The sequence below is a fragment of the bacterium genome (genome assembly GCA_022616075.1).
Lineage (GTDB): Bacteria > Acidobacteriota > HRBIN11 > JAKEFK01 > JAKEFK01 > JAKEFK01.
Map to the genome: position 1 here is coordinate 1 of JAKEFK010000035.1, position 45,535 is coordinate 45,535.

Below are 45,535 nucleotides of genomic sequence, written 5' to 3' on the forward strand. Positions count from 1 at the left end.
AGCTGCGCAGACGAGACGTCCGCGCTACTTTATTTACACACCCTACCCTGGGCTTCACGGGCTTTGGAAACTTGTTCTGACTCAGGCCATTTGTTGAGGATGAAATCGTAATAAGTGCAGCTCTCTTTATACTGTTGAAGCGTTTCCAGTGACTGGGCCAGGGTCAGGTAGTGTTTTGGGTGGTGAACGGTTTCCGGATAACTTTTGATCAGGCCTTTGATCCTGTCGATTGCAGCCCCTGGACGTCCGGTTCTGGAGTAATAGAAAGCTACGAGGTATTCATGTTCAGCAAGATGCCAGTAGCACTCGACAACATATTTTCGAGCTTCCTGAAATTGCTCACAGTTCGGATAGTTATCCACGACTTTCTTGAATTCTTCCAACGCTTTTTTTGTGTTGGTTTGGTCCCGGTCAGGTTTTTCCGCCATCTTCAAATAGCAATGTCCCATGCGGAGCTGAGCGTAACAGGCTTTTGGGCTGAACGGAAACAGACTGATGAAATCCTGATACTCCTGATAGGCAAGAAGCAGGCTCGAGTGCCGTCCTTCTCCAAAAAAACTATCCGCAATTCCGAGTTTTGCAGTGATGCGGTACTCACTCTGCGGAAAGGACTCAAATACTGTTCGAAATGCTTCGCGAGCTCTTTCCCAATCTTCTTCTTTCATGTAATTCAAACCGAGCTGATAGAGTTCGGCATCGGATTTCGTCTTGGGATCGAGAGTAGCCTGTTTTGGACCACAAGAAACTACTCCAAGAAACAACATCAGGATGATCAGCTTACGCGCCATTCATTACTCCATGCGATAAGAACGCCCATCTGCAAACAGCTTTTTCAACCATTGATATTCTGCTGTTAACCCTTCTTTTAAAGGAATTTTCGGATTGTAATCAAAGTCAATTTTCGCGAGATCAGTTGAAGCAAAAGTATGGCGCATATCACCTTTCTGTTTTTCCGCGTACTTCATATCGATTTTTGTATTCATGATTTCGCCGAGCATTTGCAGAACTTCGTTGACGGAAATCCGGCTTCCCCCGCCGAGATTATAGACCTGGCCCTCTTTCCCCTTTTCGGATGCGAGTATCGTACCACGGACTATATCATCCACATATGTGAAATCTCTCGTCTGATTTCCATCTTCAAATACAGTGATACTGCGCCCTTCCAGCGTAGCCAGAATGAACCGATAAAACCCCATATCCGGGCGCTGGCGGGGTCCGTAAACAGTAAAGTATCGCAACGAGACGCAGGGAATGCCAAAACTTCGCCAATAAAGATAACAGAGATCCTCCGCGGCAACCTTTGTTACACCATAAGGCGAAACCGGCTTCAACAGGGCTTCTTCTTTCATTGGAATTTCTTCGGTATCTCCGTAAACGGAGGATGTCGATGCAAACACAAATTTTTTCAGGTTACATCTCTTGGACTCTTCCAGAAGCAATTGAGTCGCCTCAATATTGTTTTTTGTGTAAATGATGAAATTCTTACTCCAGCTCGATCGCACACCTGCCTGCGCAGCCAGATGAAAAACTACGTCGGTCGTTGAAAGCAGCGGACCCCAATCCACATCAAGAATGTTTTGGTCCAGCAGTTGAAAGCCGGTTGCAGTTCGAAGCTTTTGGAGATTGGATTCTTTGATCCAGCGCGGATAGTAATCGAGAAAGGAATCGACTCCGGTTACCTCATAACCTTTCGAAACCAGCTCTTCGCACAGATGAGAGCCGATGAACCCTGCGGCTCCAGTGACAATCGCTTTCATTCTTTTAAGCTCCTCAGAAGGGCATCGCGATATTCCTGTGGAATGCGGCAAGGACTGCCGGCCGAGTTTACCGGAACATGAATGGTGTAACCTTCGGCCAGAATTTTCGCATCCTTCATCCGCAAAACCTCATAAGTGAATTTGAATTTCAAACGGGAAATTGTAATGAACTTTGTGAGAATTTCCAGTTCATCATCATACCGGGCAGGGAACAGATAGCGGCAATAACACTCCGTGACCGGCATAAAAACGTCCTTCGTTTCCATCTCCCTGTAAGTAAAACCGAGATCTCGAAAGTAATCCGTGCGCCCGATTTCAAAATAGACCAGAAAATTGCTGTGATAAACCACGCCCATTGTATCTGTTTCAGCGTAGCGGACCCGGACACGGGAGCGGCTGGTCAAGCGGTGGTAAACTCCTTCAGAATCTCCTTCATCCGGTTCAGTGTTTCTTCGGGACGATCACTTCCGAAAATCGAAGAGCCTGCCACGATCCAGTCCACGCCGGCTATCAGCGCGTCCCGCATGTTGTTCAATCTCATTCCTCCATCGATTTCGATCGCGAAAGAGAAGCCGAGTTGCGATCGCATCATTCGGAGTTTTTCTACCTTACGCAAAACTGGTGAAAGAAATTTTTGCCCGCCAAATCCCGGATTGACGCTCATCAGAAGGACAAAATCCACATCGTTTAGCGAGTCTTCCAACCACTCGACCGGGCTGGCAGGATTCAGAACGACTCCTGCTTTGCAATGGTGTGAATGAATCAGATTCAGAGTCCGGTTTAAATGTTTTGAAGCTTCAAAATGGATCGAAATCAGGTTTGCGCCCGCCTTTACAAAAGATTCGATATAGAAGTCCGGGTCTTCAATCATCAAATGCACATCAAAAGGTAAATTCGTGACCGAGCGAATCCATTGAACGACCACAGGACCGATCGTCAGGTTCGGGACGAAATGACCATCCATGATATCGACATGGATCATGTCCGCGCCGGAGTTCTCAACCATCTTGATCTGATCAGCAAGATGACCGAAATCCGCTGAGAGGATAGAAGGCGCAATCCTTTTTTGAAGATTCATTTGCTGTAGTATAAGCCGATAAATGTATCCATAGAAACCTTGTATCCGGCCGGTGGATTTTGTTTTACCACTGTTCCTGTTTCCACACCAGGGTAATCGACGGCTTGCGAAACACCCACGCGGAGCCCTGCGTTTTGTAAGTAGCTTGTTACCTCGGAGACATTCTTTCCAATGACATCCGGCATCACAAAAATTCGCGCACTGTCCCCGCCTGTATTTACTAGCAGATCAACGGTTCGCGTTCCGATAAGCTCGGTCCCTGCCATCGGATACTGCGCGATCACCTGATCCTGATCCGCTCCGGCTTTATGCACATATAAGACTTTTCCCTGGTGCAATCCGCGCTGGCCCAGAGTCATCGTAGCCACGCGTGTTGTCTGACCGAGCAGATCCGGAACGATGGCTTTTTCGGGACCGAGACTTAAGTACACTTCAATGCTACGTCCCTGTTTGATTTTTTGTTTTGCCTCGGGCTTTTGCACAAGAATTCTTTCCGCTTTGACCGTGTTGCTGTAACGTTTTTGTGGATGGATTTTTAGTTGCAGTCCCTCCTGTTTTAGAACTTGAATCGCTTCAAAGGGTTGTTTTCCGGTTAAATCGGGCACAAGGACTTCATCTCCTGCCGTAAAAAGTCTCAACGTCAGAAGCGTGCTGAATGCGCCCACAACCATCAACAGGAATACGTGACCGATGAATTTGAATAGTCCGATGAAGAAACCTTTTATACTCATTTTGTAGCGCGGGCGTCTCGCCTGCGTGTTTAACTTGTAGCGCGGGCGTCTCGCCTGCCTGTTTAACGCTTCAAGAATTCATGAATACGCCTGCATCCTTCTTTCAAATTCTCCATCGATGTGGCGTACGAAATCCGAATATGACCTTCCCTGCCGAATGCCGATCCTGGAACGGTTCCCACATGACATTCCTCCAGCAATTTTTCACAGAATGCAATTGAGTCGGGAAGATTTTCATTTAAGTGTGCTGAGATATCCGGAAACACGTAAAAAGCTCCCTGGGGAACATTACATTGGACACCCGGCATGGCCGAAAGGGCGTCATATATAAAGTTCCGCCGGCGTTCATATTCGTCAAACATCATAGAGAGTGAAGTTTGATCTCCTTCCAGCGCTTCCAGACCCGCGATCTGACTGATCGACGATGGATTGGAGGTTGTATGTCCCTGCAATTTATCACAGGCCGCAATCACATCAGGTGGTCCGACGGTAAGTCCTAATCTCCAGCCGGTCATCGCATAAGCTTTGGAGAAAGTGTTCACCACGAATGTAATATCTTTTGCTTCCGGTAGAAAATGCAGCGGCGAAGTGTGTTGATAAGGTGGAAAAACAAAGCAATCGTAGCATTCGTCAAAAATGATTTTGATATTTCTCTGGCGGCAAATCTGAACAACGTCGGATAACGTGTTTCGGGGAATCACCCCGCCCGATGGATTATTCGGAGAATTCAGAAGCAGCACACGAGTCTTCTCCGTTATCTTCTTTTCCACTTCATCAGCCTTCAGCTCGAAGTGTTCTTCTGCTTGACTGGGAACATAAACAGGAATTCCTCCTGCGAGCTGCACCTGCTCGGGGAAAGTCACCCAGTATGGCTCAGGAATCAACACCTCTTCTCCTTCTTCCACCAGACAAAGGAAAAGATTAAAAAGCGCTTGTTTGGCTCCATTGGATAGAATCACATTTTGCGCGGTGAACGGATATCCGTACTTTTCCTGATAGCGTTTTGCCACGGCATCCCGTAACTTTTTGATGCCCGCTGTCGCAGTGTATTTTGTGAAATTAGATTCAATAGCTGTGATTCCTTTTTTCTTGATGTTTTCGGGCGTGGGAAAATCCGGTTCACCAGCCGAAAAATCGATAACATCAATGCCCGACGCTCGCAACGCCGATGCTTTCGCGCTCACAGCCAGTGTCGGAGATTCACTGATCCGGCAAACTCGCTCTGCAAGCTTCATTTTTTCCTCCTTCCATCAGTACCTAGTTTTTTTTGCATTCTCTTTTCCACGTCCTCCGGTACCAGACCACGCACGGCGCCCCCGAGAGCGCAGATTTCCTTCACAAGTCTGGAACTAACATAGGTATATTGTTCGGCCGGCACCAGAAATACCGTTTCGATTTGGGCTTCCAACCGGCGATTCATCAAAGCCATCTGGAATTCGTAATCGAAATCACTGACCGCCCTGAGACCACGAATAATCACGCGCGCATTCTTCTTGCGCGCGTAATCAACGAGCAGTCCGTCGAATTGATCGATCTGGATCCTGTGATTCTCCGGAAGAACATTGCGTATCATCTCCATGCGTTCTTTTACCGTGAATAAAGCCTGTTTCTCCGGATTCACAAGGATCGCAATCACCAGCTCATCCACAAACTCCAGTGCCCGGTGAATGATATCCAGATGACCATTGGTTACCGGATCAAAAGAGCCCGGATAAACTGCAATTCTCTTCATTCGCGGTGATTATATCGTAATAATCGTGGATCGCGATCGTAATCGTAATCTTAATTCTTAATCTTAATCGTAGTCGTGATCGTGCCCGATTCCGATTGCGATTTACGATCACGATCACGATTACGATCCACGATTTTTATGATATATTGGCAATCGCCCCACCGTCCCTATGAAATATCTGATTATCAGCGACATCCACAGCAATCTGGAAGCACTTTCGGCAGTTCTTGCGAGTGTCAAACGGAAAAAGTTCGACCGGGTCCTGGTTCTGGGTGATCTTGTCGGCTATGGAGCAAGCCCGAATCAAGTTGTGGACACGATTCGAAAGCTGCGGAACGCCACAGTGATCCGAGGCAACCACGATAAAGTCGCATCCGGGATTGAGTCCGGAGAAAATTTCAATCGCGCAGCGTTGCAATCCGCGCAGTGGACAAAAAAGAAATTAACACCGGAAAATCGTTCCTACCTTTTGCATTTGCCGCAGGGCCCGATTTCTGTGGAAGAAGACATTCTGGTTTCCCATGGAACTCCTCTGGATGAAGATGCTTATCTGTTTAGCGATTACGACGCTTATGAAGTATTTCAAATTATGGATTTCCAGATCTGTTTTTTCGGCCACACTCATTTACCGGTGATTTATGCTGTCAGCAACCAGCGGCTGTTCACCTTCCGTCCCAGTGGAGAAAGAGTAAGAATTGAGCTTATGGGAGGTTTCAAATACCTGATCAATCCCGGGTCTGTGGGCCAGCCACGCGATAAGAATCCGCTAGCCAGCTACGCAATTTTCGATACAGAGTCGCGCGCCATCACTTTCAAACGTGTCTCATATTCCATTCCAAAAACACAGGATAAAATCCTGAAAGCAGGACTCCCCCCATCTCTGGCAAACCGTCTTGCCATGGGCGTCTAGAATTCAGCAATTTCCCCCATTGGGAATAGATTCTCAATCCATCGAATATGGTTCATAATAGCAGGTAATGTCAGGCCGTCAGAAAGCGGAGACGTCCGAAGCGAAGCAAAAGGTTGTAAGGGAAAAGGAACTGAATCTCTATCAAGTCCGGCTAAGAGCGGCGGGAGGTCAGGGAGAAGATCTGCAACTTTATGTTCAAGCTTATTCTCCCGAAGAAATCCGACAGCAGTATGAAGGAAGAGGATATGCTGTTGTAAATATCAGTGAATTGGTCAGCAAAGGGGCTGTCACTTTTGCCTCCATCACTGTCGAGCAAAAAGCGGAATTCTGCCGCCTCCTTGCGCATCTTCTAAAAGCAGGGATTCCATTCAGACAGGCACTGAACACGATTCTTTCGGAGACCAGCAGGCCGATTGCTGCGGCCATTCCAATTATCATGAAGGATCTTGATAAAGGAAAATCGGTTACGGAAGCGGTCAGCAGGCATCCCGGAATTTTCGATGAGGTCACGCTGGCTGTTCTGCATACGGGCGAAAAGAGTGGCGACTGGGCGAGTCCTTTAACCATACTTGCCAACAATTTCGAAAAAGAATTCGAATTAAGAAACGCAGTAAAATTATCCTTGCTCTATCCGTTTATAGTTCTTTTGCTGGCTACCGGAATAGTGGGTACGTTGGCCGCCTTTTCCTTTCCTAAGTTTCTGAAGTTATATAACGATCTGGGAGTGTCTTTGCCGTGGCCTACAAGGGTGACTGTTGAATTCTTTTCTTTTCTGTTCAGTAAGTTGGGGATCCTGTTTGTTATTGCAATTGCATGCGTATTCATTGGAGTCGGACGCTACTACCGGAGCGAGAGAGGACGATTACGGCTGCAGTCCTTTCTTTTGTATATCCGTCCAATTGGGAAGATCCTTGAAGCGCAGTCCATCGCGCTCTTTAGCAAAACGTTAGCTATTTTGCTAAGCGGAGGCGGACTCCTTCACGAATCCTTAAAGATTGCAGCGAAAAGCACAACGCTTGAAAAACACAGGCGCGCGTTGCTCGGTATGGTCCAACCTCTCCTGAAAGGGGAAGACCCGGCTATGGCACTGGAGATGAATTATAGCTTTACGCAACCTTTCAGACAGCAGTTCGTTGTTGGTGCAGCCACTGGCCAGCTCGACGTCATGCTCCACAGGATCGGAGAATTCTACGAAAAAGAGGTGGAACGGCACATCGCAAAAGTCAGCAAATTAATGGAGCCGATTCTGATCATCGTTCTGGGATTACTGATTGCATGGCTGGTGATTTCCATGTACATGCCGTTATTCAGTTTGATTCAGGCTGTGGAGGATTGATCTCTGCAGGTTTGTTTTCAACATTCCCTTCTTCCTCCACCTGATAATGCCTCGTCGGATCTTCTTGTTTCCCTGTTACGGCGAGTACTTCTTCAATTGACGTAACGGACTCCAAAATTTTTCCCAAACCCTCCGATTTGAGTGTCACCATTCCATCTTTGATTGCCTGTCGCCGAATCTCTTGTTCGGACGCCTTTTCTAAAATGAGCTTCTCAATGGCAGAGCTAATCTCCAAGGCTTCCGTGATAGCAGTTCTGCCTCGGTATCCAGTTCCTTTACACTTTACGCAACCTCCGACAGCGGCTTCATACACCGAAGCCGGATACGAATAGCGGTAGTCGAATCCTGCGTTCCGTAATACCGTTTCCGAGACTTCCTTCTCTTTCTTACAATTCTGGCATAGAGTTCGAACAAGTCGCTGGCTGATAATCAGGATTGTAGATGCGGCAATTTGATACGGTTCGATACCGAGATTCAGAAAGCGGCTGATCACGCCGGGCGAATCATTCGCATGAACAGAAGTAAAGACGAGCTTGCCGATCAATGCGAGCCGGTAAACATTCTCTGCAGAGTTTCGGTCACGCGTTTCTCCGACCATTACAATGTCCGGATCCACTCGCAAAATGCCTGGTAGAATCGATTCATAACTCGAATGTACCTGCCGGCCATCAATCGGTATTTGTGTGATATTGGGAAGAATGAATTCGACGGGTTCTTCCAGACTGACTACAGCAAGTGTGTCATCAACAGATTTCGAATAAATTAGAGAATATAAAGTAGTAGTCTTACCTGATCCCATCGGTCCAGCCAGAACAACCAGTCCGTGTGGACGTTCTGTGGCGTCCCGTAATAGCCTGGTCGAACGGGCGCTCAAACCCAGCTGACGAAGGTCCTTAGCGAGTTCCTGCCTGTAGAGAATCCGGACCACGCAGAGTTGCTCATACACAGAAGGCATGAAACAGGTTCTCAGATTGTAGGTCCTCTCATCCAGATTGATCGGGAATGAACCATCTGCTCTTTCGTCCTTGCGCCGTATTACATCTACTTTCGATTCCAGCCTGATCTTGTTTAAAATGTAGCGACCCATGGCCTTGGGGTAAGTTTCAAATGTTGTAAGTTTTCCGTCAATACGGAAGCGGACGCGGAAAACCTTATCGGTAAACTCATACCGGATATCGGAAGCGCGAGAACGAATCGCCTCGCGCAGGATGCGAAGAAATTGTTCATGTATGAACGCGTCATCTTCTTTATAGGCTGTCTCAGCCATTTCACGGAACGACTCTTCTACATCCAGGACCTCTTCTTTTGGTTCCACAAAGGTGGTTTTGCTGAGCTGATGAACTTCCAACGCTTTGGTTTGATCTTCGCTCAACGCCACAAAGTGGTTTAGCGAGATCAAAAAGGGCGTGATACTGACCGCAGTCCTCCCCAGGGCTCGCGCGACCGCAAGCAAAGCGTCGTCGTTCAAGTGGTCTACCATGCCAATCGAATACGTCTGGTAATGTTTATCGAAGCAGATGACCTGGTATTGTTTGTACAGTTCTCTTGGATAGCCATCTTTAAATTTGCTTTTGGGAAAACTCTTCAAAGCGATCGGATTGATTTTTTCAGGAGTCAAATCAATGTATTCAATGTCATATTGAAACGCAAAGATTGCGAGGATCTGAGCAGGGGTAAACAGCCTTAATTCGACAAGTATTTCCCCAAACAGTTTCGTTGGATATTGTTCTCTTTTGGCGGTAAGAACCGTATTAATCTGATCCTGAGTAATCACCCCTGCATCCCTCAGGAGATCTCCGATTTTCGGTGGTTTGATTCGTAAGTGAATATCTTTGTACAGAATGCAAGAAAGGCATTTTGGTACTCTTTTTGTCACTTCACCCGGTTCATCCAGTTCAAAACTTGTGGAGCGGTCCTGGCATTTCACACAAGTTTTTTTCTTCCGAAGAGGAAAAAGAGTAATCGCTCCTTGAGATTTGCGTGACAGAATGAGATGAATTCGTTCCAGAGGTTTTTGCGCTTCCAGATCTAAGTTTTGCGGTGATACAACGTCGAACCCTACTTCCGTTGAAGGAATTGGTTCCGGAGAAGGATCCTTTAAAGGAGAATCTTTTGATTCCATGGGATTCCTTTATGATAACACTGAAGCGGGGTCTTATTTTGCCGTGGAGCTTTCATAGCTTTTTCCCGAACGCAACTTGAACCTGTTCCGGATGGAAATGGTTTCTAACTTTGCGTATTGCATGTTGCCGCTTAGTTGTTCCGAATAGAATTGGATCGTGTGAACCTTTAATCCTGCTTTAGAAAATTCCACGTTTGGAATTCCGTAGAAGGAGGAACTGATCAGCTCCGCGCCTGCTACACTCTTTCCGTTCAACACATCTTCCGTTTCCAGAATGCCATCAGCATCCACATCCATATCGGGATTTCCGGAAAACAAGGGGTTGCCTGTTTGGGATACATACCATACGACTGATTTTCCGGAAGGAGCAGTGCAGGGGGTATTCTCTTCAATTTTTGGGTCGATAGTTGTAAACAAAATTCCATCGGCCAGCAGCAAGGCCGGATTCACGAATTTATGCTGATCGGGTAATTGAATCGCATAGCCTTTTTCATTTTCGATATCCTGCAATGTGGTCAGTTGCACGAACCGCCTTGTAGCTCCATTGACCCAGTTACTCGCATATCGATCCAAACTGGAAAGTGTAATCGTTGAACCGCTGTCTTCAAACGCTGTGAAGTACTGCTGCGTGACATCTTCTATATCCTGGCTTCCAAGAAGTTTTCCGGTTCCAATGAATACGTACGTTTTTCCCTGGACCTTTGTGATGCGGGCAGAAGCAGTGATGTTGAGCGGGGAGAAGTCTGCAATAAGAACCGGAGACGACCAGGAACTTGTCTCCGAACCGGGTGTGTCGATCCGGTAAACCTGTCCTTGATAAGTGCCGATATAAATGGAGTCGGTTAGGCCATCGGCATTCGAATCGAAAGAGGCAATCGACATGGTTCCATTGGCTGCGGCCGGTTGATCCGAATCATTTGGAATTTGGACAGAGGTGACCAGATTTCCTGCAGGATCAATCGCAATCAGGTATGCCCGTTGATCGGAATTCTCAAAACCACTACCGATCAGGAAGTAATATTTTTTCCCGGGAGAGGTGTTGGAGAGAAACCGTCCCACGATTGCAGGGGAATAAGAATATCCAAGTTTCTCATGACTGAATTCGAACTGTAACGAAGGATTCACCGGATCCGTTATATCCAGGGCAGTGATACTTTTTCCTCCATGACTTAGTGACGCTAGAAGCATTGTCTTCCACTGTGTTCCATTGTGAATATCGAAAGCTTCCAAGGGTCCCTCTACGAAAGGATTTCGTGTGTAATCCGGCTTTGTGTATTCTCCCAGCTGGGGCACCACAACGGATGGAATCATTAAATAAACATGCCGGCCTTTCATTGCCGCATCCGTTCCATCGTAGTAAACCACGTGGATCATTCCATCTCCGCCGCCGAAAAAAAGCGCCGAAGCGCGGTTGGCATTCGCTTGGGAGAACTGTTCATAGTCCAGTTCTGTATATGGCATTCCGGGTGGACCAACCACAACGGGCTTTCCGTAAACTTCTCCCAGAGCCCACAGCGGCCGGCTTGAATCCTGTTTCACATACTTCCGGTCGCGGAATGGTCCGCTGTTTTCTTGTTCCAGATTGTGCTTTCCGCGCAGGAAATTGATTGCATCTTTTACGCGTTGTGTTTGTTGGTCTGAATCTGTGATCGGCCAGACCTGCTGATCGACGAACCATTTTTGTTTTAAGTAATCGATCACAGTTTGGTTGGAATCTACAAAATCCTGCTCACCGCTTCCCGGAATATGAATTCTAAATTTCAAGTTTGATGCGTTGGCATCGACATCTTGTTGCAGTTTTTCGCCCACCTTGAAAATTTCGTTTACACCGGCCGTGGATGGGATCGTTGCATTGCTGGCCTGAATCACTGTTACATCTCCCAGGAAATCCGACATCAGCGACTCAGGTACGATCAGGCGGCCCAGGGGTGCATTCCAGGTTGTTACGGAAGCGGCATAAGTCGGGAAAGAAGTGGCCGCTCCGCAATTTGTGCCACGCAATAAGAAAGAGCAGACTTCAGAAAGGTTGATTGCCTGCCCGGATGAAGACGTCGAAAAGCACAGCAGAAGCAGCAAACCGAAAAAGAGATCAAGTGTTTTCTTCATCATCAATAGAAGCTCTTTGTTATATAGCGTTTTTGTTCCACAAGAGTGTTGTCGAGATAACGACAGCGACTGATCACAACATAGAGATGTTCCGAGCTGCATCCCGGATCGTAACCGGCGCCACAGTCGGCAGAAGGATGCGAGCCCGCCGGCAGAATGACAAAACCTACATCTTGATTGCCATCATTATTGAAGGAGAACCAGTAAAAACTATTAGCTGTGACGCCACCTTCGGAAATCAGTTTTACGAGATCGCTGATGGTGGGGGTATCATTACGGATTGATGTAGAGGCAGAAAGATTTTCTTCAGGTGGATTTTGTTGAGCCGCGAGCCAGGAACTCGCGATATCCATGGTCGCCGTCGCCCGCTGAGATGCCGTGACGTATGTCTCATGCGCTTTACGAGCCCTGGTATGGCTCTGAAAATAATCAAACAAAAAATTCGCGAGAATCGTCAGAATTGTAATGACAATCAAAACAACAAGATACACGCTTCCTTTTTGATGAGGATTCATAGGGCAACATCGAAATAAGAAACAATTCTTTGCACGTTGTCGTTGAACGAAAGAATGCGACTTCCGACCAGATATTTTGTTGTTCCTCCGGCTCCTATCAGTTTTTCACTCTTCACCAGAATCCAGATTCGGACCACGGACGCCTGATCAAAAGGAATCCCATTAAGTTTGCCATTCCCATCCGTGTCGACCGCTCCGCTGAATGCCGTCCCTTCTATCAGGGAGTCGGAATTCTGATCGTCGGAGTAAGTAATATCACCTGAAAGATCCGTATCCAGGATTCTTTGCATCCCACCAGGGTCATAAGTGGAAGGCTGGTCCTGCGATGCGTCGTAACACCAGATCGCCCCTTCATCTTCCCCGGGATCGATCGAACCATTTCCGTTGGAATCTATCCAGGGTGGATCATAGAGAAACGCCACATCGAAACTCTCCAATCCGTCTGCGATTGTCGTTACTTGAGTTCCTGCCGTCAGCATCAAGCGATTATTGCTGATGGTAAAAGTATGCGTTTTGTACGGTTTTCCAATGTAGTTGCCTTTCGCAATCCAGAGAGAACTGGAATTGAAAAGCGTCAGTTTACTTGTATTTTTGTCGTACGCCTGAAGAACCGGTGTACTGGAGATCTGTTCGCCGGAAAATGAAAGTATCGCAACAGCAGAACCGGTTTGAGTATCCGTTACGCTTTGCACCACAACATCTGACGGGATATTAGCGGGAAGGAAATATTCGGCAGTCGCATAGCTGAAGTACTCAGCGTTCAAATTGAGCGACAGATGATCCTTCTCGGCCTGCAGGACTGTCTGTGTACCGGAAGGAACGCCCAGCCCAGCATTTTGAACGTAGTATCGCAGCTGGTCCTGAACCGTTCTAGCCCGCGAGATGGCTGTCAGCTTCCCCCTCGTTCGAAAACTGCTCCGGCTTACATCCGAAAGAAGATCATAAGCAGCAATGATCAGGAGAACTCCCAATGCTACCGACACCAGAACCTCGATTAAAGTGAAACCCCTGGTCATTGATTTACTCCCGCCGGCGCTGCAACCCATGTCGAATCTGAGGAGCGAACAACCTCGGCATCTCCCGATAAGAATAGATGTACGCATACATACTCATAGGTTCGTGTTCCTTCAAGAAAAAACACAACTGCTTTCTCCTGAGTGAATCCCCTGCCAGTAAAAGGAATGGTGCTACCAATCGCGACCGGCTCAACGTCTGTGGAGCTTAAAGGATCACCCCACTCGGCCGGTATGGCTGGATGTCCGGAAGCAACGATGGTCACACCGTCTGTCAAATTCTTCTGGAGTATCATTTCATCTTCCGCCTGATACCCGGCGGGAGAAGTTCCATTCTCTCTGTAAATCTGGTAGTTGGAACTGTTTACCTCTAAGCGGAATTCAAGCGATCGAGCTCTTGATTGTTGAATGCCGCGATGAATGTCTGCTGTAAACTGCCGCGCGGAATAGATCAAGCTGTTTTGCTTTTTGGAACTGAGAACATTGATCCCGACAACAATACCGGCAGCTAATGCAATCAGGCCAACCGTCACCAATATTTCGGCAAGTGTGTACCCGTTATTGCTGGTAACAAATTTTCGTTGCAACATATTTTTTTGTTGTCACAGGTTTGTTCGTGAAATAAACAAACATTTCGATTCGATAAGTTTTGACCGATTCGCTGCCGGTTACGTTCTCCTCATAAGTTTTCCATTGACTCGTAATAGACCTTCCTTCGAAGTCTGTCTCCCTGTATTTTGCCGGACAATCTCCAACACATACTTCCAGCAAAGGGTCGAGAGGGATACATTTTGTGGTGGTGATGAGCTCCTGCAACTGTGCGATTGCAATATTCTCCAACGCTTGCTGATCCTTCGAAAGCTTTAATCCCAGCATGTTTACAGAAAGCAGATTAAAGAGGCCCATTAAAACCATCGTAAATAGGAACAGAGAAATCACAAACTCAACCAGCGTGAAACCACGGGCATCTACCGTAATCTGTTTGAGCTTTCTAACGGCAAATTTATGATTAACCATGCGCTTTTTTGCTTTCCGCTCGTATAGCTGGACTGAAATTTCATCAGCCGTATCGATTCGTTGTAAGTTGCGACCTGATCTGGAGTCGCCCGTTGAAATTTATGTGAAATTACACTTCCATTCTTATCAACAAGTATTAAGACTGTTGCAACGGTCTTACCGGTCCGGGAGTACAATGCATCAGGAGCTAGAACTAAAAGAGGTGGACGGTCTCCCGGTTTTTTATCGTTTGACGGTGAAGGAGACTCCCCCATTTCCCATGCAGCAGCCATAACGATCATGAAAAGGAGCCCTGCCAGTGAAACGTAAACTCCCCAGATCGTTTTGGGTTTAGCCGGCGAAGGCGCCGGTAACTCAATTTCGGATTGCCGAACCTGACGATCAAGCGATCTGGTAACCGGTTGTTGCGGGCTCGTTGTCATGCGCTGAAGTTGCCTGAGCTCCAGCTCGGGATCTTCTTCCGGTACTTCCTGACTGTTCAGGACTGTTTTCAGCCATCCATTCATCTCTCCTTGGCCGGCTGCCTCGGAACGCAATTGTTTCAAATTCTGAAGAGTCGGATAAGAAAATAGTGTTTTGAGTCGAACACTCGCATAGCCGGTGCTTCCACTGAAGCCGGAGATAAAACTGACCAGTAGATTGGGAATCTGATAGGCAAAAAGCTTATAACCGCGATCGGGAAGCGCGAAACATAGACCGATCCGGCCGTTTCGGCAGATTGTGATCGATTCCGGATGGAATTCGAAATGAACCTTGCCTCGAATGAGTTTTATTGTTTTAGAACTAATGGAGTAGAGGATTCGACATAGAATCCGTTCCGGCATTCTCTTACCTGATTTGTTTAGGTTTTCGAACAGTCCGGCCAGGCTCATCTGGTCCTGGAATTTTTGAATCAGCAAATGAGCGCCATCCACTTTGCACATCCGGAACCGTTCGCCTGATTTCTTAATCCGTTCTGCATTGACCAGGAAGAGAAGTTTCGCGCGAGTGCTTTCCGCGACCGCAGGTTTGAGGTAGGTTACAAGGGCTGATTTTCCGGTCTTTCGATCTTTGGCAAGCGCTGTTGCAGAACGGGAAGTGTCAAACAATATGATAGATGGCTGCCAGCGCCCGATCCGGGAAAAACTTGGACGCAACCTGGAACGCCTCCCTTGCTCCCCCATGCTCCCCCTTTCCATTTTATCACTCCTTGGTGAAATATATACTTTAGATATGAAGACCGATTCCTGCGATTACATTGTGGTAGGTTCCGGGATAGCCGGATTACGCGGCGCGCTGGAGCTTGCTCAGAAGGGTTCCGTGAAAGTTTTTTGCAAAGGGGATCCCTGGCAAAGCAACACCCGTTTCGCGCAAGGTGGCATTGCAGCGGCCATGCAAGAAGGAGACACGGTTGAGTTCCACTATCAGGATACGATCCACGCAGGGGATGGGCTTTGTTATGAGCCGGCCGTCCGGGTTCTTGTAGAAGAAGGTCCCATTAGAATTAATGAATTAGTAGCCTGGGGTGCGCGTTTTGACCAGCAGGGAGGGCGCTTTATTTTCGGACGCGAAGGAGCGCATTCGCACAACCGGATTCTGCACGCAGGTGACGCCACCGGAAAAGAAATTGTCCGCGCTCTTCTGAACTGGGCGCAGCAAACTCCGGGCATTCAGATCAGTTGCGACCGCCCTGCGCTGGACCTCATCCTTCAGGAGGGCCGCTGCGTAGGAATTTACGCGCTCGATGAAAGGAGCGGCGAGCGAACGGCCGCGATGGCACGATCCGTTTTGTTGACAACCGGCGGCGCCGGGCAGATCTTCAGTCACACGACAAATCCTCCTGTTGCCACCGGCGATGGCATTGCTCTTGCTCACCGGGCCGGAGCAGACATGATGGACCTTGAGTTTTACCAGTTCCATCCAACTGCGTTCCACCGGCAATCCGCGCCGCGCTTTCTCTTGACCGAAGCTTTGCGCGGCGAAGGTGCAGTGCTCAAGAACGTTGAGGGGAAGGCGTTCATGAACCAGTATCATCCTCTGCGAGATTTAGCCCCCCGAGATATTGTCAGCCGCGCAATCGTTAGCGAGCTGAAAAAGACAAACAGTTCCTGGGTGTATCTGGATGCGACCTCGATCGGTCGCCAGAAATTGAGAGATCGTTTTCCCAATATCCACGAGTTCTTGCAAAACTATGAACTGGATCTTTCAGTGGATCTGATTCCTGTGAGTCCCAGCGCGCATTACTGGATGGGAGGCGTGCGCACCAATTTGAATTGTGAAACTTCCATACCGGGTCTCTTTGCAGCCGGCGAAGTTGCCTGCAATGGAGTGCATGGCGCGAATCGCCTCGCAAGCAATTCCCTGCTGGAAGGACTCGTCTTCGGCGCCCGCGCCGCAAAATCCATGGAGGGGCATCTACCTGGTTCCCTCCCCCTTGACCGGGAAGATGCGCGTGCAGATCTCCTCCCCCTTATAAAGGGGGAGGCAAAGAGTGGGTTGTCCGAACTTCGTTCCCTGATCCAAAAACTCAGCTGGGAACACTTCGGCCTTCTAAGGGACGAGACGGGAATTCGCGCCGGCCTGAATGCTTTGCAGGAAATACCATCCTTCACCCCGCGCAACCTCGAAGAACTCGAATTGCTAAATTTGCTGGATTGCTCTAAATTAATGGGTTCCTTTGCCCTGCAGCGCCAGGAAAGCCGCGGCTCCCATTTCCGTCTGGATTTTCCTTCTTCCAATCGACAGCTGGATGGCCATCATACGGTGCTTCGCAAAGGCAAATTGGAACTTACTAAGATATTAGAAGAGTGAGATCTTATGCTTGAATCAATTCGTTCGCGAAAAGTTTTCGTACAGATCGTTCTGGGTTTTGTGATTTTGGTTTTTATCGCCTTTTATGCCGGCGATTTTGCATCCGTGGGAAATGATCCGAATCGTCACATCGCTGCTATTGGATCGGAACAGGTGAGCCTGATCGAATATCAAAACATGCTGTCTCTCATGGAAGAACAGCAGAAACGGTATTTTCAGCAAACTGAGATGACTCCGCAAATGCGCACCTTTTTAAGAAAACAGGCGGTGGACACACTTGTGGACCGGAAACTTCTTCTAATGGAAGCAAAAAAGGCCGGCGTCAAAGCGTCCGAAGAAGAGGTTCGCAGGAAGATTCTTTCTTCTCCGTACTTCACCGAAAACGGAAACTTCGTGGGAATGGAACAGTATCGCGGCAGAGTGAATGCAATTTTTCATATGGATGTCCCCAGCTTTGAAAGCATGATTGCGGAAGACATCGTGGTTTCCAAATTTGACGATCTGCTTACTGCCGGAATCCTGGTCAGTGACCAGGAACTGGAAGAGCAGTATCGCAAATCGAGCCTCACCGCAACGATCGATTTCGTGAAATTCAGTTCGGAAGGGAACGATGTTCAGGTCACTCCGGAAGAGGCGAAGGCCTACTACGATGGGCACAAAAAAGAATTTGAGACAGGCGAGCTGCGAAAGATTCAATATCTCTGGCTCTCCCATTCCTCCGATAAGAATCGGGTGCAGGTTACTGATCAGGAATTGAAACAATTCTATGATAAAAACGCGGAGCGTTTTTCTCGCCCCGAACAGGTGCGGGCCAGACACATACTTCTGAAGACGGAAGGAAAGAAGGAAGAGGAGATCAAGAAACTGGCGGAAGACCTCGTGAAACAGCTTCGAGCCGGCGGTGATTTTGCGGCTCTGGCAAAGCAATATTCCGACGATACGGGCTCAAAAGAGCGGGGCGGGGAACTTGGTTCCTTTGGTCGTGGCCGTATGGTTCCCGAATTTGACAAGTATGCATTTTCACAGGAGCCTGGAAAAATAGGGGATCCGGTCAAATCACAATTCGGTTATCACATCATTCAGGTAATGGAAAAACAGCCGGCAACGAAATTTGAGTTTGCGCTGGTAAAGGAACAGATTTATCGCGAACTGTCTCAACCGAAAGCGATTCAGAATGCCAGAGATCAGGCAACAAAAATTCACGAAGAGGTCACAAAGAACAAAAAATCATTTTCCGATATTGCAAAGATTCAGCTGGTGGAGCTGAAAACCACGGATTATTTTTCGAAGGATCAGGAACTCGCCGGACTCAGTCCCTCCTTTCGTGAATCCGCTTTTGCATTGAAGAAAGAGGAAACGAGCGAGCCGGTCGCCGTCTTCCAGGACTTTGCGGTCCTGCAGCTGGTCGATACAAAACCATCGCGACAGGAACCGTTTGAAAAAGTGCAAGCGAAGGCGACCGATAAAGTGCGCGAACAGAAACTTGCGCAAGTCTCCCAGGAAAAAGCCCAAGCGTTTTACGCATCTCTTGCGGGTTCTACGGACCTGAAAGCCGCAGCGGAAAAGGAAAAGCTGGAAGTAAAAACGAGCGAGCCTTTTACGCAGGAAGGCTACATTGGCGATCTTGGAAACGCGAAGGAAGTCAGCGAGAAAGCGTTCGCGATGAACACCGGGCAGATCAGTCCTCCTGTAAAAGCGGAAGATGGTTATGTCGTTTTTCAGCTCAAGGACAAGAAAACTTACGATCCTGCGGAGTTTGCGAAGCAAAAAGATAACCTCCGCCAGCAACTGATCTCACAGAAAGAGAATTCTTTTGTTCGCGCCTACCGCGATATGCTCCGCAAAAAATACGAGAAGGAAATCTGGATCAACACAGACGTAGTCGCGCCGAAGGAAACTTAATCCTCAGGAAGAACCGAGGCGGTCGTAAACCAGTATTTTGACCTTATCCTCAATCGGAGGATCGCTGGTATAGAAAAATGCAAATGCATAACCGCGAACGTCCGTTGGGACTTGCAATCGAAACGCTCGCCATCCGTTTCCGAGAGGAATGCCGTAGATATCAAACAATTGTTTTTTGACCTGATTGCTAAGCCAGTGCACGCGGACGTGGCTTGCACTTTGGCTTTGGAACATTAAAAAGCGCTGCTCCGAGCGGGGTAACTTGTCCGAACTCATGAAGCATTGAATTGCTTTTCGTTTCCCAACCGTGAACCTCAATAATTTTCCTCTCTGCTCTGTTTCCAGCGCATCTCCCGGAACGATGTAAATCTGATTGGCTCTCACTTCTGAAGCCACAAGATTCAATCTTCTTGTTTCTTCCAACCAGGCTTGATTCAGTCGTGCAACAATCTCCGGGCCGGCCCCTTTTTTATAAGGACCAAGGCGTAGAGTCTCCAGTACAGCAGCGCGACGGCGAGTTTCGGTGGGATTCGCGGGACTAAACATTTTGATGTCGCCATCGGTTGCCAGCCGGTAGTCGTACAATGCGCTCTGACCAATGTGGAAACGGTGGGTCCATTCATTCAACCGTGCGTATCTTCCTGCGGATGTGTTCACATAACCCCAAAACAGCACTGCTACGAAAATTGCGAGCGAAAGTCGGATGCGCTGAGGTCGCCAGTTACGTTGTTTTGCCAGAACTTCCAGGCATACAACCGCATCCACCAGCGTCCCTGTCCAGAACAGGAGAGCAAAAATCGAATACCGGCTGACAAGCGCGTGGTATTCAACCCTGTACTGCACTCTTCCCACCGCGGTGGCGATGATGCTCATCAAGCCGTAACCGGCGAGCTGCATCCATGGCAAAAGTTTGATGACCCAGTTCGAAGAGCGACGCCAAAGAAAGATGGTTGAGCTACAGAAAATGACTCCGCCAAGCGCGCCGTACACGATCGATGCATTGAGACCTCCAAAAGGTCCGAAGGCGCCGAAAGTGGATCCAAGACTTGCCAGAATGAATTGGATGAAAGCAAGCGGTTTTTCGATGAACGTAAATAATTCAGTATCCTCCGTTTTAAAATGATAAAAGTAAAAACCGAGCGTGACCGTTCCGGTTATTGTCCAGAAAAAGAGTTTGGCGAGTCTCCAGATATTTCGCTCAATGAGCAAGACTAATAACCCGAGAGCCCACAGAAATTGTCCGCTGGCGATCGAATAGGTCGTTACGAAAGCCGCCAATGCTGCCACCAGAACGCCAATCCAGCGCCCCTTCCATCGCGCCAGGGCCCAGATCGACAGGATCGTGAAAAACTCTGCAAGGAACCATTGAAGTTGCCAACCCCAAATAAAATTCTCGCCTTGCGCGAGCGAAAAAAGTAAAAAGCCGTTTACAACAACGAAAGGTTTGATCCAGCGCTTCATGTCGTCGACCAGCGTGATGCGCAGCAGGTCCCATAAGACGACGAAACTGAGTGCGATACATATCCAGCTTGCAAACAATTCATAGAACGTGTTCCAGTCACTCAAGTTGATTAATCCAAGTTTTAGCAGTCTTGGAAAAAGCATCCGGTGTTCGTTGTGCTGGGCCATCAGTGCGTTCAGTGTCAGCCGGCCTTGTTGAATCAATTCCAGAATGCGTACAAATGCCCAATCATCCCAATACGGCACGTCTACTCCAAATCGAAGGATGATAATGATCACCAACAACGGCGGGATGACAATGGCCAAACCAAAAAGAATTGACGTGAGGATCCTGCGATTCGTTAATGTCATCCGATTGTTTTTGATTTGAAGGATCCTGAATTGGGCGTTTCCATGATGTTCAAATTAGTTGACTTAGTCAACTATTTTTGGGCGCAACGATTTTGTTAAAATGATTCCAATGAAATTCACTTTGTTGGCCATATTCCTCCTGTCATCATTTTTCACCATGGTGGAAGGCATGGCATTCGAAGAACGCATCTTCCTTGGTGATTTGATTCGATCGGAAGAGGGCGTCTTTATTCAACTGGATCTTTCACCGGTCAGAAGGAGCAGGAAGATTGCGGATGAGGATCTCGCCAAACTCTTCACGAAAATTAGCGGAAAAGAACGATTCCAGGATGACATCACGATCGACTTACCGCGGGAATCGCTGACACAGATGCTTCCTCCAGAAATATTGGAAGGTTCCTTAAAACTGACGGTTGTTCTGGGGTCTGAGGTCTTTACTGCGCCGGCCGGGAACTTCATTTTGCAAAACAGTGTGGGAACCTTTCCCGAATGGTCTTTAGGACTGCGACTTGAAGTTCCTGATGCTGTGAAAATTCCCGAATCAACAGAGCATATTTTCGTGATTGCTTCGTTAGAAGCAGAATTACCGGAGCCTGTCATTTATCAACAGTCTGATTTCTCAGATTCCGCCATCATCGAACAGCTTGATCGTCATGTTTCCAAGGGCAGAATCATGGAGACCCGGAGATTCAAAGAGATGGCTATTAAAAGAAAGGATCTCACAGAACAGGATGTTTATTACCTGGAAACATTCGAAAAATTCCTCAAACAATCGGAAGAGGGAAAATTTTCATACTTTCTCAATCAGGATAACAAAGATTGTTTGTATGCATCGTATACAAGCGGGGAAGTTGCCGGCTATTCAGCGCTTTACAAATACTGCCTCTCCAACAAGAAAGTTCAGATTATCTCCCCCATGGAATTCACTGACGTTTCCATTCTCGGTTCCTCCGGAGAAATCATTGAGCTCGATATCGACAAAGATGCGGTGAACGAAATATTTTTCCGCGTCACATACTACGAAGGCGGACGGACCGTCGGTTATCGAAAGGATCCAAACTCCCCAAAGTTCCTCCGGTTCCTGCAAACCGATTACACCGGCGTCTGAAGTTTCTATTTGTGCGATGCTCGAATTTCCCCTCCTTATGAAGGAGGGGATTAAGGGGAGGTTGGGAAACGACTGCCAATAATCCGTCTGAAAGAAATTTGCACTAAATCTGCATTCCATCTAAAATCTAACATCTGAAATCTGCCTGGGGCTGTGGCGCAGTTGGGAGCGCGTCTGAATGGCATTCAGAAGGTCACGGGTTCGAATCCCGTCAGCTCCACTTTAATTCCGCGACCGCCTCTGCAAAGGTCGTATTTTCATTTTGAACAGAAGGCCGCAAAGGCCACAAAGATTTTGTCTTTTTTCCCTTTGCGTTCTTTGCGTGCTTCTGTTCAAATAGCCTAAAAAAGCTATATGAAGGCCTAACCCTCGGCTTTGGCTTCGATGCTGGTTCGCCGGAAAACACGGGAGATCATGCTGAAAGGAAAAAATTGCTGTGTCAGAAATCGGGAAGGATATCGCTCGATGCCCTGGAACCCGAGAACCTGGGGAACGCGGCCTTCGGGCATATAAGCAGTTCCAAAAATCCAGTCCCACAAGCTGAGCATGATTCCAAAGTTTTTGTTGATTGCCTTTGGGTCATCCGCAGCATGGTGCCAGATATGAAACCGTGGATTATTTACCACGTAGCCAAGCCATTTGATATCAAAATCGATATTCGAATGATTGAAATGCCCGATCGTGATCTCAAAAAGCGCAATAAAATAAAACAGTTTGGGATTGAATCCAAGAAAGCTGAGAGGAATAAATAGCAGCGAGTTGTAAACGACTACCTCCAGCCAGTGGTAACGCATGTTTCCGATCCAATCCATGATCTGAACGCTGTGATGCACCTTGTGAAATTGCCAGAGAAAGGGAACGCGGTGCAAGATATTATGAACACAATATTTCATGAAATCCTGAGAAAGGAAGAGAACCGGAAATTGAATCCACAAAGGCTGTCCTTTCATAACGGCGCTTTTCAGAGTGTCCCAGATCCCCAAAGCCTCCATGGTATTTGCAAAACGCACGGCCACATATACGGATGCTCCAGAATAAAATAGCCGGCGGAAAAAATACCCATTGAAAGTGATGTGGGCCAGATCGGTAAGGAATCCTTTGCGAAATAGCGCCTGCTCCTTGCGCCATGGGCGAAGACGTTCCAGAGCCACAAAAGCTAATGAGATAGCAATGAACGACGCCGTTCCTTTATCGAGATGCAGTGAAGCAAGAAACTCGTTCATATTGAGACTTCCTAATTCTATCACCCTGGCTTTCTCATTCAGTTTCCGCTCAGGTTAAGGAGCCAGATATCCGCCTGAGTTGTGTCGATAGGAAGATACAAGAAGTTCTCATCTGGAGAAATTGTAAAGGCTCCTATGATCTGTTGGGATGGAGTGAAGCGGACTTCATGAGGTTCTTTTGACTGGTAATCGACCGAATAAATTTTGTCCTTAGAAAAAAACAGAATGGTGCGGTTATCTTTTAGCCAGATCGGCCACTCCCCTGAAATTGGTAAGAGAATCAAGTTTTCCGGTCGCAAAAGAGTACACCATTATGCCGACATGATCACCATTTTCAAGATGACGAATCCCGGCAACTTGTTTGCCATCGGGCGACCAGGACCAGGCTTCAAAGGTTTGACTGGCATCGGGAAGTGATGGCAGCCGTTCGATTTGGTTCGTATGCGGTTGAAAGATAAAGGTGCCATTTGGTGCGTGATGAGAGAACGTTATTCTCATACCGTCGGGTGACCATACTGGATAATGTGCGCCGGGATAATGCGTTAGTTGCTTGAGTCCGCTACCATCCGGATGAATCGTCCAAATCTCGTACTTACCGCTTCGGTTTGAAAAAAAAGCAATCGATTTCCCATCGGGATACCAGCGCGGCGCGCGATCCTTATAAGCGTCATCAGTTAACTGGCGAGTCCCTGTTCCATCCGGATGAGCTATGAAAAGATCTTCCTGCTTTCCTTCAGAAACAAAAGCAATCCAACTGTTATCGGGAGAAGCATCCGGAAATGCAACGAGCTTAGAGCCCTGCGTCACCCAGCTGGGTTCCCCCTGAGAGGTTTTTTTAAGAGCATCAAAACCGATTCTCAAAATATTTTTTGTTTCCACACGTGCAACATAAGCGATGTGACGCCCATCTTGAGAAAGACTGAGATGCTCGCTCTCTGCTGCAACTCCCGTCGTGACCGGCTGAGGTTGACCAAGGGCTTTTCCCGATTTCTCATCAACTGGAATCTTCCAAATATTCATACTTCCACCACGATCGCTGCAAAAATAAATGAAATTTCCATCCGGCGACCAAACCGGATTCCAATCAACAGCAGCATCATTGGTAAGAGAAACCGGCTGACCACCGTTGAAAGAAATTGTAAAAATGTCGGCTTGACTGCTTTCTTTTGCCTGAGCCCAGAAAGCGATTCTGTCGCCATGCGGTGAGCAGTTCGGCTGAACTGCATCTCCTTTGAAGAGGAGTCGTTTCTTTTGGGTCGCGATGCCGATGCCCCATAACTCACTTGTTGTGGGTCGTCTTGTTGAAAGAGAAATATTTAATGTGGCAAAAATAATTTCCTTGCCATCCGAAGACCAGGCGGGATTGTAACCAGAATCGGTTAACCGCAACACTGATTCCCCGGTCGAACCCATCAGGAATAAACCACCCCCTTCGCGTTCCGATCGAAACACGATCCTTTCACCATCGGGTGAAAAAGCAGGTTGCGTATCATCAAATTCGCTATCCTTGGTCAGATTGATCGGGTTCTTGCCGCCAATCCTCTGCAAATAAATGTCCCAATTTTGCAGAGCTCTACTCGCGAACACAATGTTTTTTGCATCCGGAGAAATGCTTGGGAATAATTCCTGAGCAGGTTGATCGGTAAGCTGCTGAAAACTCGCCGTGGTTAGATTTTGGTTTTGCACTTTACTTCGCTGAAGAATCAAAAATGTGGCCATCCCGGCGAAAAGAACGAAAGCAAACACCGCAGAGGAAATGATAATAGGTTTCCAGGCGAAGCGACCAGCGATCGGGGCTGATTTTACCGTTTTGCCAGATTTGAATTCTTCTGCTATTTCTTCGAGTTCATTTCGAATATCTACGGTGCTCTGGTAGCGTTTATCAGGATCTTTTTGCAGACAGCGTTTTACGAGCTTGCTAATCTGAGGCGGCACCGCCGCGTTTAGATCGCCAACCGAACGGGGGACGTCACGGAGGATCGATGAAATCAACGAAGCGGGTGAAGCTCCCTGAAAAGGTAACTGACCCGTCAGCATCCGATAGAAAACTATGCCCAGAGAAAAAATGTCGGTGCGATGATCGACCTCTTTGCCTTCCGCTTGTTCCGGTGACATAAAGGCAACTGTTCCGAGAACCATACCTTGCCCGGTAACCGAGCTAGCAGAGAAATCGGATTCAGTCTCTTCAAATTCGCTGGAATTCGATGTTTGCGGTTTTAACTTTGCAAGTCCAAAATCCAGAATTTTTACCCGACTATCCTCATTCGCCATAATGTTGTCAGGTTTCAAATCGCGATGGATAATTCCTTGCCGATGCGCTACGCTGATCGCATCCGTAATCGGAATGGCTAAATCCAGAAACCGTTTCAATGACATCCCATGGGCCGGAATCAAGTTCGATAGGTTTTTCCCCTGAACCAGCTCCATCGTAATGAAGTTGAGCCCCTGAAATTCTTCAACCGAAAACAGAGTAACGATACTCGGATGATTCAACGCGGCTACCGCCCTGGCTTCCCGCTCAAAGCGTTGGAGACGATCGGTATTTGCTGCGAGTTGGGGTGGTAAAACTTTCAGCGCAATCTTTCGCGACAACTTCGTGTCCTGAGCAACGTAAACCTCGCCCATTCCTCCGGCGCCAAGTTTCTCAAGGATCTTGTAGTGACCGATGATTTTGCCGATAAGAGAATCGTCTTTACCAAGCATCAGTAAGAATAGAAAAACCAGAGAGACACTGAGTCACAAAGAATTTTTTTCCCGCGCTGTCCACTGTTTCAATCTTACCAATTAAGCGCTGGTATTTCTATGGGATCTTGCGTCGTGACGTCGGAGCTAAGGGAAGAGAAGAATGTGAAGAAATTGGAATCCGTTTTCTAAGATAGGGTGGTGAATTCCATGATCCTGTGCGTTTTACGGGGTCCACTGAACGACCGGTTCCATGGTCACTTCTGATCGGATGGAGTTTGCAATCAAGCAAGTACGGTGCGCTTCATTCAAGAGATCCTTAGCTTTTCTAATATCTACGATGTGCTCCACAAATATGTGAGGCTCCAAAATAACTTTGCTGAAACTGTACTTGCCTTCCAAAAATTCGAGAACTCCAGTTGCCTGAGAAGTGTATTTCGTCACCATCAAGCCTTGACGTCTCGCTAATGCCAGAAAGGTCATCATTGTGCATGAATCCACTGCCGCTACGAAGAAATGTTCGGGGGTCCATACACCATCTTCCCCTTTGAATTCAGGAGGGCTGGAGACGCGAATTTCTTGTTTGCCAGGAGAACTCAGGATTCCAGCTCGCTGTCCAATATCCCCTAAGTTCGTGGTGTAGATAAAAGTACGATGTCTGGCCTGGGTGCTAATTTGTTCCATCTTTTTTCTCCTTTCTTTAGTGTTCCTACGCAAGTTTCAAGCCAGGCAGAACTTGGGAGGAATCAAGGCTGTGAGAGACAAAATGTCTGTGAGTTGGTCAAAGATTGACAAGTCGTCAGATAGTGATTGGTTCCCACACTGGAAATGGCATTCAGAACGTCACGGGCTCGAATCCCGTCAGCTCCACTTTTAGAGCTTTTCTTCTGCCGCTTTCCATAAACCACGGCCGCTCTGGGACCATCTAAACAGAGCGTCACAGGCAAATTTAAACCAAACCTCTTTCTCCACTCCGGTTTCTACGCTGATCCGGTACCAGTCCGAAGCATCTTCGTAGCGATTTTGGCCGTGAGCCTTCACAGCAATGGCGTAACTTACCGCAGCTTTTTTTGATGGGTCTGTTGCAAGATCCAAACTCTCGTTTTCACTAATGATACCCATCAGGTACTGCCCCATTTTGTGGTGAAAATCCGTATCCGTTCGAGTGTAGTATTGCAGCAACTCCTTCTTATGGGGATCATTCCCATTTTTTCTGGCGCAGGCAATCGCGCGCATGAGCCAGACGATTTCATCGTTATCCGCAGTGGGTTGCTGAATAAAGTCCCAAAGAAGGGCGAATTCCTGATCCTGAATAGCATTCAGGCAAAAGCGGTTTCGATCGTTTGAAGGAACTCTCGCCTTGAGCCATTCCAACCCCGCTTTTTGATCCTTGATTTTTATTTGCTGTCGATAACAGTCAAGAAGCGAACGCTCGTCGGCTGCACCATGCTGATAAACATAATCTTGAACGGTGAACGCCAGAACAAAATTGCCTTTCTTTTCAATTGTGTGGTCCAGGCAGGTCAGGTTCGTGGGCTGAATCCCAGCTTCGATCAGAGCGGAAAGGGCAGCAATGGCAGCTTCCGAATTCCCATTGGCAAAAACCTCTCCAAACTCTGGCGCCAAACTGTAACACCAATCATTGTAACTCGTAGGATATTTGTAAGACTTAAGGACTTGAGCCGCTTCCCTGTAATGTGCGTTGCGCCACGAAATCTTTGCTGCAGCAATTCTGGTCCAAAACGAGGAAGGATAACGTTCTAATGCGGCATCCTGGATTTCTTTCGACTCCTTTTTGCGTTTTAGATGATCCAGTAATCGGCAGCCTCCATTAATGCACCGCCCTGCCAGCTGGAAACGACAGGTTCGATTGTACTCCAACCTTTTTGGTACTGGCCCATCCTACCGTAAACACGAGCAAGAAGTGTGCGTGCTTGAATGGCATCAAATCCAGAAGATGTGTCCTCGTAGTGCTTAAGCCAGTCTTCAATTGTGGTACAGGCTTCGTTAAGAGCGTCTGCATCGCTTAAGAAGTCTGCATATTGATTTCTTAGATTCCAACTCTCAGGGTCAAGCCGAATTGCGTTTTCAAAAGCTTTCTGAACCACATCACGATTTTGGAAGTCCCGTTTTAGATAAAACAAGGCAATGCTGCGCGAAGAAAAGTCTTTCTTGGTTGACATTAGAGCCTTCAAAACCAAATCATCATTTCCAATGAAATGCGCACACCTCATTGTCTCTACGGATTCTTCTACTGACACTCGAACAACACTCTTGCACAATGTTTCCGCCAGTTTCAGATCGCCTAGCCTCTGATAAGCAACATCTTGCAGAAACATTCTGTGAGATATCCGGCTGTCGAACCTGGATACGCACTCTCTTGTCACAAGAGAAAAATCACGATGCCAAACCGAAAGACGATCCATCAACAGTGCGAACCATCGCATCAGTGGAGGTGCACCCAGCTCTGATAGTTTCCAGAAGTTAGCAACAATTGCTCTTTCATTCGATTTCCCTTGATCTGATTCCGCCAATTTTGTGTACCAGAGGTGAAATTGTTCCTCGATTGGAGAAGCGCTATTTCCCAGTTGTCTGCTGAATTCTGATACAGCCTCTTTGGATGCAAGTGAGTCCAGATAGTGCCGGCCGACTATATCTAAAGAGGAATAAAAAAAAGCCCGGAAGAAAGCCGTAGAAATTTCGGCATCCCAGAAAGGTCCTGATTGAGCTTTCGCATATTCGCTAAGTTCCGTTTCGAATTTGCGGGTTGAGTCCGCTTGTCTGAGTGAGGAAAGCTCTTTCGATGTAACTTTATTTTTTGTGATCTGAAGAAAGACAAGTGGTTGGATGTAGTGCGACAGACCGGCCATTTCAAATTGGCGAACATCCAGACCAGTTTTGAGCAGACTTAAAGCGCTGTCCCGGTTCTTAAAAAGTGTAGTTGACAACTTGTTCCATGCACCCGAATCCCGCTTGAGGGAGATGCGCATCATGCTAAGGTATCGCGTTTGGTCAGTGGATGCTGGAGTGGATGCAGTCTTCAGCAACTGATCGTCTTTCTGTTCGAAGAATAATCGTACAGGGTCATTCTCCGGCAACTTTAGAGCGAGTTCATTCGCGTGTTTTGAATATCCCATCGAATGTGCAAGAAGACATTCTTCACGAATCATGGGGTCGCCTGATAACTTTTGAGTAAGAACCGTAGCAGCAAGCGCTCTTGCCGAAACAATATCTGCAATCTCGAGCCGGTCCAGACTTTGGAGGGTCAAAGCGGTAAGGGATCGCGAAGCTTCCGAAAGAGTTTGGACATCAAGGGTCTTCCGTTTCCACTTCTGATTTGTGTTTCTTAAAGATTCTATTGCTTGGGGCACCAGAAAAGCCGCTTGAGGCTTCGGAACGGATCGAGCTTCTGTGTGCTCGTATTTTGCGACTAATGCTTCGGCCTGTTTCTGAAGAATTTTTAGCAAATCCTTAAAATCAGGAAATTCCGGAATCTCGGCGACCTTCTTATCGTCATAAAGGATCTTCCATCGTCCTTGAACAAATCTCGCTTCCGTTGGTTTCTTGTTCTTTCCTGTGATCAGATAATCTATTTCTGCTAGTGCCATTAAGGCTCTTCGATCAGGTTTCAAACGGTAAGCCTTGAGAAATTCTTCTCTCATTTGAGCAGCCGGAACTTGCAATACAGGAGAATCGTAGATTGGATTTCTCATCTGTGCCGTGGAAGGGGCTTCTTTTTTCTTACAGGACGCAAAAAGTATTACCAGGATAAATATGATCGAGAGAAAGCCGCGATGAAGTTTCATGAACAATTTTTTGAAATATTTATATCACAAATTCCTGCACACAACCTTTCGATTTGGACACCAGCGAACGAACTACCCGAGTTCGAATCGATACGGGATTTTATCTGTATCGATTGGCAGGCGCCAGTGATCCGGATCTTCATATTGATACGCTTTGTCTACCAGATTCAGAAGCGCGCTGGTTTCGTTTCGCAAGTTTTGCACCCCATGCCAGACACCCGGAGGAACAATCAGGAGGGCAGGAAGGACCGATCCGAAACAAAATTCGTTAATGAGTCCGAATGTGGTTGAGTTCGAACGCGCATCGTAAAGAACAATTTTCAATAATCCCCAATTCACAAAAAGACGATCGGTCGTAAAACCATGCATATGCCATCCGCTAATTCCATTCGGTTCGAGGCTCCGTTGAAAGACCTGGTCAACATGGTTTTCCTGAAGACCCCAATCACTGCGAAAAACTTCGGTAAGTATTCCTCCGTTCTTCGTTAAGACGTTTCTCACTTCTCTGATCTTGACTCCGTCAATTAACTCTTGAAGCAGATGCCAATCAGAAGTAATGCTTTGCTTATCTCTTTTTGCGCCGGGCAGAAATCCTTTTGAGCTTTCCAGTTCGTCTTTCATGATTATGATCCTCTGTATTCATTCAGGCCTTCTTAGGAAGTCCCTTGATTCTTCTGAGTCTATCGATGAATTCTCCTTTGCGCTGAAGTTTCATTCTGCGTCGATAGGAGCTTGGATCGATTTTTAATAAGCGTTGTGCAACTCTCTCAATTTTATAGAGCAGAGCTTTCAATAGTTTCGAAAAGGATGCTCCGGATAGATAGTCGATGGAATGGATGAGCGCATCATGCTGGCTGAAGAGCAGCTTCAGCAGCTCATTTTCCCGAAGGTTGGGATCGTTTCGAAGCTGCTCGAATACTGTTTTATGGTCTTTTTCTTTTCGTTCAGAATAGCTGCCGGGCTGTTTGCCGGTGATCGCAATCACAGTCAGATAAGGCGCCATTTCAATCTTTTTTCCGCTTTTCCAAACACGAAACAGCCAGTCCTGTGAAGGAATATTGTAGATTTCCTTGTAATAGCGCCATGGGCCAATTTCTTCAAACAACACGCGTTTGAATAGCCAGCTGGATGCCGGAACTAAGAGTCCCGGATGATATGTCTTGTTGCGAAATATTCCATTGAGTTGTCTTTTTCCCCGGGCATCAATTCTGTCGACAAGCGAAAAGACCAGGTCGGAGCCAGTCGACCGCATTGTTTCCCATGATTTTTCCAGATGATCCGGAAACCAGAGATCATCATGATTCAAGAATGCGATGTATTCTCCTGTAGAACGTTTGCATCCTTCGTTATTCGGTCCGGATTGCTCCCCAACATTTTGAGGCAGATTATGAAAATGGATTCTTTGATCAGAGAAAGAGGAAACCATCGTTTCCGTATCGTCTGTGCAAGCATCCCCAATAATCCAGAGCTCCCAATTCTTATAAGATTGATGCGAGACGCTCTCGATTGCCCATTTCAGAACATTGCTTCTGTTATAAGTTGAAATGACGACAGAAATCAAGGGAAACGCGGGATCGGCATCGTTCAGAATCACTGGATGTCCCCTAGTTGTCCTGATTATACACCTGTCGATTTCGACCCCGGGCAAACGACTATCTGATGAACCAACAATTCGGAGGTAAACGGAATGCGATTCATGGTGATTATCAAAGCCGACAAAGATTCGGAGGCGGGAGTTATGCCGGCCGAACCACTTCTGACCGAAATGATGAACTTCAATGAAGAGCTGGTAAAAGCCGGTATTATGCAGGCTGGAGAGGGACTTCATCCCAGTTCGAAAGGCGCGCGTGTGAAATTCTCAGGTAGAAAAACTACTGTTACCGATGGACCTTTCGTTGAGACAAAAGAATTGATCGCCGGTTTCTGGATCTGGGAGCTTCCCTCAATGGCGGACGCGATTGCATGGGTGAAGAGGATTCCCAACCCGCAGAACGTTGATGTGGAGATCGAAATCCGCCAGGTGTTTGACCCGAAGGAATTCGGAGAGGAGTTCACGCCCGAGCTTCAGAAACAGGAAGAACGCCTCCGCAAACAGATGGCCGCGAAAAAGTAACCTCCCTTAAACATGGCAAAAAAAGAGGAGATTAGCGCGAAGTGGTTTGTTAAAAGAATGGAAGCCCATCGTTCGCCGGAGGAGCTGAAGAAGATTCAACGTTATTTCAAGTCCGGCAAGGGTGAGTACGGCGAGGGCGATCAATTCATGGGCGTGCGCATGGCCTCGCCAAAGAGTTTATTGATCTGCCGCCTGATGAGATCGAGAAATTGCTCGAAAGTCCGGTTCATGAAGTCAGGGCCGGGGCGCTCAGCATCATGGACAAACAAGCCCGAAATAAGAAAACACCCGAAAGCCGCAGAAAAGAACTGTTCAATCTTTATTTGAGGCGCATGGATAGAATTAACAACTGGGATCTGGTTGATGTTTGCGCTCCCTATGTGATCGGTGGCTACTTATTCGATAAACCGCGCGATATCCTGTACAAACTTGCGCGTTCTAAAAACATGTGGGAACGCCGCACTGCTATTGTCAGTACCTACTATTTTATTAGACAGAACGATATAACCGATACTTTTAAGATCGCCGAAATGTTGCTGAATGACGATCAGGACTTAATCCACAAGGCCGCTGGAGGCTGGCTGCGCGAAGCAGGCAAGCAAGATCAGCAAAAACTGTTACGCTTTTTAGATAAGCATGCCGCTACTATGCCTCGTACTTTCTTGCGTTATGCAATTGAACGTCTTGATAAAAAACAGCGTGAACATTATTTGAGCGTTCGATAAAGCTATCAACGCGGCCACAGCCAGCCGAATGTGCCCGCGGTCAGCAGGCCGTAGATGAAACCATCAATAACATGCTTCATCGTGGCGCTCCAGGGCTGTCCTTTCCAGATGGAATCCAGAATATGTCCGATTCCATATCCGAGAAAACCAACAGTCCCCGCAATGCGAAATACAGCAAGGTAATCGCTGCCCGAACCTACTGTCCGTCCCGTCACGTAGGCAACGAAAACACCGACCAGGATGCAATAGAGAAACCACCATGTTAAATACTTTCCCATCGCTGGAACTCCGCTGGGAATAATTGTGAGATAACCGACAGGTCCCTTCTTGAACTTCTCAATTGTTTCCGGAGATTTCATATCTTTGGGACCCGTTGTATGAGGAAACGCGTAGAAGCCGGGTTGCACTTCTTGTTTACCGGCGGCTTCGATCATCAAATCTTCGTTCGGTAGTTTTTTGTATTCGCTTCGATGATATTTGAGCAGCATGTGCATGATCGAACTCGCAACGAATACGATTACCGCTGATAGAACAATGGGAAGCCACAATGAAGCAATTGAAACCATGAATTTTCCTCCTGATAGTACTTACACTACACTATTTTCGTGAGGACTTTGATAGCATTCATTGAAAAGAAAAGATGATAGAGATTTCCGAAAAACTGGTTTTGATCATTCTGTATGGCCTCATATCGGGAATCGGTGTTGTTGGGCTTTCTGTCGCGTGGCGGTTACTGTCACGGCGCCGCAAAGGATGGCCGGCGCCTCAACCCGCAGTTTTGATTGCCCTTACGTTCCTGGTGGGTACAGCCCTACTTCGACAGGTTCCGTGGTTTGATCAAGATTGGTGGCTTCTTGGAATCGCCGTGCTTCTCACTGTCTGGCTTTCAGCATCATTTGCATCCGCAACAGGTTGGCTTTATCTGCTATTGCCGTTCAGTATGGCCGGTATTATAACAACTGTACCTGACACAGAAGCCCCGGGATACTTATTTGGAATTCTGGTTCCAACAATGATGTTCGCGTGGCGCTTCCGTTCTGAATCTTCAGGACGTATCGGAGTAGCCACCTTGGCGGGAATAGTTGCCTGGGTGATCTGTTACAGCGGACAAGGACGCCCGGCGTCGATTGTGGTTTCGATAGGATGTCTGGGAATCCTGGCAGCATTACCATTGTTAAACGTGCTGACAAGAATCACTTCTAAGTGGGTGATGCTCATCCTGCACTGTCTTTCCATCGGGACTGTTCTTGTACTTGCCCGAACAACTCCACACATGACTCGGGCAATCCTCGCTGCTTTTGCCGCTCTCGGGATACTGATCTGTGCGGCACTTTTCGTGCCTCAGATTACGAAATCACAAATCCGAAATTCCAAATAATATCCAAAATCACAAAGCTCAATTTTCAAACTAGTTCCTGGTGTGCTGTTTGAAAATTGAAAATTTGGAGTCTGGAGATTATTTGTATTTTGAAATTTGAGATTTGATAATTCTCCGAGCTCAGGGCCTGCGTCCTTCCGGAAGAATCAGTTCATTTGCTTTGTCTTCAGTTTTGTCAGCGGGTGTGCCATCATTCCATGGCGGAATTGGAGTTTTTCCCGGTGGGTAAAGCGTTTCCATGGGTTCCCAAACCTTATCCACACGGTCGGTGAAGAGATCGCCGATTAATATGTCCGTGATGGTTCCTTGCAGGTGAGGATATTTGCGAACGAAATTGCCGAAGCTAAAACCGTCATAATATTCGCAGACAAGACGCCGCATTCGATCGATTCCTTCGTTAAAAAGCGGTCCCCATTTGCCCAATTGCGCCGCGGAAGTGTCTTGTTTGGCAAATCCTTCTACGATTGCATCGGCCGCCATTTCTCCCGATTTCAATGCCAGAAGAACACCCGAGGAATACAACGGATCCAGAAATCCGGCTGCATCCCCAACCAGTACCCAACCATTTCCAGCAAACTGTTTTGACCGGTACGAGTAGTCCTTCGTAGCAAAATAACCGGTGACGCGCTTTGCATTCGACACTCGCTCTTTTACCGGTGGACAGCGTTCCACCTCTTCGTTGTAAGTCTGCGGATAATCTTTGCGTCCCTTGAACAGATAATCAAACGGCGCCACAACTCCTACGCTAACGATGTTGTTGTGCAAAGGAATGTACCAGAACCAGCCGTTTCTTGTTACGGTCTGCAGAACCATGGTTGCGCCTTCATCTCTTCCGCTATCACGATATGCGCCTTCCCAGTACGTCCAGATCGCGCCTTTATTGAGCACCGGGTCCCAGATTCTCAGATTGAGCTTATTCATCAACAGTCCATTCTGGCCGCTCGCATCAACGACTACTCTGGCTTTCACATCGCGTGTAGTCCCATCTTCCATTTTGATCGTCACGCCGGTGGAGCGATCATTGTCGAACAGGACATTCAGGACCCGCACACCTTCGTGAACTTTTACGCCATTCTCTCTCGCATGATTGAGCATCATTTGATCGAATTCGCTGCGTGCAACCTGCCACGTCTGTGAACATTCGTGTGGTTTGTTATCCCAGAAGTAAAACGGCGCTGAAAGTTTTCCGTTGGCGTTCACGAATTGCACGCTGTATTTTTTGACGAAGTGACTCTTCTGCATCTTCGGCAGCATTCCCAGCCGCTTCAAGACCCAGTATGTTTCAGGGATCAACGATTCGCCGATGTGAAACCGCGGGAACTTCTCGCGTTCGAAAAGCTCAACTCTGTAGCCTTGCTGTGCAATGAATGTGGATACAGTCGAGCCGCCCGGTCCGCCCCCAATTACCACCACATCGGCGGAATCCTGCCTAACCTGAACCATTCAAAAGCCTCCAAATTCAAAGTGCTCATGACTCATTACTGTATGGGCATGAGATATGAAATTAGATTAAGTCGGAGGATTTAGCAACGCGCAAGTGTTATGAGCACTGCTAATGGTGACGAGTGCCCCGTGGCCGGTGACCAAATCCCTAGGGCTCTGTTGTTGATTTCCGTTTGTAATAGATTTCCGCGTTTCCATCCCTCTCATCAAACCACAGAACGTGAAGGAGCCCGCTGGAAACAGCAATCGTTGGATGCATGGAATCCTTTTTGGCTTTCGTCAAACGAAAGTCTTTTTTCCAACTGACTCCGTTGTCGTCTGAATTTTTGTAGTACACTTCCCAATTTCCTTTTCGCTGATCAAACCAGACGATATGCAATTCCTTATCATTTGCGGCGATTGCAGGTCTTTGTGAGACTCCCCGGGCTTTTGTGAGGCGAAGATCATTGCTCCAGGTGGTTCCCCCATCCGTGGAGCGTTTGTAATAAATTTCCCAACCTGTGGCCCATTGCTCAAACTTACGTTCGAACTCACGCAACAGTGAATCGAGCGCCTTCAGGTCGCCTCCGTTTGCAACCCAGAAGGGGGCGATCATTTGAATTCTCTGCATCTTGTCTTGAATTCGATGGTGGAATTCAGGCAGATAGTACACGGAAGGATCGCGTGGAGGCGCAGGTTCAGGCGGTAGTCCGACAAGCGCCATTGCGCCATCCAGTTTCGATTCCACCTGAGCATCGGTTGCAAGCGCATTACGCCGGTCGAACCATGCCACGTGTATATTGTCCCCCGCAAGGACGAGTGAAGGAGCCCAGGAATCAGCTGGATCATTGGTAAGCCGAACTGGAGGATCCCACGTTTTTCCACGATTCCTGGAACGGCGCAGGTATTCCTCTTCGTTTGCATCTTTATAATCGACCCACGCGATAAATACATCTTTACCTGAGGCCGCAACCGCCGGAACCCACGATTCAAATGGAAATTCAGAGATGCGTTGTTCCTTTTTCCAGGTTAAACCTTGATTGAATGAGCGGCGGGTATAAACCTCCGTATTTCCGCTGCGACTATCCATCCAAACGACGTGCACGTCCTCTTCTGTGGCTGCAATCGATGGATGCGCTGATTTGTCACTTCGCGTTAACGGAACCGTGTCCTTCCAGGTAGCTCCGCCATTGTGAGAACGTCTGAAGTAGATGTTGGAATTGCCTGCATCGACTCCAAACCAGACTATATAGACATTCGTGCCCGATGCAGCGATGGACGGATGGGAACTGGAGACTGAATCTTCAGAGATCTTAAAATCCGGGCCCCACGTAATCCCTCTGTCACTTGAACGTTTGTAATAGATTTGGGCCTCGCCATCACGCGAATCATACCAAACAATATGGACAACACCCGCATCGTCTGTTGCAATACAGCGCGCAAAATTGAAACTTAGTTTTGAGATGCCGTCATTGAATGTTAATCGCTGATCCTGATCCCATCCGAAGAGGGTGACAGTGAACGGAATCATGCAGATCATAAAGAAGAAGTGAACAAACACTCTCATTTTGATTCTGTTTGTCTTATCTGTTGAAGTTTTGCTTGTTGCTGTTCGGATAGCTGATTTTTGATCCGGACTAGAAGAGAGAGATGTGTTTTTTTAATGTCCCGTTCCAGGTTCATTACTTTGTCTGCTTGAGACAGAATCTTTCCCTCGTCCACCGGATGGTTCGATAAGAGCTCCGCAAGCGTCCTGGCCTCTGATTGGAGCTGCCATTGCAAATCAAGGAATTTAGATTGCGCTTTCTGAATCTCATTCTTGATTGCATTTTGCTGACTTTCATTCAGACCAATGTCCTGTTGATGGCGCATCACAATTTCCGGTGGGAAAAGAATCCGCGCAATCGGATCCTCTTCCGCAAACAGAACAGGCGCGATCAAAAAAGTTATCAAAAGAAGAAACTGAATCCATTTCATTGTTTTACTCCTTGTTTTGCTTGATGACAGAATCAGGTAAGACGGAAGATTCAAGGTTCGGAACCATTTCAATTACCTCAATGCCTGGTGTTCTCAACAGAAAATCAGTAGGGGCTTTCCACTCTTCAAGTGAAGAAACTTTCACGATTTGCGGACCTGGTGAAAAGTAATGCAGCGAGATCCCGAGAAGAATGATCGTCAGAACAGCGGAAGTTACATATACAGGAAAAGGCGTTTGGGATGATCTTCTTTCTTTAGACCGGAGGCGCCGAAAGGAAGGAAGATTTTGTTGATCGAAGCGGCGAATTTCTTCAAAGATCTTTCGAAGATCAGAATCATCTTGGTGTTTCATAGATTCTCCGCAGTTTTCATTTTGTTTCTCATCTGTTCCTTTGCCCGCTTGTAGTGGGTTCGCGCAGTTCCGATCGAAACGTCCATTACTTCCGCGGCCTGTTCGATCGTCAGATCCTGATAAAAAACAAGTTCAAGAACCTCGCGTTGTCTCACGGGTAGTGATTTCAGCACTTCAAGGACCCGCTCTCGGAGTTGATTTTCCGCAGCCTCAGTGGAAGGTTCGGCCTCAGGTCGTGACTGCAGAAAGCGGACCAGACCGAGATTCCGGAAAAATTTGCGACGCTGATACTCAGCCGCTGTTTTTCGAATGACCGCGAAGAGCCATGTTTTAAGACTGGATTTGCCGCGATAAATGGCTCTTCCTTCAAGGATTTTCACGTAGGTCATTTGCAGAACCTCTTCCGCTTCTTCTTTGTTCCATCCGCAACGTCCAAGCGTCCAACCAAAGCTGTAAGGATGAAGCTCTTCCAGCTTCCGTTCCAGTTCAGACCAGTCGCTTGCATCATCGCTTTCAGGCATTTTCATATTGTTAGTTGCGCCAGCCTCTGGAATATAGGACAGGACCAATTTACTTCTTTGAAGATTTTGGGCGGTCGTAAATCAGTATTTTTACTTTGTCCGTAATTGGTCGTTCGCCGGTGTAATGCAGTCCAAAGTCATAACGCCGCACTCCGCGTGGAACTTCCAGTCGAAATGTTTTCCAGTTGTTTTTCAAAGGTACAGAATATACGGGTAACACTTGCATTCCGTGTTTGCGGTGCAACAGGATCCAGACGTTACTCGCGTTCTGTGACTCGATTACAAAAATGCGTGAGCGTGACGTGAGTCGTGGCAAATCATTCGAAGGGAGTGAACAATGAATGCCACTCTGTTGCCTGACTGTGAACTCCAATAGACTGCCCACTTGCTTCACGTCGTCAGGTTCTCCACGAATGATGGAGATCAAATCGGCGTTCACTTCGGTGAGTTTCAAATTCTTGACTTCTTCAGTCCATGCGCTTTTCAAACGAGCAACGATTTCTGCGCTCGTGCCTTCGCAAAATAGTCCGAGACGTTGCGCTTCCAGCACGGCAGCCCGGCGGCGAAGTTCATCCGGTTTGAGAAAAGTGAGCAGTTTAAGTTCCTGATCCTTTGCGAACCGATAGTCATACAATGCGCTCTGCCCGATGTGAAACCGGTTGCTGAAATAACCCATCTTTTCGTAGCGGCGGATAGCTGTATTGACGTAACCCCAGAGGAGGAACGGCGCCAACAATGCAAGCACGAGTTGCACACGCGACGCATTCCGTTTTGCGATCTGCAGGAGGATTTGCGCAGCGACAACCACATTCACCAGCGCGCCGATCCAGAATAAAACGGCGAAGATCGAGTAACGGCTGACCAGAGGATGCTGCCACGCCGTCCCTTGCGCCCTCCCTATAGCAGTTGAGATAACGCTCAACAACCCATAGATCGCCAGCGCGGTCCAGGGGAGTATTTTAAAACCCCATGTTGAACCGCGCCGCCACAAAAAAGCGAGCGAGATGCCAAACATCAGTAAACCGCACACGCCGCACAGGAAAGACAGATCGAGGTCCATGGCTCCGAAGTGTGAACCGAGGCTGACGAAAATGAATTGCGCGAAAGTGAATGGCGTATCTACGAATGCAAAGATATTTCTACTTTGGTACTTGATTGGATAAAAATAAAGTCCGATCGAGAGTGCTCCGGCAATTGCCCAAAACAAAATCTGGCGGGGTTTCCACGTTTTGCGTTCCAGGATCAGAACCAAAAGTCCCAGCCCCCAGAGGAACTGTCCAGTAGCGATTGAATACGTTGTCACAAATGCCGCCAGTGAGGCGACAAGGATGCCACGCCATAGACCCTTCCAGCGGGCGAGGGCCCAAATCGAGAAAATCCCGAAGAAGTTCGACATAAACCAGTGCAGTTGCCAGCCCCAAATGAAATTCTCACCTTGAGCGAGGGAGAAGAGCATAATCGAATTCACAACCACAAAAGGTTTGATCAACTTCTTCAACTCGACTCCGAATGTGATGCGCAGCAAATCCCATAACGTCAGCCAGGTGAGCAGGATGAATGCCCAGGAGGCGAAAAGCTCATAGAATGTGTTCCAGCGACTGATGGATATCAATCCGAGTTTTGCTAACCGCGGAAAAATCAACCGGTGCTCGTTATGTTGGGCAAAGAAATCCTTAACCGTCAGCTGACCTTCGTGAAACTTTTCCAGGAAAGGAACAAATACCCAATCATCCCAGTAGGGAACGTTCACTCCAAATTTGAGAATGACAATGATTACCAGTAATGCAGGAATCATTGCGAGTGGTATGTAAATTTTACCTAACGCAAATTTCATCCTGATAACTTGGGGGCTATAGTCCTATGAAAAATGCGACCCCATAGCGGGAATCATTTCCACTTCGTTTTGTTTTTCGGTTTGAAGTCGTTTGTGCCAGGCATAAGGAAGTGTGATGAGGGCAAGAAAAAGCATTTTGATTTCCGAATCGCCAAAATTGTATTCAAACATTCCGGCAACGAACAACGAGATCACAATTCCGATGGTGCCGTGAATCATGAATTGTTCTTCGCGACTCATCTCGCTTCTCTTCCACCGGATCAAATCGGACAGAACTTTGCCAATCAGCCACAGCCATGCGATCAAGGCGATGATTCCATTTTCCGCAGCCATCTGCACAACGTTGTTATGAAGATGCTGGTTGTTCCGAAAGACGCTGTCCGGTGAGCGATATTGCGGGTAAACCTCTTTGATCATATTGATTCCCACACCGGTAATCGGATAGTCCTTAATGATCTCCCAACCACTTCGTATCATGAGGATGCGGTCCCGGTTCGACGTTTCGTTCGGATTGAAAATGTTGCTGATACGATTTGCTACGGCGGATGGAAAAATGAGGATCGATCCGATAAACACAATGGCGAGCACAAGTGGAACTGCAATCATCCACCGTACTTTTCGCATGGCAATCAGAACCGTAGCTGCTGTCAGGAACCCGAACCATGCGTTGCGTGTTAAAGAAAGCAGGAGAGCCAGTGAAATAACACCAAATGCCGGATAGAACCAGACTGGATGTTTTTTTGAAAACAGAAGATGTGAAAAAAGCAATACGTTCAGAATCATCAGCAACCCGGAAAAAGTCATCCAGTGACCCATGAAACTGGTAAGACGTTTTTCCAGCAGATCATCGCTCGATGCAAAGAACTGCGTTAGGCCGTACAAGGCTGAGATGACTCCTGCAAAGATCAGGACTCCGAAAATCAGTTTGATATCCTCCAGATCCCGCACCGTGTCATAGAAAATCGGCAGGATAATAAATAGCGCAAGATTCTTTGCATTGAACAGACTATTGGCGGGATGGATCGAAAAAACTGCTGATAGAAAAACACAGTAACAAAACGCCATAGCGGGAATCATGATCGGGAATTGGGGAAAACGGCGATCAAGGCGGAATTTCCAATAGAGGTAGACGAAAGTTGTTGCCGAAAGCAATATGTGCGAAGCAGCAATGGAAAAAGAAATGGAGAAAATAAACAACAGACACAGCATCCAGAGTAGACGCGCGCTTCCTTCGCGCGACCGGATGCTTTGCTTTAAGGAATCCAGCATAATGGAGCGCGGGCATCCGCGTCATCGCGTCGCGAGTCTTTGCGTCTTCGCGTAGACTCGTGGACTCACGACGCGCGGACGTATTTGCCTGCGCTCCACACAAGTTAACACATGTTTGCTTGAATTTCGACGTTGGTAGTACCATTATCAGCGTCTATGCCGGTCACAGATCAAACCATTATTAATTTTGCAGCGCTCGAAAATGCTTCGGTCAGTCAGGATCCATTTCCGTTCCTGATCGTTTCCGATTTCCTGCGGATAGAAACCGCTGATCAAGTAGCAAATGAGTTCCCTAAAATAGATTTTGCCGGTTCAGTTCCGGTGGATCTGTTGGAGGGTGGTCCGCTTTTCCGACGTTTTATAGAGGAAATGGAAGGTGATGCTTTGCGATCCGCGATCCAGAAAAAATTCGATGTGGATCTGAGGAACCGCCCTGCATTCATCACGCTCAGAGGCAGGACACGGGCGAAGGACGGCCGCATTCATACCGATACAAAATCGAAAATTGTTACTTTGCTGCTCTATTTGAATCCGGAATGGAACTCTGACGCGGGCCGTTTACGGATCTTGCGGAACGGAGAAGATCTGGAAAATTACGTTGCTGAAATTCCGCCCACTTTAGGACAATGTCTGATCTTTAAAGTCACAGACAATTGCTGGCACGGGCATAAACCTTTTGAAGGCGAGCGCCGCGCGATTCAATTGAACTATTTAACGAACGAAGCTGCGTTGAGACAACATCTTTCCAAACATAATCTTTCAGCCAGATGGAAGAGTTGGCGAAGCTGGTTTTCGCGAGGTGATGAGTACTAGTGCGCGTTTTAATCGTGCGCCTTTCCTCCATGGGCGATGTGGTTCATAGTCTGCCGGCAGTAACGGACGCGGCCCGGTCCATCCAGGATATTCAATTGGATTGGGTTGTAGATCGAGCATTTGCTGAGATCCCGGGATGGCATTCTTCCGTTCGGAACGTTATTGGCAGTCCACCAAGGCGTCTCACAAATTTACGCTCTCCTGAATTTAAAAGCTTTTTTGCAAAGCTGCGAAGCTGTGAATACGATCTCGTCATCGATCTTCAGGGACAGTGGAAAAGCGCTGCCATTGCGCGTTTCGCGAAAGGACTGAGTTGCGGCTACAACGGAAATTCTGTGAACGAACGGGGCGCGGATTTGCTGTATCGCAAACAATATTTTGTTTCGAAACAACGACACTCCATTCGACGCATGAGAGAATTGATGGCGCGCGCCTTGAGCTACACATTTGATGAAAACAATGTGAATTACGGGATCGATCGTTCCCGTCTACCGGTCAATCCGCTGAATCTGAAGAATCCATATCTTGTTTTTATTCACAGCACTAGTTGGGAATCCAAATGTTGGCCTGAGAATTACTGGCAGGAACTTACTGCGAAAGCGATACACGCAGGCTTTCATGTTGTTCTGGTATGGGGAAATCTAGCTGAAAAAGAGCGCGCACGGATGATTGCTGCCGAGCGCAAAGAAGCGATCCTGTTAGATGATCTTTCTATCTCCGAAAAGGCATCTGTACTTATCGGAGCTCATGCAACAGTTGGTTTGGATACCGGCTTGAGTCACATTGCTGCCGCGCTGGACATTCCTTCGGTAACTCTTTACGGCGCAACGGATCCGTTTCTAGTCGGCGCTACCGGAAAGAATCAAATGCATATCGCATCGGATTTTGAGTGTGTAAAGTGCCACCGCTCCGTTTGTGATTATTCCAGAATGCCGGTGGCAAAACCTGCTTGCTTTGCCTCAATGACTCCGGAAGTGGTCTGGAGTTCCCTGGAACACCTTATTTTCGAGAAGCGCGGATCGACGCAAGTTGGTTGACTCGGCCGGGCAGTTCCGGCGCTTCGAGACGTGAACAGATTTCGCGGAATTGCGGAGATGGTCCGGACCATTCGAGATTCTCCAACTTATCTTTAACAGGTCCTTTGGTTACAAGTGTCGCGAGTTGGCGGAAGAGAAGAACGAGTTCCCGTTGTTCGCGAAGCGTACTTGCCAACCGGTCTGCGCTTCTGATGGAAATTTTCCAATCACGAGGGTTGTCAGGGATCTCTTCCAGATGCTTGTAGCGCGCTAAGACCGCCGATGCAGCTTTTGCTCCCCAACCGGGAAGGCCCGGATATCCATCGGCGGCATCACCAACCAGCGCAAGATAATCGGGAATCGATTCGGGCAGCACACCAAACTTTTCTATCACACCCTTTTCGTTGATCAACTTTCGCTGTCTGCGGTCAAATTGAACCACTTGATCTCCGACAACGCATTGCCCCAGATCCTTGTCCGGCGTGCAGATGAGCACTTGCTCGACTTTATCCCGGTACAGCGCCGCCCCCGCAGCCAGGGCGTCGTCCGCTTCGTATTCAACCATTGCCCAAACGAGCACCCCCATACCGCGCAAGGATTCCTCCAGTAGCGGAAACTGTGAAAGAAGATCGGGCGCAACGCCCGTGCTGTCTTTGTAATCGCTCCACAAAATGTTTCTGAAAGACTCAATTACATGGTCTGTGGCGACCGCAATGTGCGTGACTCCAGAGTTCAGAAGCGAGAGAACTGAAGTGAGCACTCCCCGCACAGCACCAACTTCTTCTCCGCGCGCCGTGATGTGTTTGGGAAGCGCGTAGTAATGACGAAAAAGCTCGTACGTGCCGTCAATTAAATAAACTTTCACACAGGTAATTGTGCGGCGAATGCCGGCGCAACGCAATCTCCAGCACGGAACAGAAGCGGATATAATCTCTAGAACTAGTCGTGAAAAGTCTCATTCTCTTTTTTCTTCTTGTCTGCGTTTCACAATCGCAAGCTGCCGATGAGCGACTGATTGATGCGACGGATGACGGAAAGTTGGATGTTGTCAAAGAGCTAATCAAGAAAGGCGCAGACGTCAATGAGAAAGATAAGGTGAATGGAGCAACTGTGTTGATGTGGGCGGTTAGGAAGGGAGAGCACGAGATCGCACAGACATTGATTCAGGCAGGAGCAGATGTAAATGCAAAAAATAAATGGGGTGGGACTGCATTGCAGTGGGCGGCCGATTCAGGAAATGAAAAGATGGTTGGTGCGTTGATCGCAAAAGGCGCAGACGTTAACGCTGGTGATTCGACCGGTCTGACTTCACTGATGGTTGCCGCAAACTATGAAGGAAAAGAGTACGCGCAAATTGTTCGCGCACTTCTCGATGCAAAAGCGAATGTGAATGAATCTGATGAATCTGGAACAACCGCTTTAATGAAAGCATCCTCGAATCATTTTAAGACCGGGACCATTCGACTGTTGATTGAATCGGGCGCAAATGTGAATGCAAAAACGAAAGATGGCCTCACCCCTTTGATGATTGCTTGTAAAACGGCGCGTATCGAAGTGATCAAGTATCTGATCGATCATGGCGCTGACGTTCGCGCCAGAACGAACGATGGCAGGAGCGTCTTCGAGATTGCAAAACAGGCCGGCTATAAGGAAGCGATCGTCGCACTGGCTGAAAAAGGCGTAACGGAATAATTGGCGGGGCTGGAAGCCCGCGGCCCATAATACAGCTCGAAGCCTGCGCTTCCTCTTTTAGAATGGGGTGATTTTTTCCCAAATTCGGGGTCTTTCCCTCATTGTTCGACTGATCCAGCTCGTTTATTAATACGGATGGAGGTCTCATATGAGCTGGAAGAAAATATCTTTGCTGTTTATTCTCGTTCTTTCATTTAGCAACAACGTGATCGCGGCGACGCCGTCTTCGGCAACTGCCGGTCCCCTCACCACATCAGGAGCGTGGCAGGGACAGACTTATGTGGCTGCAGTCGTAGCTGATCCCGCGGCGTGCCCTCCTGCAAACGCCGATAGTCTCAACTTGATTTGTGACCACTACCAGCTCACAGTCGCTGTTGATCCAGCTTTCTGGGTCGGGAAGTCCGGTGGCGTCGCGCTTTCGATCACCTGGGCGGACACAGCAAATGATTTCGATCTTTTTGTATTCGATGAACAAGGGAATGAGGTAATCAGCTCCACTCAGGGTGGAACAAATTCAGAAAAAGTTTTCATCGAAAAAGCCTCCGGAAAATATGAAATTCTGGTTTCGCCTTTCACAGTAGTTAATTCGGGATACTCTGGCACATGGACTTTTTCATCACAAAAAGCATCCACTTCACCCACAAAATGGAAGAGCCAGACACATGGCGCCTGTTGCGAAGGAAATCTCGGAGCTGCGGGAAACACGACATACGTTTTGTTGCCGGAGCTGACAACAGGAAATGACATTAAGCGAAGCAGTGATGGTGGCAAAACCTGGGAAAA

General features: G+C 47.7%; 42 protein-coding genes, 1 tRNA gene and 1 pseudogene. 13 read left to right on the plus strand and 31 right to left on the minus strand.

All coding sequences use genetic code 11. From position 1 onward, the window contains the following. Positions 1-29: 29 nt before the first annotated feature. The 7 genes from bamD to coaD form a co-directional block, all read right to left on the minus strand. Entirely contained in the window at positions 30-788 is a 759-nt protein-coding gene (bamD, locus tag L0156_02925; GenBank protein ID MCI0601942.1) for an outer membrane protein assembly factor BamD, read from the minus strand. A gap of 3 nt (positions 789-791) precedes the next feature. Continuing rightward, positions 792-1,757, minus strand: coding sequence for an NAD-dependent epimerase/dehydratase family protein (locus L0156_02930; protein MCI0601943.1), 966 nt, complete (start codon positions 1,755-1,757; stop codon positions 792-794). Next, on the minus strand, positions 1,754-2,161 hold the full coding sequence (locus L0156_02935; GenBank protein MCI0601944.1) for an acyl-CoA thioesterase: 408 nt from the start codon (positions 2,159-2,161) through the stop codon (positions 1,754-1,756). The genes L0156_02930 and L0156_02935 overlap by 4 nt, the downstream gene beginning before the upstream one ends. Then, positions 2,158-2,835, minus strand: coding sequence for a ribulose-phosphate 3-epimerase (gene rpe, locus L0156_02940; protein ID MCI0601945.1), 678 nt, complete (start codon positions 2,833-2,835; stop codon positions 2,158-2,160). Before rpe ends, L0156_02935 begins: the two co-directional genes overlap by 4 nt. Further along, positions 2,832-3,566: a PASTA domain-containing protein gene (locus L0156_02945; GenBank protein ID MCI0601946.1), complete on the minus strand. Its 735-nt coding sequence runs from the start codon at positions 3,564-3,566 to the stop codon at positions 2,832-2,834. Before L0156_02945 ends, rpe begins: the two co-directional genes overlap by 4 nt. A gap of 62 nt (positions 3,567-3,628) precedes the next feature. After that, positions 3,629-4,801, minus strand: coding sequence for a pyridoxal phosphate-dependent aminotransferase (locus tag L0156_02950; GenBank protein MCI0601947.1), 1,173 nt, complete (start codon positions 4,799-4,801; stop codon positions 3,629-3,631). Further along, complete coding sequence (coaD, locus tag L0156_02955; protein ID MCI0601948.1) at positions 4,798-5,298, minus strand: pantetheine-phosphate adenylyltransferase; 501 nt, start codon at positions 5,296-5,298, stop codon at positions 4,798-4,800. Before coaD ends, L0156_02950 begins: the two co-directional genes overlap by 4 nt. A 169-nt stretch (positions 5,299-5,467) precedes the next feature. Between coaD and L0156_02960 the strand changes: the two genes are divergently transcribed. Together L0156_02960 and L0156_02965 are read left to right on the plus strand one after the other, a co-directional pair. Beyond that, positions 5,468-6,208 (plus strand): metallophosphatase family protein, encoded by a 741-nt coding sequence (locus L0156_02960; protein ID MCI0601949.1) that lies wholly within the window; start codon positions 5,468-5,470, stop codon positions 6,206-6,208. Between the two features lie 67 nt (positions 6,209-6,275). Beyond that, positions 6,276-7,544 (plus strand): type II secretion system F family protein, encoded by a 1,269-nt coding sequence (locus L0156_02965; GenBank protein ID MCI0601950.1) that lies wholly within the window; start codon positions 6,276-6,278, stop codon positions 7,542-7,544. On the opposite strand, the gene tadA is transcribed toward L0156_02965, so the two are convergent. Genes tadA through L0156_03000 form a run of 7 tightly spaced genes read right to left on the minus strand, consistent with a single transcriptional unit; the run spans position 7,516 to position 15,495 of the window. Then, positions 7,516-9,666: a Flp pilus assembly complex ATPase component TadA gene (gene tadA, locus L0156_02970; protein MCI0601951.1), complete on the minus strand. Its 2,151-nt coding sequence runs from the start codon at positions 9,664-9,666 to the stop codon at positions 7,516-7,518. The genes L0156_02965 and tadA overlap by 29 nt on opposite strands. Positions 9,667-9,699: 33 nt before the next feature. Beyond that, positions 9,700-11,775: a hypothetical protein gene (locus tag L0156_02975; GenBank protein ID MCI0601952.1), complete on the minus strand. Its 2,076-nt coding sequence runs from the start codon at positions 11,773-11,775 to the stop codon at positions 9,700-9,702. Then, the gene (locus L0156_02980) at positions 11,775-12,287 is read right to left on the minus strand and encodes a type II secretion system GspH family protein (protein ID MCI0601953.1); all 513 of its coding nucleotides are present in this window, start codon (positions 12,285-12,287) and stop codon (positions 11,775-11,777) included. Before L0156_02980 ends, L0156_02975 begins: the two co-directional genes overlap by 1 nt. Next, the gene (locus L0156_02985; protein ID MCI0601954.1) at positions 12,284-13,303 is read right to left on the minus strand and encodes a prepilin-type N-terminal cleavage/methylation domain-containing protein; all 1,020 of its coding nucleotides are present in this window, start codon (positions 13,301-13,303) and stop codon (positions 12,284-12,286) included. The genes L0156_02980 and L0156_02985 overlap by 4 nt, the downstream gene beginning before the upstream one ends. Beyond that, complete coding sequence (locus L0156_02990) at positions 13,300-13,890, minus strand: hypothetical protein (protein MCI0601955.1); 591 nt, start codon at positions 13,888-13,890, stop codon at positions 13,300-13,302. The genes L0156_02985 and L0156_02990 overlap by 4 nt, the downstream gene beginning before the upstream one ends. Next, positions 13,859-14,317, minus strand: coding sequence for a prepilin-type N-terminal cleavage/methylation domain-containing protein (locus L0156_02995; GenBank protein MCI0601956.1), 459 nt, complete (start codon positions 14,315-14,317; stop codon positions 13,859-13,861). The genes L0156_02990 and L0156_02995 overlap by 32 nt, the downstream gene beginning before the upstream one ends. After that, entirely contained in the window at positions 14,269-15,495 is a 1,227-nt protein-coding gene (locus L0156_03000; GenBank protein ID MCI0601957.1) for a hypothetical protein, read from the minus strand. Before L0156_03000 ends, L0156_02995 begins: the two co-directional genes overlap by 49 nt. A 34-nt stretch (positions 15,496-15,529) precedes the next feature. Between L0156_03000 and nadB the strand changes: the two genes are divergently transcribed. Beyond that, positions 15,530-17,107: an L-aspartate oxidase gene (gene nadB / locus L0156_03005; GenBank protein MCI0601958.1), complete on the plus strand. Its 1,578-nt coding sequence runs from the start codon at positions 15,530-15,532 to the stop codon at positions 17,105-17,107. 6 nt (positions 17,108-17,113) lie between these two features. After that, complete coding sequence (locus L0156_03010) at positions 17,114-19,009, plus strand: peptidyl-prolyl cis-trans isomerase (GenBank protein ID MCI0601959.1); 1,896 nt, start codon at positions 17,114-17,116, stop codon at positions 19,007-19,009. A gap of 3 nt (positions 19,010-19,012) precedes the next feature. Here the strand turns inward: L0156_03010 and L0156_03015 are convergent, their stop codons facing one another. Next, positions 19,013-20,821, minus strand: coding sequence for a hypothetical protein (locus L0156_03015; protein MCI0601960.1), 1,809 nt, complete (start codon positions 20,819-20,821; stop codon positions 19,013-19,015). Between the two features lie 109 nt (positions 20,822-20,930). Here L0156_03015 and L0156_03020 point away from each other — a divergent pair, with 109 nt between their 5' ends. After that, entirely contained in the window at positions 20,931-21,929 is a 999-nt protein-coding gene (locus tag L0156_03020; protein ID MCI0601961.1) for a hypothetical protein, read from the plus strand. 147 nt (positions 21,930-22,076) lie between these two features. Then, positions 22,077-22,149, plus strand: a tRNA-Ala gene (locus L0156_03025). A 142-nt stretch (positions 22,150-22,291) separates the two neighbouring features. Here L0156_03025 and L0156_03030 read toward each other — a convergent pair. From L0156_03030 to L0156_03060, 7 genes are all read right to left on the minus strand, one after another. Next, entirely contained in the window at positions 22,292-23,152 is an 861-nt protein-coding gene (locus tag L0156_03030; protein MCI0601962.1) for a sterol desaturase family protein, read from the minus strand. A 234-nt stretch (positions 23,153-23,386) separates the two neighbouring features. After that, a complete protein-coding gene (locus L0156_03035; protein ID MCI0601963.1) occupies positions 23,387-25,855 on the minus strand; it encodes a protein kinase in 2,469 nt (822 codons plus the stop codon). Between the two features lie 204 nt (positions 25,856-26,059). Next, a complete protein-coding gene (locus L0156_03040; GenBank protein MCI0601964.1) occupies positions 26,060-26,518 on the minus strand; it encodes an OsmC family protein in 459 nt (152 codons plus the stop codon). A 189-nt stretch (positions 26,519-26,707) separates the two neighbouring features. Beyond that, positions 26,708-27,460 carry a hypothetical protein gene (locus L0156_03045; protein ID MCI0601965.1) on the minus strand — a complete coding sequence of 251 codons (753 nt, stop codon included), beginning with the start codon at positions 27,458-27,460 and terminating at the stop codon, positions 26,708-26,710. A gap of 176 nt (positions 27,461-27,636) precedes the next feature. Continuing rightward, complete coding sequence (locus L0156_03050) at positions 27,637-29,640, minus strand: hypothetical protein (protein MCI0601966.1); 2,004 nt, start codon at positions 29,638-29,640, stop codon at positions 27,637-27,639. A 72-nt stretch (positions 29,641-29,712) separates the two neighbouring features. After that, positions 29,713-30,261 (minus strand): dTDP-4-dehydrorhamnose 3,5-epimerase family protein, encoded by a 549-nt coding sequence (locus L0156_03055; protein ID MCI0601967.1) that lies wholly within the window; start codon positions 30,259-30,261, stop codon positions 29,713-29,715. 22 nt (positions 30,262-30,283) lie between these two features. Beyond that, positions 30,284-31,234 (minus strand): glycosyltransferase family 2 protein, encoded by a 951-nt coding sequence (locus L0156_03060; protein ID MCI0601968.1) that lies wholly within the window; start codon positions 31,232-31,234, stop codon positions 30,284-30,286. A gap of 93 nt (positions 31,235-31,327) precedes the next feature. Between L0156_03060 and L0156_03065 the strand changes: the two genes are divergently transcribed. Both L0156_03065 and L0156_03070 read left to right on the plus strand, forming a co-directional pair. After that, positions 31,328-31,753 carry a YciI family protein gene (locus L0156_03065; protein ID MCI0601969.1) on the plus strand — a complete coding sequence of 142 codons (426 nt, stop codon included), beginning with the start codon at positions 31,328-31,330 and terminating at the stop codon, positions 31,751-31,753. 12 nt (positions 31,754-31,765) lie between these two features. Continuing rightward, positions 31,766-32,478: pseudogene (locus tag L0156_03070) on the plus strand (DNA alkylation repair protein). A gap of 5 nt (positions 32,479-32,483) precedes the next feature. On the opposite strand, the gene L0156_03075 reads toward L0156_03070, so the two are convergent. Beyond that, positions 32,484-33,044: a hypothetical protein gene (locus L0156_03075; protein MCI0601970.1), complete on the minus strand. Its 561-nt coding sequence runs from the start codon at positions 33,042-33,044 to the stop codon at positions 32,484-32,486. Between the two features lie 74 nt (positions 33,045-33,118). On the opposite strand from L0156_03075, the gene L0156_03080 reads away from it, so the two are divergent. After that, positions 33,119-33,856 (plus strand): hypothetical protein, encoded by a 738-nt coding sequence (locus L0156_03080; protein MCI0601971.1) that lies wholly within the window; start codon positions 33,119-33,121, stop codon positions 33,854-33,856. Positions 33,857-33,976: 120 nt separating this feature from the next. Here L0156_03080 and L0156_03085 read toward each other — a convergent pair whose 3' ends face one another. The 7 genes from L0156_03085 to L0156_03115 form a co-directional block, all read right to left on the minus strand. Continuing rightward, positions 33,977-35,299, minus strand: a complete 1,323-nt coding sequence (locus tag L0156_03085) for a tryptophan 7-halogenase (GenBank protein ID MCI0601972.1) — start codon at positions 35,297-35,299, stop codon at positions 33,977-33,979. Positions 35,300-35,447: 148 nt separating this feature from the next. Beyond that, positions 35,448-36,845, minus strand: a complete 1,398-nt coding sequence (locus tag L0156_03090; protein MCI0601973.1) for a glycoside hydrolase — start codon at positions 36,843-36,845, stop codon at positions 35,448-35,450. Continuing rightward, positions 36,842-37,255 (minus strand): periplasmic heavy metal sensor, encoded by a 414-nt coding sequence (locus L0156_03095; protein ID MCI0601974.1) that lies wholly within the window; start codon positions 37,253-37,255, stop codon positions 36,842-36,844. The genes L0156_03090 and L0156_03095 overlap by 4 nt, the downstream gene beginning before the upstream one ends. Positions 37,256-37,259: 4 nt before the next feature. Then, positions 37,260-37,607, minus strand: a complete 348-nt coding sequence (locus L0156_03100) for a hypothetical protein (GenBank protein ID MCI0601975.1) — start codon at positions 37,605-37,607, stop codon at positions 37,260-37,262. Beyond that, the gene (locus L0156_03105; protein MCI0601976.1) at positions 37,604-38,134 is read right to left on the minus strand and encodes an RNA polymerase sigma factor; all 531 of its coding nucleotides are present in this window, start codon (positions 38,132-38,134) and stop codon (positions 37,604-37,606) included. Before L0156_03105 ends, L0156_03100 begins: the two co-directional genes overlap by 4 nt. Before the next feature lie 43 nt (positions 38,135-38,177). Further along, the gene (locus L0156_03110; protein ID MCI0601977.1) at positions 38,178-39,962 is read right to left on the minus strand and encodes a hypothetical protein; all 1,785 of its coding nucleotides are present in this window, start codon (positions 39,960-39,962) and stop codon (positions 38,178-38,180) included. A gap of 24 nt (positions 39,963-39,986) precedes the next feature. Beyond that, on the minus strand, positions 39,987-41,231 hold the full coding sequence (locus L0156_03115; GenBank protein MCI0601978.1) for an O-antigen ligase family protein: 1,245 nt from the start codon (positions 41,229-41,231) through the stop codon (positions 39,987-39,989). A gap of 156 nt (positions 41,232-41,387) precedes the next feature. On the opposite strand from L0156_03115, the gene L0156_03120 reads away from it, so the two are divergent. Together L0156_03120 and waaC are read left to right on the plus strand one after the other, a co-directional pair. Beyond that, entirely contained in the window at positions 41,388-42,044 is a 657-nt protein-coding gene (locus L0156_03120; GenBank protein ID MCI0601979.1) for a 2OG-Fe(II) oxygenase, read from the plus strand. Further along, positions 42,044-43,081 carry a lipopolysaccharide heptosyltransferase I gene (gene waaC / locus L0156_03125; protein MCI0601980.1) on the plus strand — a complete coding sequence of 346 codons (1,038 nt, stop codon included), beginning with the start codon at positions 42,044-42,046 and terminating at the stop codon, positions 43,079-43,081. Before L0156_03120 ends, waaC begins: the two co-directional genes overlap by 1 nt. Here the strand turns inward: waaC and L0156_03130 are convergent. Next, a complete protein-coding gene (locus L0156_03130) occupies positions 43,044-43,925 on the minus strand; it encodes a flap endonuclease (GenBank protein MCI0601981.1) in 882 nt (293 codons plus the stop codon). The two genes, waaC and L0156_03130, sit on opposite strands and share 38 nt — an antisense overlap. Positions 43,926-44,005: 80 nt before the next feature. On the opposite strand from L0156_03130, the gene L0156_03135 reads away from it, so the two are divergent. Next, positions 44,006-44,752 (plus strand): ankyrin repeat domain-containing protein, encoded by a 747-nt coding sequence (locus L0156_03135; protein MCI0601982.1) that lies wholly within the window; start codon positions 44,006-44,008, stop codon positions 44,750-44,752. Positions 44,753-44,900: 148 nt separating this feature from the next. Continuing rightward, positions 44,901-45,535, plus strand: a 635-nt coding sequence (locus L0156_03140; GenBank protein ID MCI0601983.1) for a hypothetical protein, incomplete at its 3' end; no start/stop codon positions are given.

What these genes read in the sequence shown, in the direction of transcription:
- bamD (MCI0601942.1), bottom strand. Translation starts at nt 788, where the DNA reads ATGGCGCGTAAGCTGATCATCCTGATGTTGTTTCTTGGAGTAGTTTCT.
- L0156_02930 (MCI0601943.1), bottom strand. Translation starts at nt 1,757, where the DNA reads ATGAAAGCGATTGTCACTGGAGCCGCAGGGTTCATCGGCTCTCATCTG.
- rpe (MCI0601945.1), bottom strand. Translation starts at nt 2,835, where the DNA reads ATGAATCTTCAAAAAAGGATTGCGCCTTCTATCCTCTCAGCGGATTTC.
- L0156_02945 (MCI0601946.1), bottom strand. Translation starts at nt 3,566, where the DNA reads ATGAGTATAAAAGGTTTCTTCATCGGACTATTCAAATTCATCGGTCAC.
- L0156_02950 (MCI0601947.1), bottom strand. Translation starts at nt 4,801, where the DNA reads ATGAAGCTTGCAGAGCGAGTTTGCCGGATCAGTGAATCTCCGACACTG.
- coaD (MCI0601948.1), bottom strand. Translation starts at nt 5,298, where the DNA reads ATGAAGAGAATTGCAGTTTATCCGGGCTCTTTTGATCCGGTAACCAAT.
- L0156_02960 (MCI0601949.1), top strand. Translation starts at nt 5,468, where the DNA reads ATGAAATATCTGATTATCAGCGACATCCACAGCAATCTGGAAGCACTT.
- L0156_02965 (MCI0601950.1), top strand. Translation starts at nt 6,276, where the DNA reads ATGTCAGGCCGTCAGAAAGCGGAGACGTCCGAAGCGAAGCAAAAGGTT.
- tadA (MCI0601951.1), bottom strand. Translation starts at nt 9,666, where the DNA reads ATGGAATCAAAAGATTCTCCTTTAAAGGATCCTTCTCCGGAACCAATT.
- L0156_02975 (MCI0601952.1), bottom strand. Translation starts at nt 11,775, where the DNA reads ATGATGAAGAAAACACTTGATCTCTTTTTCGGTTTGCTGCTTCTGCTG.
- L0156_02980 (MCI0601953.1), bottom strand. Translation starts at nt 12,287, where the DNA reads ATGAATCCTCATCAAAAAGGAAGCGTGTATCTTGTTGTTTTGATTGTC.
- L0156_02985 (MCI0601954.1), bottom strand. Translation starts at nt 13,303, where the DNA reads ATGACCAGGGGTTTCACTTTAATCGAGGTTCTGGTGTCGGTAGCATTG.
- L0156_02990 (MCI0601955.1), bottom strand. Translation starts at nt 13,890, where the DNA reads ATGTTGCAACGAAAATTTGTTACCAGCAATAACGGGTACACACTTGCC.
- L0156_02995 (MCI0601956.1), bottom strand. Translation starts at nt 14,317, where the DNA reads ATGGTTAATCATAAATTTGCCGTTAGAAAGCTCAAACAGATTACGGTA.
- L0156_03000 (MCI0601957.1), bottom strand. Translation starts at nt 15,495, where the DNA reads ATGGAAAGGGGGAGCATGGGGGAGCAAGGGAGGCGTTCCAGGTTGCGT.
- nadB (MCI0601958.1), top strand. Translation starts at nt 15,530, where the DNA reads ATGAAGACCGATTCCTGCGATTACATTGTGGTAGGTTCCGGGATAGCC.
- L0156_03010 (MCI0601959.1), top strand. Translation starts at nt 17,114, where the DNA reads ATGCTTGAATCAATTCGTTCGCGAAAAGTTTTCGTACAGATCGTTCTG.
- L0156_03015 (MCI0601960.1), bottom strand. Translation starts at nt 20,821, where the DNA reads ATGACATTAACGAATCGCAGGATCCTCACGTCAATTCTTTTTGGTTTG.
- L0156_03020 (MCI0601961.1), top strand. Translation starts at nt 20,931, where the DNA reads ATGAAATTCACTTTGTTGGCCATATTCCTCCTGTCATCATTTTTCACC.
- L0156_03030 (MCI0601962.1), bottom strand. Translation starts at nt 23,152, where the DNA reads ATGAACGAGTTTCTTGCTTCACTGCATCTCGATAAAGGAACGGCGTCG.
- L0156_03035 (MCI0601963.1), bottom strand. Translation starts at nt 25,855, where the DNA reads ATGCTTGGTAAAGACGATTCTCTTATCGGCAAAATCATCGGTCACTAC.
- L0156_03040 (MCI0601964.1), bottom strand. Translation starts at nt 26,518, where the DNA reads ATGGAACAAATTAGCACCCAGGCCAGACATCGTACTTTTATCTACACC.
- L0156_03050 (MCI0601966.1), bottom strand. Translation starts at nt 29,640, where the DNA reads ATGAAACTTCATCGCGGCTTTCTCTCGATCATATTTATCCTGGTAATA.
- L0156_03055 (MCI0601967.1), bottom strand. Translation starts at nt 30,261, where the DNA reads ATGAAAGACGAACTGGAAAGCTCAAAAGGATTTCTGCCCGGCGCAAAA.
- L0156_03065 (MCI0601969.1), top strand. Translation starts at nt 31,328, where the DNA reads ATGCGATTCATGGTGATTATCAAAGCCGACAAAGATTCGGAGGCGGGA.
- L0156_03075 (MCI0601970.1), bottom strand. Translation starts at nt 33,044, where the DNA reads ATGGTTTCAATTGCTTCATTGTGGCTTCCCATTGTTCTATCAGCGGTA.
- L0156_03080 (MCI0601971.1), top strand. Translation starts at nt 33,119, where the DNA reads ATGATAGAGATTTCCGAAAAACTGGTTTTGATCATTCTGTATGGCCTC.
- L0156_03085 (MCI0601972.1), bottom strand. Translation starts at nt 35,299, where the DNA reads ATGGTTCAGGTTAGGCAGGATTCCGCCGATGTGGTGGTAATTGGGGGC.
- L0156_03090 (MCI0601973.1), bottom strand. Translation starts at nt 36,845, where the DNA reads ATGAGAGTGTTTGTTCACTTCTTCTTTATGATCTGCATGATTCCGTTC.
- L0156_03095 (MCI0601974.1), bottom strand. Translation starts at nt 37,255, where the DNA reads ATGAAATGGATTCAGTTTCTTCTTTTGATAACTTTTTTGATCGCGCCT.
- L0156_03100 (MCI0601975.1), bottom strand. Translation starts at nt 37,607, where the DNA reads ATGAAACACCAAGATGATTCTGATCTTCGAAAGATCTTTGAAGAAATT.
- L0156_03105 (MCI0601976.1), bottom strand. Translation starts at nt 38,134, where the DNA reads ATGAAAATGCCTGAAAGCGATGATGCAAGCGACTGGTCTGAACTGGAA.
- L0156_03110 (MCI0601977.1), bottom strand. Translation starts at nt 39,962, where the DNA reads ATGAAATTTGCGTTAGGTAAAATTTACATACCACTCGCAATGATTCCT.
- L0156_03115 (MCI0601978.1), bottom strand. Translation starts at nt 41,231, where the DNA reads ATGCTGGATTCCTTAAAGCAAAGCATCCGGTCGCGCGAAGGAAGCGCG.
- L0156_03120 (MCI0601979.1), top strand. Translation starts at nt 41,388, where the DNA reads ATGCCGGTCACAGATCAAACCATTATTAATTTTGCAGCGCTCGAAAAT.